Here is a 56,217-nt window from a genome sequence, read left to right as displayed (position 1 = left end):
ATTTCCTTCATGCTTCAGGCCCTGCCGCATCTTTGGCCCGGTGGCGTACTGCACGCCATCCTGCAGACGATCCACGGACCATCCGTCCTCCGGCTCCACTCCCGGCGAACCGGTCCCGCAAGAAAAAACCCGGATGCTTCGCGGTGCTCTTCCGGCTGGCACTGATCATTTTTGCCATGGGCATCTTTCTAAATGTCCTCTCCGGGCTCAAACCAGACGCGCCGGTGGTACCGATTCCGACACCGCCGGTGGTGACCACGGCGCCCGGCCCCTGAGCTCGTTACGGTGAGAACGTCTGGGTGAGAACCTGCGGTTACGGCCAAAGCCAGCGGGAATGGCAGACTGGCAGCCATGACCATCCTCTTGGCCGGGTGCGGCGATCTCGGGACCGAAGCCGGGCTGCGGTTCAACGCGCTGGGCCACCGCGTGGTGGGCTGGCGCCGGTCACCTGCGAAACTGCCGGCAGCCATCGAAGGCGTGGCGGCGGACCTGAGCTCACCTAACCTGCCGCCGGTGCCCGCCGACACCACCGCCGTCGTCATAGCCGTAGCTGCCGATTCGCCGTCGGAGGAGGCCTACCGCTCGGCTTATGTGAACGGCCTGACCCATGTTCTCGATGCGTTGGCGCACGACGGCGTCGTGCCCCAGCGGGTGCTCTTCATCTCTTCCACGGCTGTGTACGGGGATGCAGGGGGCGGTTGGGTGGACGAACACACCCCGCCAGCCCCCGGCGGATTTTCCGGGCGGATCCTGGTGGAGGCCGAACAACTCCTTCAGGCCCGGTTCAGTGGAACGGCCACCACGGCGGCATCCCTGCGGCTGGGCGGCATTTACGGGCCCGGCAGGACCCGACTGATAGACCAGGTACGCGGAGGCAGCGCCATCGTCCCTGAAGACCTCCGGTACACCAACCGCATTCACCGTGACGACGCAGCCGCCGCCATTGTCCATCTGGCCGGCATGCCGTCAACACCGGCTCCGACCTACATTGGCGTGGACAACGACCCCGCCGATTTCGGCACGGTGCTGCGTTTCCTTGCTGCTGAGATGGGCCTCCCCGAGCCCCCAGTGGGGGATGCCGGTCCAGCCCGGGGCGGCAACAAGCGCTGCCGAAACCAGCTTCTGCTCGGCACCGGATTCGAGTTCGCGTTCCCCTCTTTTCGGGAGGGGTACCGGGACATCCTGGCCGGAAACGGAGTACGGCATCCCTAGGAGTCGGTATTCCGGCGTCAGCGTTTAGGCTGGCCGTGTGGACCTCCACTCCCCCGGGGAAGGCATAGATCATGGATTTTCGCCACATCATTGAAACGGTCGGAGAATTTGTGGACTTTGCGGGGGTCGCCGTCATGGTCATCGGCGCCCTCATCTCCATTCCCCTGGCCCTTCGCGGATACCAGCCACGCAAGCCTCCCGCCGGCGCGGAAAAGCTGACCCTCTACCGCTCCTACCGGCAGTTGCTCGGCAGGTCGATACTCCTGGGTCTTGAATTGCTGGTCGCCGCCGACATCATCCGCACCGTGGCCGTCACGCCGACGTTCGAAAGCGTCGGCGTTCTGGCCATCATCGTGCTTATCCGGACGTTCCTCAGCTTTTCCCTCGAGCTTGAAATCACCGGGCGCTGGCCGTGGCAGAAGGAAACTCCCCAGTCCCCGCCTGCCAGGGCGGCAGCCGAGTAAATGGGTTCACGAGCGGTGCCCGAATGTCAGACCCCCTGGCAGACGGCATGTATGAAAGTCATTGGAGATCAGCTCGGCAGGTTTGGCGCCTCAGCCACTTTGCTGGCGCGGGCTCGGAATGCTACCCTGCAATTAGGCTGCACACGTGAAGGCCTTACACGGAGATAAGCGCCCGCAGGCGGCAGCCATCTGGCCCCGTCCGCCTGAACTGCCGGCGCCCGCCTTGTTCGACCAACGCTGGACCGACGCCATCTTCCTGCACTGGCGCATCGCGGAAAGCGTAGCGGCGCGTTTCATGCCGCGCGGAGTGCAGCCGGACGTCTTCGACGGCAGTTCGTGGGTGGGGCTCATCGGTTTCCGCATGAAGAATGCCGGAATTGGGCGCGGCCCAGGTATCCCTTACCTAGGAAGCTTCAATGAGGTCAACGTGCGCCTCTACTCACGCGAACCCGACGCCACCAGGGGCGTGGTCTTCCTAAGCCTAGACGCGGACCGGCTGCCCGTCGTCCTGGCCGCCAGGGCAGCGGAAGTTCCATACGTGTGGTCGCGAATCGACTATTCCCAGCCCAGGCCGGACTCGGCAGAGGATCAAGCCATTGGCTACTCGGTCAGGCGTTTCAGGCGAGGAGCAAGGAGCAGCTTCGCCGTCACACCCCAGTTGGATGTCACCGTCAATGACCCACTATCGGTCTTCCTCACGGCACGGTTTGGAATGCACGGGACACTCAGGGGACGGAGCATCTACATTCCAAACACCCATCAACCGTGGCCGCTGCGGTCCGCCAAGCTCCACCATCTGGAGGATGAACTGGTGGCGTCCGCCGGGATCAGCGCCAGCGGGCCGCCTGAATCGGTGCTGTACTCGCCCGGAGTGCGGACCCAGTTCGGACGGCCAAGACTGGTCAGCAGCCTCGGCCATCCGCTGGTGACTTAGGCGTCCTGCCAGCCACGCCCTTCACTAAACCTAGCCACCAGGGTTCCCACTCCTGCTTGCAGCGAATTGGATGGGTCAAAGTAGAGGGAACCTTCCGATGCGCGGCTGTGCGTGATCAATTGCTCCGCTTCAAGCTTTGCTTCCGGCACCGTGGCGCCGATGATTCCGGTTCGCGCCGGAAGTTCGGGTGTGTGGACGATCTCCGCGTCAGTCTCGGACAGCGGAATGGTGGTGCCGGAGTTGATCTCATCATGGGGAAACTCAAACTCGGCATCGTCGGCCGCAGCGGGAATCGTGTACTCCAGGAAATAAGTCATGAGCCCACCCTTCCAGAAACCCATGAAAGCGGAAAGTTGGCGCGGAAGGCCGGTCGGCGCCACGGGCTGCGAAAAAAACGTATTCCCACGTCAACGGGCCGCTCCTATACTTGCGGGATGATGATGTCGCTCTGGTTTGGCGTCATAGCATCCAGTGCACTGGTCCTGGGTGCCATCATCGGCGTCCGGTTCGAACTTCCCAAGCGCCTTCTGGCCATGCTGCTGGCCTTTGCGGCCGGTTCCCTCATCACAGCCCTGGCTTTTGAACTTTTTGAGGACGCCTACGAACACGGCGGTATCATCCGGGCGGCGGTCGGCCTGATGGCCGGAGCAGTAGTTTTCACCGTACTTAGCGCCTTTTTGGACCGGTGGGCGCAGGCAGGCGAGCAAAAGCAGGCTAAAGCGGCGGATGACTTCCAAGGCAGCGCAAAGCTCGATACCGACGCAGCGGCCAGCGACAAACGCGCCACCACGGCATCCACCCGCGGAGCCGCCGGGCTGGCCTTGCTGGCCGCCGTCACCCTTGACGGCGTGCCTGAAAACCTTGCCCTGGGTATCTCGTTGGGCGAAGGAACAGGAGGTCTGGCACTGCTCGCTGCGATCTTCGTCTCGAACTTCCCGGAAGCCCTGGTGGGCTCGGCTTCGATGCGGAGCCAAGGACGTTCAACTGGCAGCATTGTCGGGCTGTGGCTCGGATGCGCAGCCCTGCTGGTCATCGCCGTCGTCATCGGCGCAGGGCCGCTGTCCGGCACCGATCCGGAAGCCATCTCTGTACCGCTCGCATTCGCAGCCGGTGCCGTCATTGCATCCCTGGCGGACACCCTGATGCCGGAAGCCTATGAGCACGGCGGCCCCGCCGTGGCACTCAGCACCGCGGGAGGATTCGTCCTGGCGTTCGTGCTCTCGCTCACCTGAGCCCTCGCCGGAGACTACTTACCCAAGCCGGCTTTCCGCAGCGCCTCCGCCATGGCCGTGTTCACTGGAGCCGGTTTGGGCCCAGGGCCCCGGTCCGCCGGACGGCCACCCGAATTCCTGCCTCCCGCTCCCTTCGCCTCCTGGCGTCCGGACGGTTCCTGGGTCCTGCCCCGCTCCCGGTCGCCGTTCTGCGCGCGGCCACCAGGCCTGCCTTTGCCGGCACCGGGTCCCGCATTCCCCGGGGAAGGCCGGGCGGAGGACCTGGCGGAGGGCCCCACGGAGGCATCGTCGTCGAGCCGAAGCGTCAGCGAAATCCGCTTCCGGTCCGGGTCCGCCTCCAGCACCTTGACGCGCACCACCTGGCCTGGCTTCACCACTTCCCGGGGATCGGAAATGAACCGGTTAGCCATGGCCGAGACGTGGACCAGGCCATCCTGGTGCACGCCCACGTCCACAAACGCGCCGAAGGCGGCAACGTTGGTCACCGTACCCTCCAGCACCAGCCCGGGTTTAAGGTCCGAGATCTTCTCGATTCCCTCAGAGAAGGTTGCCGCTGCAAAGGCGGGACGGGGGTCCCGGCCCGGTTTGTCGAGTTCCGCCAGGATGTCCGTGACGGTGGGCAGGCCGAACGTCTCGTCCACGAAGTCGCGCGGATCCAAGGAGGAAGCGGGCGCCGAACCGGCAGCAACCAGGATCTTCCGGGCCACGGCGTAGGATTCGGGGTGGACACTCGACGCATCCAATGGCTCAGCTCCCCCGGTAATCCGTAGGAAGCCGGCGCACTGCTCAAAGGCCTTGGCGCCCAGCCGGGGCACCTTTTTCAGGTCCGCCCGCCTGGCAAAGGGGCCATGCTCGTTTCGGTAAGCCACAATGTTTTCACTCAGCAAGGGTCCGACGCCGGCCACCCGGCTGAGCAGCGCGGGCGAGGCAGTGTTCACGTCCACGCCTACCGCGTTCACGCAGTCCTCCACCACAGCGTCCAGGCTGCGGTCCAGTTTGGAGGCCGTGACGTCATGCTGGTATTGGCCCACGCCGATGGACTTCGGATCGATCTTCACCAGCTCGGCGAGCGGGTCCTGCAGCCGCCGGGCAATGGACACTGCTCCGCGCAGGGAAACGTCCATCCCGGGCAGCTCCGCGGCAGCCAGGGCGGAAGCGGAGTACACGGACGCCCCGGCTTCGGAAACGACCAGCTTCTGCGGCTTGCGGTCCACCTCCGGCAGCCGCTTGATCAGCTCAACGGCGAGCTTGTCCGTCTCCCGTGAAGCGGTTCCGTTTCCTATGGCGACGAGTTCGACGGCGTGCTTCCGTGCCAGGCGCTCCAGCGTCGCCAGCGCCTCGTCCCATTTCCGGGCGGGCGCGTGCGGGTAGACAGTATCGGTGGCCACCACCTTGCCGGTGCCGTCCACCACTGCCACTTTCACGCCGGTACGGAGTCCAGGGTCAAGGCCGAGTGTGGCACGGTTTCCGGCCGGGGCGGCGAGCAGCACATCGCGCAGGTTGGCTGCAAAGACGCGGACGGCCTCGTCCTCGGCCGCCGCAAACATCCTGCCGCGCAGGTCGGCGGCCAGCCTGGTCAGCACGCGGGACCGCCAAGCCAGCCGAACCGTCTCCATCAACCATGCATCGGCGGGACGTCCGCGATCGGTGACCCCGAGACACTTGGCCACCGCCGACTCATAGCGTGAACGGGCGGCGGCCAGGGCGGCGTCGTCCGTGGGATCTGCTTCAGCCAGATCGAGCTCGAGGACGCCGTCCTTCTCCCCGCGCAGCAGGGCGAGGACACGGTGGGAAGGCATCCCTGCCGGCGCCTGGGCGAACTCAAAGTAGTCGGCGAACTTCTGCCCTTCGGCTTCCTTCCCCTTCTTCACGCGTGACACCATGCGGCCCTGCGTCCACAGACGCTCGCGCAGGGTTGTTGCCAGATCGGGGTCCTGGGCAGCGCGCTCAACCAGGATGGCCCGCGCGCCCGCGAGCGCCGCGGCGGGATCAGCGATGGCGTGCCCGGAGTTGAGGTACTTCGCGGCTTCACGTTCCGGATGCAGCTCCGGACGCTTGAGCAAGGCATCAGCCAATGATTCAAGCCCGGCTTCACGCGCGATCTGGGCCTTCGTGCGGCGCTTGGACTTGAAGGGCAGGTAGATGTCCTCCAGCCGAGACTTGGTGTCCGCGGCGAGTACAGCCTTTTTCAGCTCGGGAGTCAGCCGGCCCTGCGCCTCGATTGCGTCGAGGACGGCACGACGGCGGTCGGCCAACTCCCGGAGGTAGCGAAGGCGTTCGTCGAGCTCACGGAGTTGCCCATCGTCCAGCGTCCCGGTGGCTTCCTTGCGGTAGCGGGCGATAAAAGGAACGGTGGATCCGCCGTCGAGCAGTTCAACGGCTGCCTTCACCTGCCAGGTCTTGACGTCCAGCTCCGCAGCGATCTGCGTGTAGATGGCATCGTCCGGGTGCACGGAAACGGGTGAAGCGGAAGGGGCGTGCGGCAGTTGGTTCACCAGAACATCTTGCCCTACAGCGTTGCCCGGCTCCACCGTCGGCAAGGGTATTCCGCTCCGGCCGGCAAAGTGCTGTAGTTGAGATGCCGTCACAGGCGCCCAGGGCTCGAGGAAGAGGCAACCATGCAGGAATTGCTTATCGTCTTTCAGGAGGGGTTCGAGGAAGCCAACATCACCGTGACGGTCAACGGCAAGCAGGCCCGGCGGGACGTCGGGGTGTCCACCAATCCGATTCTTGGCATTGCCAACGAAGTATCCGTGGAGCTGCCGGCAAAGGGCGCGCAGGTGGGCGTGGAGGTGACTAACCGTGGCCTGAAGGCAATCACCAAGGTGAGCGGCAAACCAAAGAGCGTGCTGGTATCGATCGTGGACGGCAAGCTGGTGATGACGGAAGGAACCGGGCGCGAGGCGCTGCTTTAGCGGTTTGGCCGGCAGAAAAAGTGGCGCCGCAAGGCCTAGTAAAAGTCAATTCGCTGGAGTAGCATCTGATCACCGCCGGCTTCTCCGAGAACCCGGCGGGCCAATTTCGAGAACGTGAGCTGAAGGTCGTCGGATGGCCTTCGGCACCTGCTGCCGGGACAGCACACCGCGCAGCAAACGACGGCGGCACCCAAGCAGGTGCCGCCGTCGTCGCTTTTATTTGCGCTGCCTTAGTTCTGGTAAGCGGGGTAGTCCGTGTAGCCCGTGGCGCCTTCGGCGTAGAACGTGGACGCGTCCGGCTCGTTCAGGGGAAGGCTTTCCTTCCAGCGCCGGGCGAGGTCCGGGTTGGCGATGGCAGGACGGCCCACTACGACGGCGTCGGCAAGCCCATCGGCCACGAGGTTCACAGCTTCTTCCCGGGTGGTGACCACGCCGAAGCCCGTGTTGACCAGGAAGGTCCCGCCGAAGCGCGCGCGAAGGTCCTGGACCAGATCGCCGGAGGGTTCGTGGTGCAGGATGCTCAGGTACGCCAAGTTGAGCGGGGCGATGCTGTCCACCAGTACTTCGTAGGTGGCGCGGACGTCAGCGGCATCGGTTTCAGCGATGCCCTGGACATTGTGCTCGGGAGAGATGCGGATGCCTACGCGGTTGGCGCCCACTGCTGCCACCACTGCGTTGACCGTCTCGATGACAAACCGGGCGCGGTTCTCCGGGGAGCCGCCGTAGCTGTCGGTGCGGACGTTGGAGTTCGGTGCAAGGAACTCATGCAACAGGTACCCATTGGCCGCATGGAGTTCGACGCCGTCGAAGCCGGCTTCGATCGCGTTCAGCGACGCGTTGACGATCTCCTGCATGACCATGGGCAACTCGTCCGTGGTGAGGGCGTGCGGGACCGGGTAGGGCAGCTTGCCTGACGGAGTACGGACCACGCCGTCGATGGCGACCGCGCTGGGAGCCACCAGTTCAAGGCCGCCGGTGATTTCAGGGTGCGATACCCGGCCGCCGTGCATGATCTGCGCGAACATCCGCCCGCCTTCGGCGTGAACAGCGTCGGTAACCTTCTTCCAGGCGGCCACCTGCTCCGGGGTGACGATGCCGGGCTGGCCGGGGTAGGAGCGGCCGGCAGGGCTGGGGTAGGTTCCTTCGCTGACGATGAGGCCCAGGGATGCGCGCTGGCGGTAATGCTCGACGACGAGGGGTCCCGGGACGCCTTCCTCACCTGCGCGGAGCCTCGTCAAAGGTGCCATCACCAGACGGTTGGGAAGCTCAAGTTCGCCGAGGGTGAGAGGGGAAAACAGCATGCGCGGTTCCTTTCGAAGGCTGATGACGTACTGCCTTGGGCAACCGAACGAGATCGGCAACTATTCCTATTGCGATAGGGATCACAGCCGCTTCAGGGCGGGCGCTGTCGCCGTTGCCCGATCTATCGTGGGGCGCTCGGGCAGCCCTGGCCTTGGGGGTTGGCGTTGCAGTCGTCGGCATAGTTGCGGGTGAGCGATCGCCAGACGCTGATGGTCTGCGGAGCCGCGCTGAACTGTCCCTGCCCGGGGATCGGCAGCGGCGGTCCGGCATTGACCGAGTACGTTCCCTGGAACGTGGTAGTCAGCACCACCTGGTAGTCGCCGGTGGCTCCGTAGGCGTGGCTGGTTCTGGTTTCCTCGCCCCAGCGGTCCTGCGGAAGCGGGCCACCCATGGATGGCTGCGGACCGAAAACCGTGCCGTCGCCATAGTTCCAGGTGTACTGAACGGGTGTGGCGACGATGTGCACCTGTTGGCCGAACATGGTGACGTCGAACTGCTGCTCGCCCGCCTCGGCGTAGAAGTTGGTCTCGGCGCCCCTCAGGGTGTGCGGGCTCGGCTGCGCTACAACCGTTCCGGCATTGACCGGCAAACTTTGGAACTGGCGCTGGATCTCCGCCGCGATTCGGGGCAGCAGGTCCTCAGGCTTGGCATCATAAAGGCAGGTGGGGCCGGAGTGGTGAGCCCAGACAGCACCGGGGACACCCCTAGGGCGCGAGAGCCAGGTAACGGGTATGCCATCTTCACCATCGGGCCCGTCCTTGCACTCGAGCTGCCTGGCGAGACATGGCGTATCGAAGTCTCCCCCGCCCAGGTGGCACTGGAGCTCGTATTTGTACTCGTTTGGGTCGGTGCTGACGGTGCCGGATTTAGCACGAGTAAATCCGCCAGTGTCCGGGTCAGAAACCCAGTTGTCAGCCCCCACCTCAACTCCGGTGTCTACAAAACCCCCACCGATCCGTGGCTTCTGTTTTGATTCATCTTCGGCAACGGCAGTCAAGAGCGAGGTGGTCAGAAGCACCACACAGCAGGCGAAGATTACCAGGACCTTGCCTATGTAACCCATGGCTACCGGATCAACCCTAGGTCGTGGACCACCCATCCTGCATCGGCAAACTGCAGCATCGCGACGCTTCCGGTATTTGTTGCAGCTGTCTTATCTTGATATGGGCTTCCGTCTTGGTTGTGAATTACCAGTTCCTTCTGCAGTACTTGAAGAACCACTTGAGTGGAGCCATCAGTGGAAGAGTTTGCAGTTGCAGCCGGAATCTCTATTTGGCCGCCAGAGATCCACTTGCCTTCAGCCCAAGCAGCTTTGATGTCGCTAACGAGACCTTGGCAAAAAGCGCACTCAGATTTGGAAAGGTTGGATAGTACTGCGGTATCGCCCGTCTCATATGCATGGCCAAGAACTGAGAACCAATACCTTGTAAAGGCTTCTGCCCCCTCCTTCGTCTCCGTCTTTGCCACTTCTGGCAGCACGGGGACCGGGACGTTTTGGGCGGGTCCGGAGGCGTCCGCCGGCTTGTAAACGGCGCTGGGAGTGGGCGTCAATGAAGGACTGCTCGGGGACGGGCTGGGTGATTCAGCAGCCGCCGAGGATGCTGTGCCTGGATTTGCCGGTGCACCGCCTGCACACCCTGCGAGCGTCAGTCCCACAAGAACCAGCAGTGCCACGGCGCGGTAATGCCGGCCAGAAAAACGCGCACGAGAAAAAGTAAAGACCTTGTGCAATGTCATGGGCCGCTATTCCCCCAGTAGTAGTTTCAAGACGGCAAGCTCCGGACAGTGACTTAAGGGTAGCCCACGTCACAATTTGGTGATCAAACTTATCCACAGCCGTCCGCTGCGGCTGTACCCACCGGGGAAACTCCAGGAAAAAGTCATAAGGAAAGCCAGCGCTCCAATTGCGCCGGCTTCCCTTATAACCCGCTCACGCCGATAGGCATGAGTTTCACTTCTGCGGCGGCAGCACCAGCTCCCCCGTCTTATCCGTCGACAAGGCGAGCGACGAGACATACTGCGGGCCGCCGTCGGGCGCGTCCTTTGCCGAACGGAGCATGTCCGGACGCTCGAACTCAATCCCCGTCACATGGCACAGGAGTTTGGCGTCGCTGGGATTCCCGTCGACGTCAAACATTGGAAGGTCGATGCCATCGTCCGTCCGCCGCAGGTAGTACCGGCCCCGGGTCAGCACCGCGAGCAGCGGCGGAAGGACCAACGCCAGGCCCACGGCGAAGATCGGCGAGTACGGCTGGATGGCAGCCCCAAAGGCACCGAAGAAGGCCGCGATGGAAATCCCAGCGGAAGCGAGCATCGAGACAAAGCCCACAGGGTTCACGGCGTAGAGCATGCCGCGGCGGAACTCGGGCACCTTGGGGGAAATCTTGAGCAGGTACTTGTTGATGGCGATGTCGGACGCCACCGTCACCACCCAGGCCATGGCGCAGTTGGCGTAGAAGCCCAGGATGGTGTTGAGGAAGTCGAACATGTTGGCTTCCATCAGGACCAAAGCGATGGCCAGGTTGACCACCACGAACACCATGCGTCCCGGATAGGTCTTGGTGATGCGCGTAAACGAGTTGGTCCACGCGAGCGAGCCGGAGTAGGCGTTGGTGACGTTGATCTTGATCTGTGAAATGACCACCAGCACCACCGCCAGCGTCATGGCCAGCCACGCCGGCATCATCTCGCGGTAGACGCCCAGGAACTGGTGCACCGGCTCGTTAGCAGTGGCAGAAGCCGCGGGATCCAGCGTCGCAATCAGGTAGATGGCAATGAACAGACCCACGATCTGCTTGATCGCACCGAAGATCACCCACCCCGGTCCCGCCAGGATCACGGCCCGCCACCACGCACCCTTGTTGGCCTCGGTTCGCGGCGGCATGAACCGCAGATAGTCGATCTGTTCCGCAATCTGCGCCATCAGGGACAGGCACACGCCGGCAGCGAGCATCACGGACGCAAGGTTGGGCCCGCCGTCGCCCGATTCTCCGGTGTACGCGAAAAAGGTGCTGATGCTCTCGGGGTGCGAAACCAGCAGGTAGCCCACCGGGACCACCATCAGCAGCAGCCACAGCGGTGTGGTCCACACCTGCAGTTTTGCGAGGGTGTTCATCCCGTAGATCACCAGCGGAATGATGATCACGGTGGAGGCGGCGTACCCGAGCCACTGCGGAATCCCCAGGCCGACCTCCAGCCCCTGGGCCATGATGGAGCCCTCCAGGGCGAAGAAGATGAACGTGAACGTCGCAAAGATGACGTTCGTGACCACCGAGCCGTAGTAGCCGAAGCCGGAACCACGGGTGATCAGGTCAAGGTCGATGTTGTACCGGGCCGCGTAGTAGGCCAACGGGAAGCCGGTGGCGAAGATGATGACTGCTGCCACCAGGATGCCGAAGATGGCGTTGACGGTGCCGTAGGAGATGCCGATGTTGGCGCCGATGGAAAAATCCGCCAGGTAGGCGATGCCGCCCAGCGCGCTGGTGGCCACCACGCCGGCGCTCCACTTCCGGTAGGAGCGCGGCGCAAAGCGGAGCGTGTAATCCTCTAGGCTTTCCTTGGTGGCGCTGAGCGCTGCGGCGTTGCCTGCCGCGGTGGTCGCCGGAGTGCTTCCGACGACGGCGGCGCCTGGCGGTGACGCTGGCTCCAGCAGTTGCGTTGTCTCTTTGTCGTTGCTCATAGGATGCGTCGCTTTCGTCTCTCTAAGGGATCTGCTGTGACGCTATCCAGCAAGATCGACGCCTTGATCACGACGATGTTTCGCCCGCGTTAAGCCTTGACTGCACCTATAAACAAATGCGGCATCAGCCCATTGTTGCCCTCCCACAAAAAAGACATTCATCCGCGGAATTACGGTCAAAAGGAAATATCAGACGAGCAAAGGACCGCTATGGCAGGACAGCAGGAGATTCAGCAGTACCCCATCCTTGAGACAGCCCGGCGCCAGGTGCTGGAGCAGGGGGTAGGTCTCTCAGAAGCTGAGCTCGTGGAGGTCCTCCGCCTGCCCGACCACGCCGTTCCTGCCGCATTGGACCTTGCGCACCAGGTCCGCCTTGAGCATTGCGGTGAGGAGGTTGAGGTGGAGGGCATCATCTCCATCAAGACCGGCGGGTGCCCGGAAGATTGCCACTTCTGCAGCCAGTCCGGCCTGTTCGACAGCCCGGTCCGAGGCGTCTGGCTGGACATCCCGGAACTGGTCAAGGCTGCCAGGGAAACGGCAGTCACCGGGGCCACTGAATTCTGCATCGTGGCGGCGGTCCGCGGGCCGGACATCAAGCTCATGAACCAAATCAAGTTCGCCATCGACCGCATTAACGAAGAGGTGGACATCAACATCGCCTGCTCCCTGGGCATGCTCACCCAGCAGCAGGTGGACCAACTGGCCAGCTGGGGAGTTCACCGGTACAACCACAACCTGGAAACGGCCCGCAGCTTCTTCCCGCAGGTGGTCACCACCCATACGTACGAGGAGCGGCTGGAAACGTGCGCCATGGTGAAGGAGGCGGGCATGGAGCTGTGCTGCGGTGCGCTGATGGGCATGGGCGAATCGCTCGAGCAGCGGGCTGAGCTTGCCGCACAGCTCGCTGCCCTGGAACCGCATGAAGTGCCGCTGAACTTCCTCAATCCGAGGCCCGGCACGCCCTTGGAGAACCAGCAGCTGATGGACGGGAAAGACGCCCTGCGGGCTATTGCCGCGTTCCGGCTGGCCATGCCCCGCACGGTGTTGCGGTATGCCGGCGGACGCGAACTTACCCTTGGCGATCTTGGGACCCGCGAGGGACTCCTGGGCGGCATCAATGCCGTCATCGTCGGCAACTACCTCACCACCCTGGGCCGTCCCGCGGCCGCGGACCTCAACCTCCTGGTGGACCTCAAGATGCCCATCAAAGAGCTCCAGAAGACCCTGTGAGCCAGCCCCCAGCGGATGCAACGCCCGCTTCCTACTGCAGCCTCTGCGGCGATCCCCAGGACGGCGAGCCACAGGAAAATGAGCCGCAGCATGGCGACCCGCGCGCAGGCGATCAGCATGCAAGGGACTTGTTGGACGGCGGGAGCGCCCCGCCGTCGACCCTTCAGCAGGCATCCTGCACGTCTGGGACAGACGATGCCCACCGGGCGTGCAGGGCGCGATTGCAGCTGGAACCGCCCCGGTATTGCCGGCAGTGCGGACGCCGTCTCAAGGTTCAGGTGACGCCGCACTCCTGGCGGGCCAGCTGCTCACGTCATGGCGTTGCGACCTCCTGAAGATGCAAGCTTGAGCCATCCACTGGCGGATTTCGGAAGAGGCCTGGTCCGTGGCGCTCCGGGGGACCGCCCGCGTGCTCAGCAACTCGGCGGAGTTGGAGGCAGTGGAGGAGCTGGGGCTCAAGACCTGGGTGCCCACCCTGAAGGACTTCTACGTGGAGACCACTCCGACGTCCCTGAGCGGCCGGCACTTCCAGTTTGCCGAACAGCCGGAACGGGACATCCAGCACCCTCCTAGACTGGAGCCATGGCGGACAAGCTCACTCCGGAGCAGCGCAGCTGGAACATGTCCCGCATCCGGGGCAAGAACACCAAACCCGAGTTGCTGGTGCGGCGGCTGCTCCACGCCAAGGGCTACCGGTACCGCTTGCACGGCAGGTCCGGCGGTACCCGGCTCCCTGGAACTCCGGACCTGGTCTTCGCCGCCCGCCGCAAGGTCATCTTCGTCAACGGCTGCTTCTGGCACTTCCACGACTGCCGTGTTGGCCAGCATGCGCCTCAGGCCAACGCCGACTTTTGGGCGGCTAAACGGACCCGGACCCGCGAACGCGACGCCAGCCAGCGCCGCCTGCTCGAGGACGCCGGCTGGGACGTGCTGACCGTTTGGGAATGTGAGCTCAAGGACCACTCTGCTCTTGAAGATGAGCTGGTGCAGTTCCTGGAGGCCGGCCGCTGCGGCTCGCGGCCCCGCCGTGACGTGCGGTGAAACCCGCAGTCTCATCAAGAAAGCCACAATCTTCCCCGCCGGGTCTCTTTGAGCAAGGGCATCACCCCTAACCTGATGTGAACCCGATGCCCCACATAAAAGTCCCCGTCCAGCAATGGACAGCCAGCGCCGAGAGGACCGAGATTGAGCCCCGCAGAGCATGCCCCCCGGCCCCTGGTTGACCAGTCAGTCCTCAACAGGCTGCGGGAAGAACTGGAGGAGGACGAGGGGTATTGCCGGCTCTTCGTGGGGAACTTCATCGAATATCTGCCGCACCGGATTGGGCGCCTGCGCCTGGCGCTGACCACCGGAGACCTGGAGGGTGCAGTAGACGCTGTCCTGAGCCTGAAAACCTCCAGCCAGATGGTGGGCGCCGAACGCCTGGCCAACCTCGCAATGGACCTGGAGGGCGAGATCCGTTCAGAGTCCGGGCGGGCAAACGTGGCCGTTCTCCTGCCGCAACTTGCTGCCGCGTTCCTCCGGCCGATCAACCAGTGCAGCCGGCAAACCATGCACCGCCTGCAGTCTCAGTGCTCGCCCGGCGCCAAACGGTAGCCCACGCCGCGGACTGTCTGGAGCCAGCGCGGCTTCTGAGGCGAGTCGCCCAGCTTCTTGCGCAGGTTTCCCATGTGCACCTCGACGGACCGTTCGTCGGCCTCGCTGATGTAGCTCCCGACGTCGTAGTCCTCGTCCCTCAGCCGACGCACCAGATCCGATTTGGTCCGGACGGTGCGCCCCGCCTCCAGGAGGGCGTGGAGGAGCTCGAACTCGGTGCGGGTAAGGTTCATTTCCTTGCCGTCAACAACCACGGTCCGGGAGGAGTAGCTCAACTCAAGGCCGTTGTGGCTGAAGTTTCCCCGCTCGGGAGAGCCGGCTCCCTCAGCCTGGGCGTCTGCAGCCGGCGGCGCCTCGCTGGGATCACTGACGGAACGCGGACGGCGCATCATCGCCGCGATCCGGGCCCGGAGTTCCCGGGGCCGGAAGGGTTTGGTGAGGTAGTCGTCCGCCCCCGATTCCAGCCCGATCAGTGTGTCCAGTTCCTCGGTGCGGGCAGTGAGCATCACGATGTAGGCGTCGGAGAATTCGCGGATCTGCCGGGAGACCTCAAAGCCGTCGATGTCCGGCAGGCCAAGGTCCAGGGTGATGACATCAGGGTTGATGTTCTTGGCCGCCAGGACGCCTTCCGCGCCGCTGCTGGCAACGCTGACATCGAAACCGGCCTGGGACAGCACCGTGCGTACCAGTTCCCGGATGTCGTGGTCATCCTCAATGACAAGTCCCACTCGTGCATCACTCATAGCGCCCCTCCAGCAGCCAACGTCAGAAGTATAGCTGGCTGCCGATATCCTGCTGGTATGGCCCGCACACCCTGCTCCCACATGACTCCGCGCCATGACTGACCCCATAGCATGGTCCGCGGGCCGGCTGAGGTTTTTCCGGCGCCCCTTCCACGAGTACACGCTGACGCAACGCGTGGCGCTGAGCCAGATGCCGCTGTTCGTGACCACACTCCTGACGGCCTTCCTCGTCTGGGCGTTTTTCCGCGAAACCATGGACAACCCGCTGTTCGTCACCTTCCTCGTCTCACAGCTCGCCCTGATGGCCCTCTGCTACCTGGTGCCGTGGGAGAAGCTGCCGTATACGAGCTTCCTGGTGATCCCGCTGCTGGACTTCGTCTCGATTGCCCTCGGCAGGGAAGGCGGGCAGGACAGCCTGACGGGTATCAGCCTGCTGGCCGTGTTCCCGGTGATCTGGTTTTGCGCTTCCGGCTATTACCCGCGGATAGCACTCTGGCTGTCTTTCCTGGCACCGCTTGCCATCATCTGGGTCCCGCTGCTGGTCAAGGGCGATGTGACCGGGCAGGACCTTGCGCGGTCCCTGCTCCTGCCGGTCATGATGCTCGGCATCGGGGTTTCCGTCAGCGTCCTGACCCTGAGCATGACAAAACAGCAGCGCGAGCTCGAAGAAAAAGACGCCCAGCTGCAGGCCAATCTTCGGACGAGCCAGCGCCAGGAGGCGCTGCTGAACACGGTTCTCGATACCGTCCACCTCGGCGTCCTTGCCGTTGACGCCGACGGCCATGACGTCCTCATGAACAGGAAGCAGCGGATCAACCACGAGCTGGCGCGGCCCAATGACATCGCGGATCCGAACGAATCCCAGCTGCTGGTGTTCGGCCCGGACCGTAAGACGCTGGTTCCGGTTGAAGAACGTCCCGTCCGCCGTGCCGTACTGGGGGAAACTTTCACTGACGATCTGGTGTGGCTGGGCTCGGGAAGCGAGCAGCGGGCGTTCGTGACCACGGCACGGGCCATGAAGGACGACGACGGGGCGTTTGCGGGTTCGGTGATCGCCTTCAGCGACGTGACGGAGCTGGTCAATGCCCTAGCGGCCAAGGACGAATTCGTCTCCAGTGTGTCGCACGAATTCCGGACACCGCTGACCTCCATCCTGGGCTACGTGGAAATCCTGCTCGCGGATGAGCCGGAGGAGTCGGACCGGGCAATGCTGGAGATCATCCGCCGCAACTCGGAGCGCCTCCTGACACTGGTCTCGGATCTGCTCTCCAGCCGGAACGGCCAGCTGATCGTGACGCCCGAAGCAGTGGACGTGGCAGAGCTTGTCCGTTCCAGCGTTTCGTCGGCCGTACCCCGGGCAGCAGCGTCGGGGGTCGATCTGGAGGCCGAGACGCCGGAGCGCCTTGAGGCTCATGTGGACGGAGCCCGCATTTCCCAGGTCCTGGACAACCTCGTCTCCAACGCCATCAAGTACTCGCCCGGAGGCGGGAGGGTCATGGTCTCGTTGGAACAGGACGACGGCCACATCGAATGCCGCGTGGCCGACACCGGCATGGGGATGAGCCCCGAAGACTCCTCCGAGGTCTTCGCCAAGTTCTTCCGCTCCAGCAGCGTCCGGCGGACCGCCATTCCCGGCGTGGGGCTGGGCCTGCCGATCAGCAAGGCCATCATTGAAGCCCACGGCGGGACGATAGCGGTGGACAGCCGCCTGGGCGAAGGAACCACCTTCACGTTCCGCGTGCCGGTCTAGTCCCCACCCCCCTGGCGGCGTGGGTCCAGCTAACCGGCGGAATGCTGCCGGATGAGCTCGCCCCAGGACTGCCGGGCCAGTTCACGGATTGTGTCCAGGATTTCCGCCGGCGGCCGGGACAGGTCCAGGGGAAACTCCACAACATCGATATCCGTGTTAAGGATGCGGCGGAGTTTCATCTCGCCGGACCCCGCGTAGACCAGCCAGGCGGTGGGCACAGCCAGCGCGGTGCAGTGGGCCAGCATTTGGTAATGGTCCGCCGTCAGGGACGCGCCTTGGTCGGTAGCGGCCTTGTATTTTGCGTTGTACACCACCACTGGACGCCCGCCCAGCAGGTGCACAGCATCCGGGCGGACCGAGAGCCGGTCGGCTTCATGGACGGCCTCGCTGAGGAGTGCGCCGTACCGCAGCCTCAGCTCTCCCGGATAAGCTGCCATCGCCTCCCGCAGGGCGGCACCCACAAAGTCTTCGAAGACCTGTGCCATGTCCACCACGAAGGAGGCGGTCTGCTGCGGGCCCTTTCCGGCCTCAGCCGAGGCGTTGCGCAGGATCAGCTCCGCCAGGCGCAGCACGGCGTGGTAGCGGATGTTCATCCGGGTGGCCGTCCACCGCGGCAGGGGAGCTCCGGCTGGAAGGCGCGTAACGCCGTCGAGCTTTCCCTTAAGTTGGCGCAGCCGGCTCAGCACCTCCGGGCGCACCCGCGGCACCTGCCCCATCCGCTCCAGCGCAGCCCGCAGGATCCGGTTTTCGGCGATGTCCTCTGTGAACTCGTCGTAGGAAACCTCCAGCGGCACCAGCATGCCGGGGCGGCGGGAAATCTGGTCCGAGATCCTGATCCGCCCCTTGACCGTCCGGAGCGACTCATCCACGGTGAGGTAGCCCTGCAAGACGCCGCGGCCCAGGGCCCGTTCAGCCAGCTGCGCCAGCGATTCCGCCAGCGCGCTCCACAGCTCCCTGTCCTCCACTGCGCTGACGGTATCGGGGCGGAACCCCTGCTCCCCCGTGTAGCTGAGCAGGAACAGCATCCGGCTGAGCCCCAGCCGGTCCTTGGGTCGGACGTCAAGCTGCACTGTGGCAGTGCGCACCGAACCCACCTTGCCCAAAGGCTCGATGCGGTACAGTCCCATGCCCATCGGCGACGCTTTGGCCAGACCGCTGGAATTAAGGAAGGAGGCGCTGGCCGGGTCGAGCCGCTCCACGATCCCCCGGGACAGCTCGTCCAGCACCAGGTGCCGGACAGGGGCTCCGTGGTCAGCGGCCTGCAAGGCGTCCCAGCAGCTGGTCCAGCCCGAAGCGCTCCTCCAGCTGGGCGCGGGTGAGCTGGCCGTGGTAGTGCTCCTCCAGCAGCGGCATCAGCTCGTACTTCCAGATGCGGCGCAGCCCGGCCGGGGTCTGGGCTGCCGGCTTCATGAAGTAGGACGGGCCGATCATCAGGTCGCGGTCCCATTCGTCGATGGCACTGTTCAGCGCGTCCAGCAGCAATGCGGGGGTGGCGTCCAGCTGGCGGGCCTGCAGGAACCGCAGCAGCGAGCCCTTCACCGGTTCGGTCTGCGGGTGCAGTTCGATGAAGGAGAACCGGCGCCGGATGGCGGCGTCCATCATGGCGATGGAGCGGTCAGCCGTGTTCATGGTGCCAATGATGTAGAGGTTGTCCGGCAGCGTGAACGGCTCGTTGGGGCTGTACTGCAGGTAAATGCGGTCATCCCGGTATTCCAGCAGGAAGTACAGCTCGCCGAACACCTTGGCCAGGTTGGCGCGGTTCATCTCGTCGATGATGAGGAAGTACGGCTTCTTCTCGTTGCCCGGCTTGGCGGCTTCCTCCGCGAGCCGCCGCAGAGGCCCGGCCACCAGCTTGAAGGACACCTGTCCGTCATCCGTCTTGTCAGGCCGGTAGCCCTCGAAGAAATCCTCGTATGCGTAGGACGGGTGGAACTGCACCAGCTTGACGCGCTCGTCGGTGGTGTCATCCGCGAGTTCCGCGGCGAGGTGCTTGGCCAGGTAGGTCTTGCCGGTGCCGGGCGGGCCGTAGAGGACCAACTGCCGGTTTTCCTCCAGCAGGCCTGCGATCTCCTGGAGCGGCTCCAGCTCCATGTGCAGCGAGTCGGCAAATTCGCGGGTCAGGGGGCGGAAACCTTCCTGGACGGGAGGTACGACGGCGGCCGCTTCAGCGTCGCCGTCGGGCTCGGTTTCCGCCTCGGGAGGAAGCAGTGCCTGCAGTGCCTGCAGCACGCGGGTCACGTCCACCACGATGCCGGCGGTGGCAAGCTGCCGCTGGACATGCCTGGGCAGGCTGGCGGTGCCGTGTCCCTCGTCGAACCAGCGCACCTTGCGGCGCAGCCTCCGGTTGTCATCGTTGTAATCCGGTTCGCCCAGCACCCCGCCCAGGCGGACTGTCCCGGCGTGCTGGTACAGCACCAGGTCGCCGGGCTTCATGACAGTGAGGAACGCAAAGACCGCCGTTTTGGTGTCCTCACGCTCCACGTACCCGAGATGCTTGTAGTCCTCGTCCACCGCGTGCTGCACCAGGCCGGCCGTCACGCCCGGGTCCAGCAGGCGGAGATGTTCGACGTCGAGCGTCACCTTCTCCTCGGCCTGCCAGGCGGTCAACAGTTCCGTGTTGTCGCCATGGGTCCGCAGCAGCCAGGCCCGGTGCCCCGGGTCGCCCACCTTCCGCCATTGGCTGACGAGCTGCCGCGCGTACCAGTCGATGCGCTGGCCCGCCTGCTCATCCAGGTGCAGGCGGATGCGGTGGATGTCCGCGGTGATGTCCTCTTCGCTGTCCCCCTTGGCACCGCCCACCAGGGAAGCGAAGGCATCCCTGATTTCCTGCCGTTCCACATCGGCCACCACTGGCTCGAAGTAGCTGGGCCAGGCAAGGAACTCGATGCTGCGGCGGATGGCGGGCTGGTCGGCGGGGGTGGCGGCCGCCAGCCGGTGGAATTTCAGCGGGTCCTGCAGTGCTGCTGAAATGACTGTGGGAGGATGCTGGTCCACGTGCTGAACGAACCGGCACAGCCATTTCAGGTGGTCCCAGATGGTCCAGTTGAACTCCGCCGTCCGGTCGCGTATGACGCCGTGGTCCGTCATGCCCTGATACAGCTCCTCGGGCAGCTCAAGCGGAGGCTCAAGCCAGGAAGCAGCCTCTGCAACACGGGCACGCTTGACCTTCAGTGACTTCACCTCATGGGCAAGGGGCAGGGATTGCAGGAAGAGCAGCTCCACCGCCAGCAGCTTCGCCTCCCGGGAGGCGTCCTCGAGGTTGTGGCGAAGGTTGGTCATCATGGGCGCCTTGGGGTCCGGCGTCCCCCGTTCCAGCCTTTCCAGGAGCTCGGCCGCAGCCTCGGACGTCCAGGTCAGGGTCCTGCCGTCCAGGGCGGAGGGCCTGCCCAACAGCCCTGGTCCCAGCACAAACCACGCTGCATCTTCGATCTCCCGTGAGATGCCGAGGGCGCGGGTCATGGCAGCAGTGGAGGCGGGGGTCATGGACTCAAATTTACAGGGTCAAGCTGGGCGGCCGCTCCAAGCGTCCCTGCTGCACTGTGCCCGGAGCCCGCCCCCGGCTGCCTCCCGGGGTGGCGCTACGGCGCTCCCGTCCCGCGCTTGCGGCCAAAGATGAAGTACCCCATCGGACCGATGAAGTTGATGAAGGATGCGGCGCGCCAGGCGGCCTTGGGCCCGTTGATGAGGGAGGCCGGCCGCTTGGAAATGTCCCGCTGTGCTGCCACCAGCAGCGACACCTGGGCAATGCCCACCAGGATGGTGCCGGCCTTGGACGACGGCGACATCTCCTTCCAGGTCTTCTTCTTCCTCGCGACGCGGGTCCTGTTCTTGGCCATCCGGGTTTCCCTTCGTAGTGGTGGTGGCTCCAGTCCAGTATGTGCAGTCTGTCCTGTACAGGGGCTTAGTGCCTATAGGGGGCCAGCCGGTCCTTTTGGACGGGCGTGAGCCGCTGGACTCTGCCGGTGGCTTCGTCCACGAACGCCAGGTGGCTGCTGGCCTTCACGCAGTCCTCCCGGGTAACCGGGTCCTGGATCAGGTAGTGAATATCGAAGCTGGCCCCCTTGACCGCACCGATCCACACCTGCACCACGGCGGGCACGTTGCGGTATTCAAGGGTCCTGACGTAGCGGATCTTGTGGTCCACCACCAGGGCCATGATGCCATCGGGGACATCATTGAACAGGGAAACCTGCGGTTCGACGCCGGGCAGTCCCGCACCCCGGGGCGGTCCGAAGGCGGCGATCCTGGCTTCCTCCAGCATCCTGACGATCTGCACGTTGTTGATGTGGCCATAGGCGTCCATGTCACCCCAGCGCATGGGCACTGGAACCTCGATCCGCTGGCCATCGTGCACGCTCAGCTGTGCACCGCCGTCGGGTTTTGCGACAGTCGCTGGCACCGGAGGGCCACGAGGCTGCCTTCCACGTTTCTTCCGCTTTTCATGATCCACATGCTACCGGCGTCACTTTTGGGCAAGCGCCCGGTCCGGCGTCATGCTTTCCTGGTCCGGTGCCTGCTCAGGCCGGATGTCCACCGTGCGCCGCAGCGGCTTCTCCTTGATGAAAAGCACGGAGACCAGCGCCACCACTGCCACCACCGCGGAGATCAGGAAGACCTCGGCCGTAGCGTCGCCGTAGGCTGCCCGCATGATCTCACGCACCGGCTCCGGCATGCGGGCAAGGTCCATGCTGGAGCCCGCCGATCCGCCCTGCACCGGAATGCCGGCCGCCGACAGCCCCTGGGTGGCCAGTGCACTCACCCGGTTGGCAAGGATGGCACCCAGCACGGAGACCCCGATGGCACCGCCCACCGACCGGAAGAAGGCCACGGACGCGCTGGCAGTTCCGATATCCGCGGCGCGGACGGTGTTCTGCACTGCCAGGACCAGGTTCTGCATCAGCATGCCCAAACCAAGGCCCAGGACTGCGGTGAAGACACCTGCGTGCCACAGTTCGGTGGTGTGGTCCATCGTGCCGGCAAGTCCCAGTCCGCTAATCAGCAGGATGGACCCGGCAATCAGGTAGCCCTTCCACTTGCCGGTGCGGGTGATCAGGAGCCCGGAGGCCACGGACCCGGCCAGGTTGCCGGCGATCATGGGGAGGGTGAGGAGCCCGGCTTCCGTAGGGGTGGCCCCGCGGGCCACCTGGAAGTACTGCCCGAGGAAGGTGGAAGAACCGAACATCGCGACCCCGACGGCCACGGAGGCGAGAATGGCCAGCGCGGTGGTGCGTTCGGAGATGATCTTCAGCGGGATGATGGGCTGCTCAACCTTGGACTCCACCAGCACCAGCAGCGCCAGCAGGAGGACACCGCCGCCCACCATCAGGGCGGACTGCCAGGAGACCCAGTCGTAGTAGGCCGGGTTGCCGGCGAAGGAGACCCAGATGAGGAGCAGGCTCACGCCGGAGGTCAGCAGGATGGAGCCGAGCCAGTCGATCCTGGCCGGCCGCCGGACGTGGCTGATTTTGAGGGTGACCTGCAGCAGGATCAGGGCGACGACGGCGAGCGGCACGCAGACGAAGAACGTCCAGCGCCAGCCGAACGGGCTGTCCACGATGAATCCGCCCAGCAGCGGCCCGCCCGCGGTGCCCACTGCCATGACGGCACCCATGTAACCGGAGTATTTGCCGCGGTTGCGCGGCGAGATCATGGTGCCGATGATGGCCTGCGCCAGTGCTGTGAGGCCGCCCATTGCCACGCCTTGGATAACGCGGGCCACCAACAGCAGCGCGATGCTTTCGGCAAGCCCGGCCATGACGGACCCGGCAACGAAGATGACAATGCTGAGCTGGACCAGGACCTTCTTGTTGAAGAGGTCGGCGAGCTTGCCCCAGATGGGGGTGGTGGCGGCGTTGGCCAGCAGCGCGGCGGTGATCACCCAGGCGAAGTCCGTTTGCGTTCCGTGGAGATCGGCCATGATGGTGGGCAGTGCGTTGGCCACGATGGTGCTGCTGAGGATGGCCGTGAAGAAGGCTGCCAGCAGCCCGGTGAGGGCTTCCATGATCTGGCGGTGGGACATCTCAGGGGCCGCGTCCGGGGCGGCTGCGGCGGCGGTTTGGCTAGCCATGTTTCTGCTCCTTGAGCGCTGTTGTCGGGGTGCCGGCCGCCGTTGCCCGGACTGATTTCTTCAGTGATTCAGTGAGTTTGTACAACGTCCGCGCGGTGTTGCCGGCGTCCTCTTCGCTCCAGTCGCACAGGTAGTCCTGCAGGGCAGCTGCACGCTGCTCCTCGATCTGCCGGAGCTCCTCCACGCCGGAAGGGGTGAGGCCTACCGGCTGGGCCCGGCCGTCGTCGGGATCCTTCCGGCGGACCACGAAGCCCTGCTCCTGCAGGCCCGCGAGGTGGCGGCTGAGAACCGGGGCACTAACCCCCAGCCGCTCGGCAAGCCTGGTGGCGCGGGACTCCCCCTCCCCTACGAACCGCAGCACGCCCTGCAGGGCAACACCCGTTTCGTGGCCCCGCACACTGGCTGTAGCTACGCACCGCACGGCGCGCTGGAGGTCGAAGATCTGGTGGACGAGATCGGCTGCCGTATCCGGCGCTACCGCCATGGTGTCCAACTCCTCACTTGTTTGCCTTAAGCAACTATACCTCCAATTGGTTGCTTGTGGAAACTATCTGCTGGACCCGGGGCGCTGCCTGCTTGCACACGCGAAAAAACCCGGCCCCTTTTGGGAGCCGGGTTTTCGTGGCCGCTGTTGTTAGTGGTCCAGGTGGGTGGGCGCGAACATCTTGAGGAGGGTTTCCACCACGACGACGTTGGGCCCGTCCGCGGCGAAGCCTGCCTTAAGCGCGTCCCCTACATCCCCGGGCGCGACGCGGGCGGCGGGCACGCCAAAAGCTTCTGCGAGTTTGACGAAGTCAGGCCGGGCGAGCTCCGTGGCGGTCGCCTTGCCGAAGGCTCCCACCATGTATTCGCGCAGGATGCCGTAACCGCCGTCGTCCACGATCAGCCAAGTGACCGGGACGTTGTGCTGTTTCGCGGTGGCGAGTTCGCAGATGGAGTACATGGAAGAGCCGTCACCCGAAACCGCGAGCACGCGGCCCGGCTTGCCGAGCGTCTGCAGTCCCACCGCCGCTCCGATCGCGGCCGGGAAGCCATAGCCAAGACCGCCGGCGCCCTGTGCGGAGTGGAACTGGCCCTCGCGGGCGTCCCAGCAGGACCAGGCCCAGTAGGCGGCGATGGTCATGTCCCAGAACGTCTGCATGTCCGCCGGGACTGCTTCGCGGATATCGGCCATGAACCTCAGTTCCTTGCCCAAATCCTGCGATTCCAGGCGGGCGCGGACCCTCGCCAGGGACTCCTTCACCAGATCTTCCGGTGACTGCCCGTGCCAGCTTCGTTCCGCCATTTTCTCTGGCACAAGGGCTTCGTCCAGCGCAGCCAGTGCTTGGCCGGCATCCGCGCGGATGCCAAGGCCCGGCCGGTTGGACTCCAGGACCCGGGGCTCGGCGTCGATCTGGATGATCCTGCCGCGGGGTTCGAAGGTGAAGTAGTTGGAGGTGACCTCGCCGAGTGACGAGCCGATGACCAGCAGGACATCCGCGTCCTCCAGCAGGTCGGTCATGTAGCGGTCCTCAATCCAGGCCTGCAGCGACAGCTCGTGGTTCCAGGGGAAAGCACCGTTGCCACCCGGAGTACAGATCACCGGGGCACGAAGCTTCTCCGCGATGGACAGCAGCGGCTTCTCGGCCCGGCCACGGCGGGTTCCCCCACCGGCAATGATCGCCGGACGCTCCGCCGCCTCCAGCCACTTCACCGCTTCGCGGACCAGCTCCACGCGGGGAGGGTTGTCCGCAGCCTCGGCCAACGCGTCTTCAACGGGCGGCACCATGATGGGATCCAGCAGCACATTCTGCGGAATTTCGATCCACACCGGCCCCTGCGGCGAGGAGATCGCCTCCGTCCACGCATCCTGGATGGCCGAGGGAATCCCCGAGGCGTGCTGGATGAGCCGCTGGCTCTTGGTGACGTTCGCGGCCGAGGCCTTCTGGTCGTCGAGCTGGTGCAGCATGCCCTTGCGCCGTGCCCCCAGGCCCTCGAGCGGGATCTGGCTGGCCACCACCATCATGGGCACACCCGTGGCATAGGCTTCCTGCAACCCGGCCAGCGACGTCAGCGCACCGGGGCCGGTGGAGAGGAAGAGAACTCCGACTTCTCCGGTGGCCCGGGCGTATCCGTCCGCCGCGAAGGCCGAGTTATTCTCCACCCGGGAGGAAACAAACTGCAGGTTGCCGCGGCCCATCGCGTCGAAGAGCCCCAGCGCGTGTTGCCCGGGGATACCGAAGACAGTCTTGGCGCCCAGCGCTTCCAGGGTTTCGACGACGAGGTCCCCGCCGTTGCGCACACCCGTACCTTCGCCGTTTACTCCGGCAGCGGTACCCGCTTCGAAATCACCCATCTTTCCTACTCCTTGCCGGCGGCGAATCCCGCCGGCTGGCGGACCTTCTGGCCAAGGGCTTGGGCAGCGTAGCCGTTCGCTGCCCCGAACCGGTCGCCGGCCATGGCATTGTCCGCCATGAGGGTGACCAGCTCGTAGGCGACATGGCTGGCGGCGACGCCGGTGATTTCCGCGTGGTCGTAGGCCGGTGCCACTTCCACGATGTCGGCGCCGACGAGGTTCATGCCCCGGAAGCCCCGGATGATTTCCAGCAGCTCACGGCTGGTGATGCCGCCGGCTTCAGGAGTGCCGGTGCCGGGCGCGTGGGCCGGGTCAAGGACGTCAATGTCCACCGAAATGTAGAGTGGGCGGTTGCCGATGCGGTCCCGGACCTTTGCCACGGTCTCCAGGACGCCCTGGTAGTAGACGTCTGCGGAGGTGACGATTCCGAACCCAAAGCGCTGGTCGTCGTCGAGATCCTTCTTGCCGTACAGCGGTCCCCGCGTACCGATATGGCTTATGGCCTCCGTGTCCAGGATGCCCTCCTCCACGGCGCGGCGGAACGGCGTGCCGTGGGTATACTCTGCGCCGAAGTAGGTATCCCAGGTGTCGAGGTGGGCGTCGAAGTGCAGCATGGCGATCGGCTCTCCCGCTCGTTCGGCGGCGGCGCGGAGCAGCGGAAGGGCGATGGTGTGGTCACCGCCAAGGGTCACAAGCTTGCTGCCGTTGTGGGTCAGGTCCAGGGCGTTCTGCTGAACAGTTTCAATGGCCTCGTTGATGTTGAAGGGGTTGACCGCCATGTCGCCGGCGTCCGCCACCTGGACGTTTTCAAAGGGGCTGAGGTCCCACGCCGGGTTGTAGGGCCGCAGCAGGCGGCTGGCCTCGCGCACATGGTTCGCCCCGAACCGGGCACCGGGCCGGTAGGAGACACCGGAGTCGAAGGGGACCCCCACCACGGTGATATCAGCCTTGGCGACCTGGTCCAGCCGCGGCAGGCGGGCGTACGTGGCAGCACCGGCATAGCGGGGAATGCGGGATGAATCGATGGGGCCAAGGTTGCCGTTGGCTTCGATGCGCAGCTCTTCCAAGGGAGGCCTCTCCTTCAAGGAGTTGTGGGACTTCATGTGACTGCCATCATACACCCCGGTTTTCCTATGTGCATCGTTTGTTTACTCTCACCGGTTCATTTGGCCCACTGGCCACCGCGGCTATCAGGCTGTACGGCGTGCCCCTTGAACTCCTGAAAGACGAGCTTCGGGTTACCCACCGGGCAGAACGGCACGCCCGGCCAGCCAAACGACTTAGCCCCCACAACCCTGCCACCCCAACAACGCGGCCAGCCACAGAACTTGGCCACCGATAGAACGGGCCAACCGGGCAGGCAGGGCTCAGCGGCTGGCGGCCGGGACCAGGACCCAGAGCACCTCGACCGGCTTGTCCGTGGGATTGATCCAGGTGTGCGGCTCGCGGCCGGGAAAGGTAACGGTATCTCCAGTGCTGAGGTCGTATTCCTCGTTCGTGAGGATCAGCCGGATATCGCCCTTGACTACGTGGAGGACGTCAACATCGCAGTCCACTGCATACAACTCGGACTCGCCGCGGCCGTGCGGTTCGATCATCGCCTGGATGATCTGGATGCGCCGTTCGGAGCGGGCAGTCAGCAGACGCTCCACGATCCCTTGGCCGCCCAATGAGATCCGGGGACCCTCGTTGCGCTTGGTCAGGTGTGTTTCAGGGGCGGCGAAGAGGTCGCCAATGGAGATGGACAGGACTTGGCACAGCGTCACCAGGGATGCGACAGAGGGCGACGTCAGGTCGCGTTCAACCCGGCTAAGGAACCCTTTGGTCAGTCCCGTGGCATCAGCAACCTGCTCGATGGTGAGCCGCTGGGACTGCCGGGCTGCCCGGATCCTCGAACCGATGGCTACCGGAACGTTGCTGGGCTCAACTGGCAGTGCCTTCATCTACGAACCTTTCATGTGCCGGCCGCCCGGCCCCGCTCTGGAGCAATACTAGTGGCCAGCCCCTTCTGTGACGCTTCCCGTCACCGGATGTAGAGCCTCGCTGCCCTTATGCTCCAAGGAGCCCAACAGAGACGTAAGCGCCCATCAACATCGCCATCGTGGTGGTGTATCTGCTCGCAATGCTGGCCTTTGGCTGGTGGGCAAGTCCCGCACCAGGAACAACAGCGACTTCCTGGTGACGGCCGCCGGCTGGGCCCGTTCCTCTACACCGGTACCGTGGCCGCCGTCGCCCTGGGCGGTGCCTCCACCGTTGGCGGCGTGGGCCTTGGCTACAAGTTCGGCATATCCGGCAGGTGGCTGGTGGTTGCCATAGGCTCCGGTGTCCTGCTCCTGAGCCTGCTCTTCGCCGGGACCATTCAAAAGCTGAAGATCTACACGGTCTCGCAGATGCTCACCCTGCGCTACGGCAGCAGGGCCACTGAAGCTTCAGGCATTGTGATGCTCGCCTACACGCTGATGCTGTGCGCCACCTCCACCGGCGCCTACGCAACAATCTTCGTGGTCCTCTTTGACTGGGACCGGGCCATCGCCATCGCCGTGGGCGGTGCCATTGTGCTGGTCTACTCCACTGTGGGCGGCATGTGGTCCATCACCCTGGCGGACCAGGTGCAGTTCATCATCAAGACAGTGGGCATCTTCTTCCTGATACTCCCCTTCACGCTCAACGCAGCCGGCGGCATGGAGGGCATCCGCAGCCGCGTGGACGAAAGCTTCTTCCAGATCGACGGGATCGGCGTCCAGGCGATCATCACCTACTTCGTGGTCTACACCCTTGGCCTGCTGATAGGCCAAGGACATCTGGCAGCGCGTCTTCCACGCCAGGGCGGTGCCACTGCCGGCATCTACTGCATCCTCTATGGCGTTGCCGGCGCCCTTACTGTGGCCTGCTGGCCTCCGCCGCGGTGTACATCGCGGTTTCCCTGCTGACCAAGCCCACGGACCCGCAGGTGATGAGCAACTGGCAGCGCCGGGTGGCCGGGCAGGATGTTGAAAACTCCCGGGAACAGATTCCCGCCGCGTAACGGCACGTTCCGGGGGAAGCACGACGGCGGCACCTGGCCTTCGCTATTTAGCAAAGGCCAGGGCCGCCGTCGTCAGTCCTACTCGGTGTCGCGAACTTCGTCCGGGTCCTCCAGCGGGACTGGACGGTCCTCGGCATCGATCACGACGGGAGGCGCCTGCACCACAGGCTCCTCCTCGTCCAGGAATTCGTCCTCCGTATCCCAGTCGTCCTCAACTGCCGGTGCATCTTCGGCGTAATCGTAGGCGGGGTCCGCCTCTACTGACTCCAAATGCGGCATGTCCGGGTGCTGTCCGGTGGTGCTCATGTTTGAACCTCCGTTTGTTCGCCTGACGTGCTCTTTCAGCGAGGGCGCTGGCCGCGCCACACCTTCATCACAGCACCGGCCGGCAGGCGGGTCAATAGCGGCGGAGCCAGGTGCAGCAGGCAGGCAGCGGGCACGGAATTAAGGCGGACCGAAAAGCAGGGGGCAGGCCCACCAGCCAAAAAACCGCGGATTTCCGCAGTAAGCTGGCACTGCAATGGGGCCGAACCATGCCCCATCCAGCCCAGGAGTGTCCGTGTCGCAACACGCCGAATCCAGCCAGCACACAGAGCCCAGCCCGCACACAGAGCGCAGCCAGCAGGCCCGGCCCAAGAAGCAGCAAACCCAGCCAGCGCCGTCGGACATCAAGCGCTGGCGGCAGTACCTGGCTGACGAACGCGCCGAAGCTGCCGTCTACCGGGACCTGGCCCAGAACCGCCAGGGCGAAGAACGTGACATCCTCCTGGCCTTGGCCGAAGCGGAGGGCCGCCACGAAGCGCACTGGCTGGCACTGCTCGGGGACCGGGCGGGCAAGCCCCGACCGGCGTCGATCCGCAGCCGGCTGCTGGGGTTCCTGGCCCGGCACTTCGGATCGGTGTTCGTCCTTGCCCTGGCCCAGCGTGCCGAGGGCCGCTCCCCCTATGCCAAGGACCCGAACGCCACGGATGCGATGGCAGCCGACGAGCAGATTCACGAGGAAGTGGTCCGGGGCCTGGCAACCCGGGGACGCAACCGCCTGGCCGGCACCTTCCGGGCCGCCGTTTTCGGTGCCAACGACGGGCTGGTCAGCAACCTGTCCCTGGTCATGGGCATGGCGGCCTCCGGCGTGGCAAGCAGCGTGGTGCTGCTCAGCGGAATAGCCGGGCTCCTGGCCGGCGCTATATCCATGGGGGCGGGCGAGTTCATCTCCGTGCGCTCCCAGCGTGAACTTCTCGCCGCCACGCGCCCCACGCAGGTCACCCTGCTGGCGGCCCCCAAGCTTGACCTCGAGCACAATGAGCTGCTGCTGGTGTATCTGGCCCGTGGCATGACCCAGGAAGCGGCCGAGCACCGGGTGGCCGAACGCATGGGCCTGCTCCCCTGCGACTGCGATCCCAGCCTTTCCCTGCAGCCGGAACTGCCCGACGTCGAGAACCAGCATGAAGCAGTGGGCACCGCCTGGGGCGCCGCCCTGTCCAGCTTCTGCTTCTTCGCCTCCGGCGCCGTCGTTCCCATCCTGCCGTTCGTATTCGGCCTGACCGGCGTGGCCGCCCTGGTGGTGGCAGGCGTCCTGGTGGGCATTGCCCTGCTGATCACCGGCGCCACCGTGGGCCTGCTGTCCGGCACCTCCCCCCTGACGCGCGGCCTTCGGCAGCTGGCTATCGGGTTGGGCGCCGCCGCTGTCACGTACCTGCTGGGGCTTGTCTTCGGCACCGTGGTCCATTAGCAGCGGGCAGACAGTGGGGGTTTGATAGTGGACGGCCGGCCGCCGCGCCACGCGGGAAGAAAGGTCCGCCGTGGCGCATGGGAGATGGTGCGGCTCCTGCTGATCGCCGCCATGACTGCGGCGGCAGCCTTCGGAGCAGCGGTGGCACTGGACGATCCCCGCTTTAAAGACCTGCTGGATATCCGCATCGGCCCTGGGAAGGGCCAGTCGGCCGGGCAGCAGGACCGGGACCCAGGGAGGGAAGCCGGTCAGGCGCCGCCGTCGGAGGCCCGGACGGAAACCCCGCCTCCCGGTTTTGAAGAAGCAGAGGCTCCGTTGACTGCCGCCGTGCCGCCGGCCATGGGCAGCGACTCGTACCGGTTCCTTGCCGTCAACGCTGACGGCAAACCCGTGGGTTATTCCCCGTGCCGTCCACTGCACTACGTGGTCAATGACCGCTTGGCGCCAGCCGGAGCGCAGCAGCTGGTCACCGAAGCCATCTCCACCATTTCGGCGGCCACCGGGATCCAGTTCGTGCACGACGGGGCGACCGATGAGCAGCCCTCCCCGCAGCGGCCTCCGTACCAGCCGGACGCCTACGGCGAGCGCTGGGCCCCACTGCTCATCGCCTGGACAACCCCTGAGACGGCACCGCAGCTGAAAGGCAAAGTCATCGGCACCGGCGGCAGTACCCATTTCAGTTACGACGGCGGTCCCAAAACCTTTGTGACCGGCGGGCTGGACCTGGATGCGCCGCAGATTGCGGATGAGCTCCTGAACCCGGACGGACACCTCTACGCCAGGGCCGTGATTCTGCACGAACTCAGCCACGTGATGGGCCTGGACCACGTGGACGATCCGGCGCAGCTGATGTACCCGGAGATCGGCACGCCGGAAGGGCTGTCCCCCGGGGATCTCAACGGCCTGTACGAGCTGGGCAAGGCCCCGTGCCGGAAGGACCTGTAAGCAGGCGCGGGACCTATGAGTGCCCCGCACGGCTCTGCGCTTAGCCGGCCTGCACTAGCCGGCCAGCGGCTGGCCCCGGAGCACTTCCACCGCCTCCTGCACGGTATCCACCAGGAAGATCCGGTCCTCCATGGGCCGGCCCGCCGCCAGGCTCCGCAGCATGGGCCACGCGGGGTACTGCTGTTCCCAGTGGCGCCTGCCCACCAGCACCATGGGTGTGATCTTTTCCCGCGCCCCGTAGTAGTTCTCGCAGGCATCCTGGAAAATCTCCTGCACGGTGCCGGCGGCTCCCGGCAGGAAGACAATGCCTCCCGTGCACAGTTCGAGCAGGATGGCTTCACGGACGGCGTTGGCGAAGTACTTGGCGATGTGCGTGGCAAAGTAGTTCGGCGGCTCGTGGCCGTAGAACCAGGTGGGGATCCCGAGGGAGGGAATCCCGTCCGGAAAACGTTCGACGACGGCGGCGGCCGCGCGCGCCCACGCAGACACCGAGGGACGGAAGCCGGGGACGGAGGCGAGCATGCCCAGCGCGGTTTGCAGGTCGCCGTCGGCCGCCCCGCTGAGGTACGCGCCCAGGTTCGCTGCTTCCATGGCCCCGGGTCCCCCGCCGGTCGCAACGGCATGCCCGTCGCGGGCGAGAAGCCTGCCCAGCAGTGCCGCCTCTGCATACTCAGGCGTGCCGCGCTGCGCCGCGTGCCCGCCCATCACTCCGACCATGGGCCGGCCCTGCCACCGCCCTGTCCGGATCGCCTCCTCTAAGGCGTCGCCGATGGCATGGTCGTGCAGGGCGGACGCCAGGGTTGCGTCCAGCCGGTGGCGTTGGCCGGGCTGGATGCTCCACTCGTAGATCCGTGCATCCGGGAGGTCCTCGTATGGAGAGCCGGCCAGTCCGGCGTAGAGCTCCTGCGGGGCATAGAGGGTGGAGCGGTAGGGGTTGAACGGGACGGATTCCAGCCGCGGGAAGATCAGCGCTCCCCTTCGGCGGAGCAGGTCTTCCACCCCCTCGTCGAAGGTGCAGCCCAGGAAGACTGCACCTTCGACGTGCATTCCTTCCAGCGCGGCGGTCCTCCCCCGCAGGTCCAGGGACTGGGCGTGCCAGCCATGCATATCCGCTGCACCGGCACCCACCAGCCGGTCAAAGCTTTCCAGGTCCTCCACTTCCAGGTTGTGGGGGCTGGGACCCAGGTTTCCGGAGAGGTTCATGGCTGATTCGCATCCCTGCGCCGGTTGGTCATGCACCCAGCGTAGGCCACCCGCCGTCTTGCATCCCCTGCAGCAGGCCCGTTTATCGGGTCACCGGGAAGGACAGGTTTGTCAGGCAGGGACCCGGACGGGCTCGCCGTGGCGGAAGTGTGCTTCAACATCCTCGAGCGACTGTCCCTTGGTTTCCGGGACAAACCGGCTCACAGACATCAGTGACGCGAGGTTCACCAGGACGAACAGGCCGAAGGTTACGGTGGAGCCGAGCGCCTCGACGACGATCGGGAACAGGATCGAGATGGCGGCATTGACCGTCCACAGCGCGAAGACAGCGATTCCCATCGCGAAGCCCCGGATGGCCAGCGGGAACATCTCGGAGAGGAGCAGCCACACGCAGGTGCCGATGAAGCACTGGACGAAGGCAACGAAGAGCATCATGGCGGCGAGGATGATGTAGCCGGGAATGCCTTGACCGGTTCGGCGCTCCTGCTACGATCGAAGGCAGAGTATGTCCTATCAAGAGAACATACGAAGGCAAAGTGGCCGGTGCCGTACGGAGCCTGCTGCAGCTGCATCAAGGAACAGGAACGAACGTGGCGAACAACCTCGGTCTCAGCATTGACCGCTCCTCACCGGTGCCCCTCTATCACCAGGTGGTGCAGGGTATTGAAGCTGCAATCTACAGCGGGGTACTCGAGCCGGGCAGCCGCCTGGATAATGAAATCGACCTCGCCGCCCAACTGAACCTGTCCCGCCCCACAATGCGCAAGGCCATGGATGAGCTGGTCAGGTCCGGACTGCTCGTCCGAAAGCGCGGTGTTGGAACCCAGGTGGTCTCTAGCCAGGTGCGCCGTCCGCTGGAGCTCTCCAGCCTCTATGACGACCTCACCAACAACGGCAAGAAGCCCACCACCGAAGTCCTGAGCTTCTCGCACGTGGAGGCGGACGACGCCACCCTGGCCACCCTCCAGCTGCCCGCCGGCTCCAAGGTCTACCACTTCACCCGCCTCCGTAAGGTCGGAGGCAAGCCGCTGGCCCTGATGGAGAACTGGGTCCGGGATGACATCGCCGAGATGGACGAGGCAATGCTGTCGGCCGAAGGACTCTATGCCATCCTTCGCCGCGGCGGCGTAAACTTCCGCCTGGCCACCCAGCGGATCGGGGCCATGACCGCCAATGACTACCAGGCCAGCATGCTGGACACACCCGTTGGCTCGGCCCTGGTCACCATGGAACGTACGGCCGTGGACGATACCGGCCGCCGCGTGGAAACGGGCCACCACGTGTACCGCGCCGATTCCTACAGCTTTGAAATGACTCTCGTACAGCGCTAATTCAAGGAGCCAACTCCATGACCAACTGGGTCTATCCCCTTGGCACCGCATCCGACGGCAAGTGGGATGTTTCGATCGGAACGTCCGATTCCTCCCTCACAGTCGACGGGTGGACACACACCGGACTGAAGGTTGCCACCCTGGCCGCAGGGTCCGACGTCGTCCTTCCCGCCGCGGACGAGGAACGCATCGTGGTGCCGCTCAACGGATCCTTCACCGTCAGCGTGGACGGCACGGAATACCAGCTTGCGGGACGGGCCTCTGTCTTCAGCGGCCCCACGGACGTCCTGTACTCCGGCACCCGACGGGCGGTTACCATCAGCTCTGCCGACGGCGGCCGGGTGGCAGTTGCCACGGCGCCCGCCAGCGCCTCGTACCCCACCCGGCTGGTTCCCGCCGCCGAGACCCCGGTGGAGCTGCGCGGGGCCGGCAACTGCTCACGGCAGGTCCACAACTTCGGCACGCCAGCTGCCCTGGAGGCAGACCGGTTCATCGTGTGCGAGGTCCTGACCCCCGCCGGCAACTGGTCCTCCTATCCTCCCCATAAGCACGACGAGGAGAAGGACGGCGAGACGCACCTCGAGGAGATCTACTACTTCGAGACACAGGTGGCCGCAGGTTCAGCAGCCCCCGCAGATGCCGATGCGATCGGCTACCAGCGGGTGTACGCCTCGGACGAGCGCCCCATCGACGTGTCGGCCGAGGTACGCACCGGCGACGTCGTGCTGGTGCCTTACGGCTGGCACGGCCCCGCCATGGCAGCACCGGGCTATGACCTGTACTACCTGAACGTCATGGCAGGCCCCGGTCCCGTGCGCCAGTGGCTGATCAGCGACGACCCGCACCACGGCTGGGTCCGGCAGACCTGGGACAGCCAAGACATCGACCCGCGGCTGCCGTTCGGGGCTTAGGCGGCGTCGCCGGGGGCCTCGCCGGCAGCGGCAACCAGGTGATGGTCGCCGTCGGCTCCGCTGATCCCGGAACAGAGCTGGAGGCGATCCGCTCGTTCGCCGACGTGCGGGTGGACGGGATCCTCCTTGCCGGCTACATCGGCTCACCGGAGGAGCTGGAGGCGGCACTGCGGGGGACACCCGCCGTCGTCATCACCCGGGAGATGGAGGTCGACGGCGTCGATTCCGTCCTGACGGATGACTTTTGGTTCCGGAGCGCTCGCGGTGGAGCACCTGCACGGACTGGGGCACAGGCACATTGCCCATGTGGACATCTCCGACTGGCTGCCATACACCGCCCGCCGGGAAGGCTGGCGGCGCAGGTCATGCTGGAGCGCCTGGCTGGAGGCTCAGGACCGGCCGTAACCCGCAAGCTCGAACCCGCCCTGATGGTCCGGCGCTCCTCCAAGCAGGCGCGGGACTCCGTGGTTCCACTGCAGATCGGTGAGCTGTAACTTCCGTGCCGCTCAGGGCACCTGGCTGGTGACCGCTCCTGCCACCCGGACCGAAAGGCCGCTAACCAAGGACTCCTGGGCGGCGTCGGCCACCCGCGACGCGGCCACCGCGTCCTCGGGCGTGCAGGGGTTGTCCCGCTGGCCCAGGACAAGCTCAACGAAGGCGGCCATTTCGGAACGGTAGGCCTGGTCGAAACGCTCGGCAAAAGTCCTGTGCGGCTCACCCGAAGGGAAAACGACGCCGGGTTCGGCCGATGCCATGGCAGTTTTGTCATCCAGGCCCACCATCAGCGACCGGCTGGATCCCTGAATTTCCAGTCGCACATCGTGACCGGCCCCGTTGTAACGTGACGCCGACACTGTTCCTACCGTGCCGTCGTCGAAAGTCACCAGCGCCAGTGCGGTATCAACGTCCCCCACTTCGCCGATCGCCGGATCGCCGTTGTTCGAGCCCTTGGCGTAGACCTCTACGATGTCGCGCCCCGTCAGCCAGCGCAGGATATCGAAGTCGTGGACCGAGCAGTCGCGGAAAAGCCCGCCTGAAGTTGCCAGGAACTCCACCGGCGGCGGAGTCATGTCGCAGGTGACCGCGCGAAGCGAGTGGATCCAGCCCAGCTCGCCGGCCTGGTACGCCCGCCTGGCCTCCAGGTAGCCGGCATCAAAACGGCGCTGGTGGCCAATCTGGACCACTCCGTTCCTGTCCCGGACGTAGTCAAGCACCGGGAGGGCGTCCGCAACGTTCATGGCGACGGGCTTTTCACAGAACACCGGGAGGTCGGCGTCCACCCCGGCGCGGATCAGCTCCGGATGGGTGGCGGTGCCGGTGGCTATGACCAGTCCGTCCACGCCCGAGGCGAGCAGTGCGTCAACGGAGCTAAGGTACTCAGCGCCCAGGCCCGCGGCCACGTTCCGGGCGTGCTCTTCCGCCACGTCCGTGAGGCTGAGCTTCACGTTGATTCCCTTCGGATTCAGCGCTCCGTTGAGGGCGGTGATGTTATTGGCATGCATGACGCCGATCCGGCCTACGCCCACCAAACCAAGCACTACATTTTTCATCGTTTGTCCTCTGCATAGACGGAAAAGACGGTCCGGAAGGCCTCAAGGGCAGCCATGTCGTCGCCGCTGGCGTAGGCCTCCATGCCCACGGTTCCCTCATAGCCGGCCTCTGTCAGGGCCCGGGCGACAGCGGTGTAGTTGATTTCGCCGGTACCCGGCTCGCAACGGCCGGGAACGTCAGCCACCTGCACCTCGCCAATATAGGGAAGCGCGCTGCGCACCAGTTCAATCAGGTTCCCCTCCCCCAACTGCGCGTGGTAGAGATCCAGCATCAGTTTGGCGTTCGGGTGCCCCGCGGCCTCCACGAGTGCCAGCGTGTCCTTGGCGCGTGCCAGCGGGATACCTGGGTGGTCAACGATTGTGTTCAGGTTCTCCAGGCAAAATGTCACGCCGTGCCTTTCGCCCAGGCTGCCCAACCTCTCAAGGGTGCGGGCACCGGTAGCCCACATCCGGCCGGTGGACCGGAAGACGGGGCGGGCTGCGCGGCCAGCCACCAGTTCCGCCGGATGGACCACCATGCGGCTCACGCCGAGTTCGACCGCGGTGGGGATCAGCGCTTCAGCTGTCCGCACCACATCGTGCGCAGTGTCCGGATCCACCAGGCTGCCGGACGTGTATCCCGTCATGGAGGAGAAGACGGCTCCAGTCGCCTTCAGCGCCTGGAGGTCCTTGTCCCGGGAATCCCACAGTTCCACGTCGAATCCCGACTGGTGGATCCGCCGCACCCGTTCCACGAAAGGAAGATCCCTGAAGACCATTTCGGCGCAGACCGCCAGGCGCATCAAAGGGCCGCCCTCTCAGTGACGGCGACTGGGGCGCCTCGTTTGACCGACTCGATGCACGCAAGGGCCATTGCCAGGGCGCGGCGGGCGTCGGCGGCGCCGGGCGTGAGGGTGACATCCGATGGCGAGGGCCCGCCGTCGCGCTTTGCCCGCACCGCCGCAGCGAAGTCGACGAGTTCGTCCGTGTACGCCTGGCGGAACAGCTCCACGTTGAGCCGTGGCGTGTCCGCCGAAAGTCCTTCTGAGGTATAGCGCCGGGCCGTTGTCTCGGTGGCCCGTCCGGCCTGGACCATGCCTTTTGAACCGAAGACTTCGCCACGGACGTCGTATCCGTACAGCGCGCTGAAGTTGGCTTCGGCCACAGCAATGGCGCCGTTGCTGTATCGGATGGTCACCACGGCCGTGTCCAGGAAACCCTGTTCGCGCAGGGACGGTTCCACGAGCGCGTCGGCTACTGCGTAAACCTCCACAGGTTCGGCCCCCTCATTGAACCAGTTGAGGGTGTCGAAGTCATGGATGAGGGTTTCCAGGAAGATGGTCCATGCCGGGATCCTGGCGGCGTTGGGGATGCTTCCGGTCCCTGGATCGCGGGTCAGCGAGCGCAGGAGTTGCGGGGTTCCGGCCGCTCCTGCGGCCAGGTCTTTCTTCGCTGCCTGGAAGTCATTGGCGTACCGGCGGTTGAAGCCGATCTGGAACAGGACGCCGGTCTGGTCCACGGCGGCCAACGCGGCGTCGAGGTCGGCCAGGGACTGGCCGGCCGGTTTCTCGCAGAAGACGTGTTTCCCGGCGGCGGCGGCCTGGGCAACCAGGGTGGAGTGGAAACGTGCCGGGCTGGCGATGATCACGGCGTCAATCTCCGGATCGGCAAAGATGTCGTCGGCACTGGCCGTCACCTTGGAAGTACCCAATTCCAGGGCAAGATTCTGCGCGGATTCGATGTTGGGGTCCGCGATGGCGGCCAGGTCAGCTCCGGGGACACGGCGGGCAATGCTCTCGGCATGGAATGCACCCATCCAGCCGGAGCCGATGAGTCCGATCCGTACCGGTACCGGCGCTGCCGTGGGGTGCTGGGAGATGTAAGCCAATGGCTCGTCCTTTCGATGATGGGTACAGGGGTGGATCAGGTGGGGCTGTTGCCTTCACCCTGAAATTCAATTCCGAGCTGCCAGCGGAGGGCATCGGCGGCCTCCATTGTGCGGATGGAAGCGTCAAGGGTCCTCTCGGGGACCTCGGACAGGCCGTGCGTGACGGAGCGGGCGACGGCGGCCGCTTCATAATGCAGGCCCTCGAAGTGTGCTCCCGCCGGTTCGTCATGGCGCAGCCGTGATCCGTCCGGAAACCGCAGCTCAAATCCGCCGGGCATGTTGAATGGGCCGTCCAGGGCCAGCGTGGCTTCGGAGCCAACGATCGTTGCCGCCGCGGGGGTGAAGTTGTGCAGGTGTGTGTTCATGACGGCGTGGCTTCCGCCGGCGAATTCCATGACGGCGGAAAGCTGTGCGTTGACTCCGGATTCGTGCCACTGGCCAAGGGCGCGTACCTGTTGTGGAGCACCCAGGACTTCGGTGATCAAAGCCAGTGGGTAGGTTCCGAGGTCCAGCAGCGGCCCGCCCGCCAGGGCAGGATCAAAGATGCGGTGGCTGCGCTGGAAGTGTTCCCCGTATTCCGCCAGGACCGTTGTCACTGTCCCGAGTGTTCCCGCCTCGAGTATCTGGCGGACGATGTCAAACTTAGGCAGGAAGAAACTCCACATCGCCTCGGCGGCGAAAACACCGGCGGCCTTTGCCCGCGCGGCGATGTCCCGCGCCTGTACTGCGTCCAGGCCAATCGGTTTTTCCACCAGGACATGTTTGCCTGCTTCGATGGCGAGCAAGGCCGCGGAGTGATGGAAGTTGTGGGGCGTGGAAACGTAGACGATGTCAACATCAGGAGCCGCCGCCAGTTCTTCATAACTTCCGTACGCTGCAGGCACCCCAAAACTCTCGGCGAAAGCCTTCGACCTCGCCAATGAGCGGGAGCCGACGGCGGCAATCACCTGGCGCGAATGCGCCTGCACAGACTCGGTGAAGCGTTCAGCGATCCAGCCCGGACCCATAATGCCCCAGCGCAGTGCGGGCGCGTCCAGTGAGTCCGGCACGCGGGCGGCCGGCAGGGGTGCAGGGGGCATCAGTAGATCACCTTCGTGTAGGCGCCGTCGCTGTGCAAGGATCGGATCATTGCCTGGGCCACCTGCGATGCCCGAAGTCCGTCCTCCCCCGTGGCAAGCGGGGAGGTTTCGCCGTGTTCGAGCGCGGAAATCCACGCCTGCAGCTGGAGCCGGTAGGCATCGGCGAAGCGAGGACGCCAGTCGGCAGGAATCCCGGAGCGCCGCTGGCCTTCCTCCCGGACCGCCAAAACCGCCGGTTCCGACAGGGCCGTGCAGCCCCGCTCCGACACAACCTCACAAGCGGTGGTGTAGCCGTAGCGCGCATTGAGGAACAGCTCAAGGGTTGCCAGGGTGCCGTCCGCCAGGCGGAACAGCATGAACGCCGGGTCCTGGAGGCCCCCCTGCGCGTGCCGTGAACTCCGGCCCGCCTGCCACGAGACTTCCGTAATGGGAGACTGCAGCAGCCAGGGGACGATGTCCAGTTCGTGAATGGCGGAATTGGTAATAGCGGATTCGGCCGTGGTTCCTGGGCCGGCCGAGGCGTTGCGGCTGGTGCAGTGGACCATCAGCGGCTCACCCTGGACCCGGTCCTGCACCGACTGGCGCAAAGACACGTAACCGGGGTCGAAGCGCCGCATGAACCCCATGGACAGCAGCCGGGTACCTGTTGCAGCAATAATGTCGGCCTCTGCCTCCACCACTTCCAGGCTTTCCAGGAGCGAGGGCGCGAGTGGTTTCTCGCAGAGGACTGGTGTCATCGCTTCGAAGCACTCGAGCACCAGCCCGGGGTGCGTCGAGTCATGTGAGGCAACCACTACTGCGTCAACGTCGCTGGCATTGATCAGCTCGGATGGATCGGTGGTGATACGCGCCGATGGTGGCGCTGCAGCGGCCGCGCGGCCGGCGTCGAGATCGGCAACGAAGGTGACTTCCGCGCCGCTGATGGTGGTGGAGAGGTTCCTGATGTGGTCTGCGCCCATGACGCCGGCGCCGATGACGCCAACCCGGATCGGCATACTGTTTCCCGTCTGATGGAGTTCTTTTCGCCGGGACGGCGGCCGGGGTCCGCAGGAACTGCTTCGGACCCCGGCAGCAGCCGGTAGCGGATGGTGGGGTATGACATGCCCCGATAGCGCAGCGTCAGCGCGCGTCGCCGACGTCAGCCACCTCGGCCTGTACTGCCTTGACGATGTCACCGTGGCCGCCCAGCTGTTCCAGCTCATGGGCCAGTTCGGCGAGTTCGGCGCCGCCGGCCATTTGGGACGTCAGTTCGTCAAGCGTGATGTCCTTCTTGTCGTAGTAGCCGATCGACCTGCCGCGCTTCAGCAGCAGGAAACGGTCACCGACGGGGAAAGCATGGTGCGGGTTGTGGGTAATGAAGATGACGCCAAGTCCGCGGTCACGGGCCTGCAGGATGTAGCGGAGCACCACTCCGGACTGCTTGACGCCAAGGGCTGCAGTAGGTTCGTCAAGGATCAGGACCTTCGCGCCGAAGTAGACTGCGCGGGCGATTGCAACACACTGCCGCTCACCGCCGGAGAGCTGGCCGATGGGCTGCTCCACGTCGCGCAGGTCGATGCCCATGTCAGCGAGCTCTTTTTTGGTGATGTCCTTCATCTGCTGGACGTCCAGCTTCTTGAACGGCCCGACGCCGGTGGTCAGCTCCGAGCCCAGGAAGAAGTTGCGCCAGATGGGCATCAGCGGCACCACGGCCAGGTCCTGGTACACGGTGGCGATGCCGACGTCAAGGGCATCCCTGGGAGAGCCGAACTTGCGCTCCTCCCCCATAACTTTCAGGACACCCTCGTCATGCTGGTGCAGCCCGGCAATGATCTTGATCAGGGTTGACTTGCCGGCGCCGTTGTCACCGAGGACGCAGGTAACGCGGCCGTTGTCCACGGCCATCGTGACATCGGTAAGGGCGACGATGCTTCCGTAGTGCTTGCCCACGCTCTCCAGGGAAAGCAGGTGCACGGGGGTGTGGGTCAGCGGGTCCTTCTCATCCTTGAGGAGCTGCTGCTGGTCGATCTGCCTGGTATTCATGGTTATCAGCCCTTACTCGCGTCTGCGCGGCGCTTGACGTACAGGTTCACGATGGTGGCCAGGAGCAGCATCAGGCCCAGGAAGAACTTGAACCAGTCAGGGTTCCACTGGGCGTAGACGATGCCCTTGTTGGCCATGCCGAAAATGAAGGCACCGATAGCCCCGCCGACCGCCGAGCCGTAGCCGCCGGTAAGCAGGCAGCCGCCGATGACCGCAGCGATGATGTAGAGGAATTCGTTGCCCACGCCCTCACCGGACTGCACGGCGTCGAAAGCGAACAGGTTGTGCATGCCCAGGACCCAGGCGCAGAAACCGACGGCCATGAAGAGGCCGATCTTGGTGGCTTTGACAGGAACGCCCACAGCGCGTGCAGCGTTCGCGTCACCGCCGACGGCGAAGATCCAGTTGCCCACCTTGGTGCGCAGCAGTACCCAGGACGCCACGGCGACCAGCGCGATCCAGATGAAGACCGTGTTGTTGACGTCCACGCCGGCGATGTTGACCGAGGAGGCAAAGATGGCGCGGGCGGCCTGGTAACCATCCATGCTGGAGATCGATGGGGAGGATACGCCACCGCCGATCATGCGGGTCAGGCCGAGGTTTAGGCCAGTCAGCATCAGGAATGTTGCGAGGGTGACGATAAAGCTCGGCAGCTTGGTCTTCATCAGGATCCAGCCGTTGATGAAGCCGATGCCCAGGGACACGACGAGGGCCAGGACCACGCCGACCCAGACGTTCATGCTGAAGTACCAGCTGAACATCGAGGCCGTCAGGGCGGAGCTGATCACGGCGACACCGGTGGAAAGGTCGAACTCTCCGCCGATCATCAGCAGCGACACTCCAACGGCCATGATGCCGATGGTGGAGCTGCCGTAGAGCACTGTGGCGAAGGCGTTCGGCTGGATGAATGTCTGCGAAACGGAGGCGAAGAAGACGAAGAGGACGATTGCGCCGACGAGGGCGCCCACTTCGGGACGTGCCAGGAGTTTCTGGAAGGGGTTGCGCTTGGTGACGCGTTCGTCGCGCAGCGCCGGGGGCTTGGTGACACTTTGGGTGATGGTCATGATGATTCTCCTACCTAGGACCGGATCCGCGGCCTGCGGCCGCGGACCGGTTGGAGGGGTGTCCTAGCGGACACCCTCCTTAGCAAACTCGAGGACGGCGGGAGCAGTTGCCTGATCGACAATTGAGGGGCCGGTCAGCACAGGCTGCCCGCCGCCGATAGTGAAGCCGCCGCGCTTGGCCTGCCACAGAGAATCAATTGCGCCATAGCCCTGCAGCCATGGCTGCTGGTCGACGGTGAAAATGACATCCCCGTCAGCGATCTTCTGGGCGAGCTCAGGGTTCATGTCGAAGGAGGCCACCTTGGCCTTGCTGCCGGCGCCGTTCACGGCCTTCAGGATGGTCAACGTATAGGGCGCACCCAAGCCAATGATGGCATCGGCATCAGCAGTAGCCTGGAGTTTTGCGGTAACCGTAGAGGAGACCTGGGCCATGTCGGTACCGGGAACGTACAGAATCTCCGTTGCGGCCACCTTTTCCTTAACCCCAGCGCAGCGGGCTTCCAGACCCACGTGCCCCTGCTCCTGGATAACACAGATGGGGCGCTTGAGGCCCAGTTCACTGAGCTTCATTCCGACGGCCGCGCCGGCGAGCTTTTCATTGGACCCGAAGTGGGTGAAAGCGCCCAACTGGGCAGAAACCGTTTCGCCGGCATTGAGGCTGACCACGGGAATTCCGGCGTCTTTAGCCTTCTTCAGGGAGTCCTTCAACGCATCCGGCTTGGCCAATGTCACGGCAATGCCATCTACCTCCTGGTCAATCGCCTGCTGGATCAGCTGTGCCTGGCGTCCGCCTTCGGGGTCGGAAGTGTAGAGCAGTTCGACATTGTCCTTCGCGGCGGCCTCCTCGGCCCCCTTGCGGACGATGTCCCAGAACGTGTCTCCCGGAGCGGCGTGGGTGATCAGGGCGATTTTCATGCGCTCGGTGGTGGCAACCTGGCCTCCGCCGGCTGCATTATTGTCTTCGGTTGAACGGCCGCCTTCACTTGAGCAGGCGCTGAGCGCCACCATTGGGACGACCGCGGCGAGGATAGCGGCCTTCCGCCAGGAAAACTTCTTCACGATAAATCTCCTTCGATTTCTCGGGCCGAACAGCACGCTTCCTTACGCCCGTTCACCAGCCTTTATACAAAATCATCGTGACCGGACTCACAAAAGTCAACACTTTGTCCTGTCATCAGCATGTTCTGACGTGGGAAAGCCTGTTTTGTGTCGAGCTCGTGCCGGTTCCGGGCCGCCGCCTGGCCTCCCCCAGAAGGACTACCGGCGCACAAAAATGCCCCGCCGGGAACAGTCTCGACGGGGCATCAGGGTTGATTGCGGGGCAGCTAGGCGCGCTGGCTCACGTGAACCTCGTGCTTCCCGGGTGTGATGTTCTTGAAGTAGTGCTCCAGGTCCTCAAGGCTCTTGTCCTTGGTTTCCGGGACGTACTTGGCTGCGAAGGCTATGGCACCAACACCCAGCACGGCGAACACGAAGAACGTGTTGGAAAGCCCGATCGCAGCCAGGAGCTGGGGGAAGCCGAAGCCCACCAGGAAATTCACAATCCAAAGCACGAAGGCAGACGCGCCCATGCCCAGGCCGCGGATCTTCAGCGGAAAGATCTCTGACAGCATCAGCCACGTCACGGGTGAGATAGCGCCCTGCTGGAACGCCAGGAACGTTACTGTGAGCGAGAGGATCACGAAACCGCGGACAGAGCCTTCCGGCAGAATCAGCGAGAAGAGCCCGATCAGGAGGAGTGCCGTCGTCGTCCCCACCTGTCCGGTGATCAGCATCCGCCGGCGTCCCACCTTGCCGAGGAGCCAAATTCCCACGAATGTGGCCAGCACCGAGATCACGCCATTCGCGATGTTCGCCGTCAGTGCCGCCTCCCGGCCGAATCCGGACTCCGCCAGGATCTGGGTGCCGTAATACATGATCGAGTTCACGCCGGTGATCTGCTGGATCACCGCAAGGCCGAGGCCCACAAAGAAGATCCGGCGGAGCCATGGAATCCCCAGGTCCTTCCAGGAACCCATTTTGGACTTATAGTCCTCGACGGCCATGGCCTTGACCTCTTCGAACTCCGTGCGTGCATCGGCCTGAGAACGGATGCGCTGGAGCACGCTGAGGGTTTCGCCGAAGCTGCCCATGGAGGCGAGCCAGCGCGGGCTTTCGGGCATGAAGTTCATCCCGATCCACAGCGCGATGGCGGGAAGGGTGGCGATAACCAGCATCCACCGCCAGATGCCGCCGGACTCACCGAAGGTGTTGCCGAGGTAGGCGTTGAAGATGAACGCCAGCAACTGGCCCGTGACGATCATCAGCTCGTTCTGCGTGACGATCCGTCCGCGCCGCGCGCTTGGCGACACTTCCGCCAGGTACACGGGCACCGTGACCGAGGCGCCGCCGACGGCGAGCCCCAGCACGAACCTGGCGGCGATCATGACTTCTGTGCTGGGTGCAAAGGTGCAGGCGAGCGTGCCCAGAAGGAAGACCACGGCAAGGACCATGATCATTCTGCGCCGGCCGTTGCGGTCCGCAAGCCGTCCGCCAAAGAGGGCACCGAAGGCCGCACCGAACAGCAGGGAGGACGTCACCAGGCCTTCCGTCAGCGGGGTGAGGCCCAGATCCTCCTGCATGTACGGCAGCGCACCGTTGATCACGCCCGTGTCGTAACCGAAGAGCAGGCCGCCGAACGTGGAGATGATCGTGACGGTCCGCAGGGCCCTTTTGTGGTTCCCGGGCACCTGGGCGGTACCGGAGGCGGTGCCGGACGGGACAGGGGAACTCATGCGCTGACCTTTTGGACGTACTGTTTCATGGTCTCCAGCTGGTACCGGGAGACGTCCTGGGCCTTTTCGTCCTCGGCGAAGACACTGGACACCATGACACTGTTGTCCCGGTCCAGGAAGCCGATTTCCTTCAGGCCGCCGAAGAACTCGTCCCAGTTGACGTCGCCGTCGCCGATCTTCAGGTGCTGGTGGACGCGGACAGGATTGCCCGGCGGGTTGGTGATGTACCGCAGGCCGTGCGAGGCGTGGTGGTTCATGGTGTCGGCCACGTGGACCAGGCGCAGCTTGTCCCCCGCGGCGCGCATGATGTCCAGGGGCGAGTCCTTCATGTGGAAGCTGTGCGAGGCCACGTAAACCATGCCCACATTCCTGGAGTTCAGGCCACGGATCACGCGGATGGCGGCGAGGCCCTCCTCCACGAAGTCGTCCGGGTGCGGGTCGATCAGCAGGTCGATGCCCTCCCGCTCAATAATGGGCAGCAGTTCCTCCATGGAGCGGTAGAACGCCCGCTCGGATTCCTCGGCCTTTTCCGGCCGTCCGCTGAATTCGGTGTTCATCGTGCTGACGCCCAGGTCCACGGTGATCTGGATGGCCCGCTTCCAGTAGCGGACGGCAGCTTCGCGCGCGTCTTCGTCCGGCTCGGACCAGCGGAGTACGGGCAGGACAGAGGCAATCTCAATCCCTGCGTCCTTGCAGGCCTTGCTGAGCTGGCCCACCAGTTCGTCGTCGGCCTTCGGGTGGTTGTAGAACGGGATGAAGTCCGCGTGCGGCGTCATTTGCATGTACTTGTAGCCGAGGTCCGCTACCACCTTGGGAAACTCCAGCAGGCTGTGGGAGTGGTGGAAAGGTGTGGGGTCAAGTGCGATTTTCAAGTTAAACACTCCGTTGTGGATCAGTCAGGGGCAGACATGGGAAAGGGGACGAATGGCCCTCCGTCCCCTTTCACCTGTCCTACTTGTAAAGGTCTGGCTTGGGCGCCAGATTCACGGCCACCTTTTCACCGTTCTTCTGTGCTTCCACGCCGGCTTCACAGCAGGCTGCCGTAGCGTAGCCGTCCCAGGCGGTAGGGCCGCCGATTTCACCCTTGAGGGCGGCGTCCACCCATGACTGGATTTCGACGTCGTAGGCCGCGCCGAAGCGCTCCTCGAAGCCGGGGGTCACGTTGCCGCCCCAGTGGCCGGCGCTGCGGGTGTAGGGTCCCTTGTCGCCGCCGATGCTGACAATGCCCTCTTCGAAGGAGGCCTGCGTGGCCACTTCGTAGCCGAATTTAGCGTTCACGAAGATTTCGACGTCGGCCAGGACGCCGGACTCGGTTTCCAGCAGGACGTGCTGCGGGTCATGCTGGCCGGCCGGGGCGTTCCTGGTGGCCTTCCCCAGACGGACCTGAATGCTGGTAATTTCCTCACCGGTGAAATACCGGATGGCGTCAAACTCGTGCACCACGGAGTCGTTGATGAGCATCTCGTTGGTGAAGCCCTCCGGGGTGCTGGGGTTGCGGTGCTGGTGGTGCAGCATCAGCAGCTCGCCCAGTTCACCGTTCCTGATGATCCCGCCCAGCGCGGCGTACTCGGCATCGAAGCGGCGCATGAAGCCCACCTGGATGCGCTTGTGTCCCAGTTCCACCTCTGCCTGGACAACTTTCCAGGCGGACTGGGCGTCTGGCGTCAGGGGCTTTTCACAGAGGATGGGGATGTCCTTGGCGAGGGCCTTGAACAGGATGTCCTCATGCAGGAAGCCGGGGGTGGCGATCAGCACCGCGTTGACGTCGCCGTTGTTGAGGGCCTCCTCGGCATCGGCGAGCGCCACGGCGCCCGGGATGCCTTTGATGGCGGCCTGCGCGCGGGCCAGGTCAACGTCCACGACGGCGGCCACTTCGGCTCCGTGGATGCGCTTGTTGAGGCGCTGGATGTGGTCGGCTCCCATGCGCCCGGCGCCGATGACGGCTACGCGGAGTGTTTCAGTCATTGTTCTGTCCTTTGGTGTCTGTGGTGGGTGAGGTCAGCTGACGACGGTGTGCGAGCCGCAGGACAGCAGGTAGTTGCGGGTCCGCTTGGCGATGGGCATGGGCACGTCGAACGCTACGGGGTACATGTCCTGCTCCACGATGCCGAAGATGGGCCGGTTCAGGCCCTCCACGGCTTCGATGACCGCGCGGAGGTCAGGCAGGCCGTTCGGCGGCTCGGTCATGACGCCGGCCAGGTTGGCGGCGGCCCAGGTCATGTTTTCCTCGTTCACCTTCTTGAGGATCTCCGGGTTGATCTGCTTCAGGTGCAGGTAGCCGATCCGGTCCGGGTAGTTCTTGATCAGCTCCAGGCTGGATGCCCCGCAGTATTCGGCGTGGCCGGTGTCCAGGCAGAGGTTGAGGTACTGGGGATCAGTTGCGCCGAGGAGGCTTTCGATGTCCTCCTGCGCACCCACGTGGGAGTCCGCGTGCGAGTGGAAGTGCTGCTTCAGGCCAAAGTCCTCCAGCAGGGTCTTGCCCAGCCGGTTGTGGCCGGCGAACAGGTCGTCCCAGGCCTTCCCGCTCAATGTTCCGCTTTCGACTGCCTCGCCGGTGACGTCGTCACGCCACATTGCCGGAATGACAACGATGTGCTCCCCGCCCATGGCCGCAGTGAGTTCAGCCACCTTGCGGGCCGGTTCCCACGCGGTTTCCCACTGGTCCAGGCCACGGTGGAAAGCGGTGAAGACGGTGCCGGCGGAGATTTTGAGGTCGCGCTGCTTGAGCTCCTCGGCCAGGCGGGCGGGGTCCGTGGGCAGGTAGCCGTACGGGCCCAGTTCAATCCACTTGTAGCCGGACTCGGCCACTTCGTCGAGGAAGCGTTCCCACGGGGTCTGCTTGGGGTCGTCTGCGAACCAGACACCCCAGGAGTCCGGCGCCGTGCCGATGATCAGTTTGTTCTCAGTCATGACAGCGTTGTCTTTCTTCCAGTACTAGTTGGAGGGGAAGTTGTAGGAGGCGCCGGAGGCGTGGTGGGTTTCGGGCCAGCGGGAGGTGATGACTTTGCCGCGGGTGTAAAAGGAGACGCCTTCGGGGCCGTAGATGTGCTTGTCGCCGAAAAGGGATGCCTTCCAGCCGCCGAAGGAGTGGTAGGCCACCGGCACCGGCAGCGGCACGTTGATGCCGATCATCCCTACGGTCACGGAGCGCTGGAACTTCCGCGCCGCAGCGCCGGAGGAGGTGAAGATGGCGGTGCCGTTGCCGTAGGGGTTGGCGTTGATGAGCTTGATGCCGTCTTCCAGGGTGTCGACGCGGACCACCACGAGGACGGGGCCGAAGATCTCCTCCTGGTAGGCGGACATCTCAGTCTTGACGTGGTCGATGACGGTGGGTCCCACCCAGAAGCCGTCTTCGTGGCCGGGGACCACGAAGTCGCGGCCGTCCACCACCATCGCAGCGCCCGCGGCTTCGGCTTCGGTGACGATCCTGACGATCCGTTCCTTGGAGGCAGGGGTGATGACCGGGCCCATTTCCGCGTCCGGGGCGGTGCCGTTGTTGACCTTCACGGCCAGGGCGCGCTCTTCAACCTTCTTGACGATCAGGTCGGCAGCATCCCCGACGGCGACGGCGACGGAAATGGCCATGCAGCGTTCACCGGCGGAACCGAACGCTGCGGCGGCAAGGTGGTCGGCGGCGTTGTCCAGGTCGGCGTCGGGCATGACGATGGCGTGGTTCTTCGCCCCGCCAAGGGCCTGGACGCGCTTGCCGTGCTTGGTGGCGGTTTCGTGGACGTACTGGGCGATCGGGGTGGAGCCGACGAAGGAGATGCCGTCCACGTCCGGGTGGGTCAGCAGTCCGTCCACGGTTTCCTTGTCGCCGTGCAGAACCTGGAACACGCCGTCGGGCAGGCCGGCCTGCTTCCACAGCTTGGCCAGCAGCAGGGAGGCGGAAGGGTCGCGCTCGGAGGGCTTGAGGATGAAGGCGTTGCCGGTGGCGATCGCCATGGGTGCCATCCACAGCGGGACCATGACCGGGAAGTTGAACGGCGTGATGCCGGCGACCACGCCGAGTGGTTCACGGAAGTTGAACACGTCGATGCCGGTTGAGACCTGGTCCGAGTAGTCGCCCTTGAGCAGGGTGGGGATCCCGCACGCGTATTCGATGACTTCCAGGCCGCGGCCGATCTCGCCCTTTGCGTCGGAGAGGACCTTGCCGTGCTCGGCCGTTACCAGCTGGGCCAGCTCCTCCACGTGGGAGGCGACGAGCTCGCGGAACTTGAACAGCACCGCGGTGCGCTTGGCCAGCGAGATGTCGCCCCAGGTGTCGGCGGCCCTGCGGGCGGCGGCAACAGCGGTCTCTAGGTCGGCACGGTTGGCCAGGCGCAGTTCTGCGGTGACCTTGCCGGTGGCCGGGTTGTACACGGACGTGGTGCGGTCACCAACGCCTGCGGTCTCAGCGCCGTTGATGAAGTGGTTGATGACGGTGGCCTCAGTGGTGGTGGCAGTCATGGGGGACTCTTCCTTGAGTGGTGGAAAGGGGGTTTTAGCCGAGCAGTTTGCGCTGGCGTGACTTGTGCTCGGTGTAGTTCTGGTACGCCTGCCGGGTGGATTCCAGTTCGGAGACCTGGGAGACGGGCACGTCCCACCAGGATTCCGAGGACGGTGCGTCCAGGAGCGGGTCGGATTCGACGTGGATCAGGATAGGCCCGGAGCCTTCGGGGGCTGCCTTGGCGTCGCGGATGGCCTGTTCGAGTTCGGCGATGACCTTCTCCCCCGGTTCGATCCGGATGACCTTCACGCCCAGGGACTCGGCGTTCAGGGCCAGGTCCACCGGCAGGGTCTCGCCCTCATCGAAGCTGTGCTGTTCCTCGTTCAGTGCCCGGTACTGGGTGCCGAACCGCTGCGAGCCGAGCATTTCGGAGAGGGATCCGATGGAGGCGTAGCCGTGGTTCTGGATGAGCACCACGATCAGCTTGATGCGTTCGGCGACCGCGGTAACCAGTTCAGTGTGCATCATCAGGTAGGAGCCGTCCCCAACCATCACGACGACGTCCCGCACGTCCGCGCGTCCCGTGCCTGCCGCCGTCGTGCTTGCTGCGGCTTCGGCCAGGGCGGCGCGCTTGACGCCGAGCCCACCGGGGATTTCATACCCCATGCAGGAGTAGGCGTACTCCACGTGGTAGCCAAACGGATCCCGGACGCGCCACATCTTGTGCAGGTCGCCGGGCAGCGAACCTGCCGCGCAGATCACCACGTCGCGGGCGTCCATGGCACGGGAGGTGGCCCCGATAATCTCGTTCTGCGCCGGCAGCGGGGTGTGGCGGGTGTCGAACGCCTCGTCCACTGTGGCGTTCCAGCGCTTCTTCTCCGCGGCTACCTTCTGCTCAAGGTCGGCGCCGACGCGGTAGCCGCCCAGGACGGCGTTCAGCTTGACCAGTGTCTTGCGGGCGTCGGCGACGATCGGCAGCGTGGTGCCGTGCTTGTACGCGTCGATGGGTGCGACGTTGATGTTGACGAACTTCACGTCCGGGTTCTGGAAGGCGGTGCGGGACGCGGTGGTGAAGTCCTCGTAGCGGGTGCCGATGCCGATGATCAGGTCCGCTTCGGCAGCGATGGCGTTGGCCGCCGTCGTGCCGGTGGAGCCGATGGCACCCAAAGAATGCTGGTGGTCCCAGGGCAGGACGCCGACGCCGGCCTGGGTGTAGCCCACAGGGATGCCGGTCAGCTCAACGAACTTTGCCAGTTCGTCGTTCGCGTAGGCGTAGAGGACACCGCCGCCGGCAATAATCAGCGGCCGCCTGGCACTCCGAATGGCCTCTGCGGCACGGGCGATGTCGTCGTCGTCCGCGTCGGGGCGGCGGATCCGCCACTCGCGCTCGGCCAGGAACTCCTCGGGCACGTCGAAGGCCTCGGCCTGGACGTCCTGCGGCAGCGAAATGGTCACCGCGCCGGTCTCTGCCGGGTCCGTCAGGACCCGGAGGCCGTGGTGGAACGCGGAGAACAGCTGCTCGGGCCGGGACACCCGGTCGAAGAATTTGGACAGCGGCCGGAACGCGTCATTGACGGTGATGTCGTACGCGTAGGGCTGCTCCAGCTGCTGCAGCACCGGGTCTGCGGCGCGGGTGGCGAACGTGTCGGAGGGCAGCAGCAGCACAGGGAGCCGGTTGGTGGTGGCCAAAGCCGCACCCGTCAGCAGGTTGGAGGACCCTGGACCGATCGAGGTGCTGACCGCGAACGTCTGGCGGCGGCGCGTGTGCCGTGCGTACCCCACGGCCTGGTGTACCTGGGCCTGCTCGTTCCGGCCCTGGTAGTACGGCATGATGGCCGGATCCAGCTGCTGGTACTGCTTCAGCGCCTGGCCCACACCGGCCACGTTGCCGTGCCCGAAGATACCGAACGTGCCCGGAATGAGCCGTTCACGGTATTCGACGCCGTTAATGGAGTCCACGGTGTACTGCTTGGAAAGGTATTCGACGACGGCCTGGGCCACCGTCATGCGGCGGGTTCCCTGTACTGATGCCATGGGTGTTACTCCGATACTTCTGCGGTGTGGTTCAGCAACGAGGCTGCTGTGGCGACGGCGCCGGCGACGTTCCCGTCAGCCGGGTAGAGAAGGGTGCGGCCCACAGTGAGTCCCTGCACGCCGGGCAATGCCAGGGCGGCCTGCCAGCTGGCAAAGACCTCGTCCTGGGTTCCTTCCGGGTCGCCGCCCAACAGGACGGTGGGCATGGTGGTGGCAGCCATGACGCGTTCCATCTCCGCAACCACCGGCAGCTTCATCCAGGTGTAGGCGCTCGTGGAACCCAGGCCCTCGGCAATGGCGATCGACTTGATCACCGCGTTAGTGGACAGGTCGTTTCGGACCCTGCCGTTTTCGCGGACCGACAGGAACGGCTCCACCATGGCGATCAGCTTCCGCTCGGCGAGCGAATCGATTGCCTTGGCCGTCGCCTCAAGGGTGACCACCGTGTCCGGGTCACCCAGGCAGATGCGGGTCAGCATCTTGCCGCCGTCTGCGCCCAGGGCTTCCAGCGCGGCTGCAGTGTGGCCGGTGAAGCGGTCATCGATCTCGTTGACCAGGCCGGACAGCCCGCCGCGGTTCATCGAGCCGAACACCAGTTTGCCGTCCAGAGCGCCCAGCAGGAGCAGGTCGTCCATGATGTCCGGGGAGGCCAGGATGCCGTCTACAGCAGGATTGGCCAGTGCGATCTGCAGCCGGTCCAGCAGCTGCCGGCGGTCAGCCATGGCCACCGGATCATTTCCGACGGCGAGGGCGCCGCGGGCCGGGTGGTCAGCCGCGACAATGAAGTTCTGCCGGCCGGCCTTGACCCCCGCGTGGCGGCGACGGGCCTTGGCGGCGCGTGCCACAGCTTCCGGGTCTTCCAGCCGGACGGTGCTGAGGTGCTCATAACGGCGGGGATCGTCATCAACGGCGTGGTTCGAAGCGATGGGGGTGAGTGTCACAGTGCTGCTCCTTCGGTGGCAAGCTGCGGGGCGGAGGCAGTCGCTGAGCCGGGGGCAGTGCCCGGAACATTGCGGCCGCGTTCGGCCAACAGCGAGGTGACCTCGTCCGGCGTCGGCATGGCATCCGCGCAGGACAGGCGGGAGGCGACAATGGCGCCTGCGGCATTCGCGTAATCGAGGACCTGGGCAAGCGGCCACCCGGACAGCAGCCCGTGGCAGAAGGCCCCGCCGAAGGAATCTCCGGCGCCCAGGCCATTGACTGTCTCAACGGGGACCGGGGCGGAAACCACGCGCTCCATGCGCGTCTTGGCCATGACGCCCTCCGGGCCAAGCTTGACGACGGCGATCTCCACGCCTGCGGCCAGCAGCCTGTCCGCCTGCTCGTCAGGGGTTCCCTCCCCGACCGCCACGGCGCACTCCTTGTCATTGCCGATGGCGACCGTGACATGTGGCAGGACCTTGGCGACCTCGGCCCGCACCTCTTCCTCCGAGGCCCAGAACATGGGCCGGTAGTCGAGGTCAAGGATGGTGAACTGGCCCTCGGCCAGGCCGGTGCGGGGACGGGCCCCGTGGGCCTTGATGTGCGCCTCGCGGCTCGGCTCCTGGCACAGGCCCGTCACTGTGGACCAGAAAATCCGGGCCTCACGGATGGCGTCAAGGGCAAGCTCTTCAGCCCTGATCTGCAGGTCCGGAGCAGTAGGAAAACGCCCATAGAAGTAAAGCGGGAACTCGTCCGTCGCCGGCTTGATCGCGCAGAACGTGACCGCCGTCTGCAGTCCCGGCACCGGGGTGACGAACGAATCGTCCACGCCGAACTTTTCCAGTTCGCGGTGCAGGTAAGTGCCGAAGGGGTCATCCCCGGTGCGGGTGATCACACCGGTGCGGCGGCCATGCCGGGCAGCCGCCACAGCCACATTGGACGGTGATCCGCCCAGGTACTTGCCAAAGGACGTAACATCCTCCAGGCCAACCCCGATGTCGTTCGGGTAGATATCAACGCTGATGCGCCCGATCGTAAGAAGCTCGTGGGTCACGGTAATCGTGGACCTTTCTGATGTGGAACTCAAAACCTTTGCGGCAACAGTTCCGGACTGGCAGGCCGTGGCGGGGGCCACACGCACTACTTTGCCCGAAATTCAATGTCCTGTCAAAGGTTTGTACTGACATGCTTACAACGCAACTTTTACTTCCAGTCCGCCCCCAACAGCGGGCCGGCTGCTACTTTTTGGGAACCGCCAGCTCGCCCGTGACGTACTGGGCGCGGCCATAGCCGAATGACCAGTCGCCGGCGGTGTTTTCCACGTAACCGATGAAGACGTCCTCGCCGGCCACGCCCACCTCGGAAAGCTTTTCAGCCACCGCGGAAAACAGGCGCTGCTTGGCTTCCTGGGACCGCCCGCCCTGCGTGAAGATTTGAATCATCACCACCCCGCCGGTCCGCTCAAAACCCAGTCCTGCATCCTGGGCGAAAATTTGCCCCTCCGGGTGTTCGGTAAGGATGTGGAAGTAGTCGCGCTCCGGGATGCCGTATTCGGCGAGGATCGCGTCATGGATCCCCCGACTCAGCTGCTGAAGCTCCTGGGCGCTTCGTCCTTTATTGATGTCGATGCGTACAAGTGGCACGGTTCTCCTTTGAAAGTTTGTACTGACATACTAACAAAGCCCTTTTTGAGAAAACAAGAGTCGAAGGCTTGAAAAGGGCCACCGCCGGGCTTACCTTTAAACAACCGAAAGGTTGATAAAAGAAAAGGTTGACCAAGAAGGTACAGGTAATGGGCTCTGAAAGTGCGGCACTGGACTCGGCTTTCATGGCCTTGGCCGATCCCGTGCGGCGGAGCATTATTGCCCGGCTCAGCCGGGGCCCGGCCACTGTGAACGAATTGGCAGAACCGTTCGAGATCTCCAAGCAGGCGGTCTCCAAGCACATCCAGGTACTCGAGCAGGCACAGCTGGTGACCCGAACCAGGGATGCCCAGCGCAGGCCCGTGCACCTGAACCCGGCGCGGCTGGAGGCACTGACCGCCTGGATCGACCAGTACAGGTTGGTCCGTGAAGGACAGTTCCGCAGCCTCGACGCCGTACTCAGATCAAACGCTGCGGACAGCAGCGACTAATGTCCAAGGAGTCATCATGAACAATTCCCTGAAACTCAGCGTTCCTGCGGGCGTCCCCTTCATCGATTACGAACGTGAGTTCGATTTCCCGGTGGCGGATGTGTTCCGCGCGCACAAAGAACCGGACCTTCTTGTCCAGTGGCTGGGCCCGAGGGGCTACAAGATGAATGTTGACCACTACGATTTCCGGACCGGGGGAAGCTACAGCTACCTCCATACCGGCCCGGAAGGGGTTCCCTACGAGTTCAGGGGCATCTTCCACACCGTCCGCGAGAACGAGTTCGCCATCCAGACGTTCGAGTTCGGCGGCTACCCGGACATCGTCAGCCTGGAGTTCATGTCGTTTGAAGACCTGGGCAACGGGCGTACCAGGCTTCGCGGCCACTCCGTCTACCCCAGCATAGAGGCCCGTGACGGGATGGCGCAGTCCGGGATGGAGGGCGGCCTAAGCGAAGGCTACGAGCGGCTCGAGGAATTGCTGGCTGGAGCGCCGGTGTGACGCAGGCCGAGGGCTTCATCCAGCACGCGGCCGAGGTTCGGCGCATCGTGCGCAAAGCGGCCCAGAAAAAGTCCGTCCGAAGCCGTTAGTTGCGGCAGCAGTCCAGGACCTGCACTGCCGCCGTAGATGACCGGACAGAACGGCTGCAGCGCGGAGCGGATGAGCGTGAGGACACTATTCACGTGCTGCGGGGCGGCCGGCTGGTCCGCCCCGATCGCCCAGACCGGTTCGTAGGCCAGGACCATCCTGCGAAGCAGGGCCGGGTCGCTGCCGGTGGCAGCGCGGACCTGCCCCAGGCAGAAGTCTGCCGCAGCACCGGCGTCGAGCATCTCCGGCTCACCGACGCAGAGCAGCGGAGTCAGGGAATGGTCGACGACGGCACGCACCTTGCGCGCAACGACGGAGTCGTCCTCGCCAAAGAACCTTCGCCGTTCGGCATGGCCGATCTCCACCAGCGAGACGCCGAGTTCAGCCAGCATGCCGGGACTGACCTCCCCCGTCAGGGGTCCGTCCCCCCATGCGCAGTTCTGTGCTCCCAGGAGCACGGGTGAGCCGGCCAGGATCCGTGCGGCAGGTTCCAGGACCGGGAAGGAGGGGATGACGAAGACCCGGACCGGGGAACCGTTGCCCAGTCCTGGCCTCGCGTCCACCAGTGAGCGCACCTCCGACAGCCAGCGCAGGCTTGCCTGGTAACCCAGATACATCTTGGTGCTGACACCGACGTAGGTGGTGCCGCTGCTGCCGGAGGTACTCATCGGTTTCCTTGGGTGGGTTGTTGCGGCGGTGGCTGCGTTGATAGGCCTTGCCCTAGGTCAGGGGTGCCGGTCCCAGTTCCTCGATGAGCTTTTGCATGGCGACGTACGCCTTGTTCCGGTAGGCCACCAGGGCTGCGGTCCTTTCGGCCGGGACGTCGAGGAAGCCGGACCCGGTCTTGGTACCCAACTGCCCGGCGTCGACCTTCTCCTGGAGGATCCGCGGGGTGGCGAACCGCTCCGGGAAGCCGGTCTGCAGTGACTTGTAGCAGAAGGCGTACACGTCCAGTCCGGCCATGTCCGCAATGGCGAACGGTCCGAAGAACGGCAGCCGGAAGCCGAAGGTGGTGCGCACCAGGGTGTCCACGTCCTCGGCGGTGGCGATGCCTTCCTCCACCACCTGGGCGGCCTCGTGGAAGAGTGCGTACTGGAGCCGGTTCAGCACGAAGCCGGTGACATCCTTGACGGTGGCCGTCTCTTTGCCCGTCT

At 64.8% G+C, this 56,217-nt stretch carries 55 protein-coding genes and 2 pseudogenes (2 of these 57 running past the window's edge); 19 read left to right on the top strand and 38 right to left on the bottom strand.

The features are described 5' to 3' along the window. The 4 genes from FDW81_RS12065 to FDW81_RS12050 all read left to right on the top strand — a co-directional run. Positions 1-275, top strand: partial view of a nuclease-related domain-containing protein gene (locus FDW81_RS12065; RefSeq protein ID WP_138134424.1) — the 3' portion only. 625 nt of this gene lie to the left of the window's left edge; 275 of the gene's 900 nt are visible here — the last part of the coding sequence; its start codon lies beyond the left edge, outside the window; it ends in the stop codon at positions 273-275. Between the two features lie 76 nt (positions 276-351). Then, positions 352-1,212, top strand: coding sequence for an SDR family oxidoreductase (locus FDW81_RS12060; RefSeq protein WP_138134423.1), 861 nt, complete (start codon positions 352-354; stop codon positions 1,210-1,212). Between the two features lie 71 nt (positions 1,213-1,283). After that, complete coding sequence (locus tag FDW81_RS12055) at positions 1,284-1,676, top strand: DUF1622 domain-containing protein (protein ID WP_138134422.1); 393 nt, start codon at positions 1,284-1,286, stop codon at positions 1,674-1,676. Positions 1,677-1,821: 145 nt separating this feature from the next. After that, positions 1,822-2,610: a YqjF family protein gene (locus FDW81_RS12050; RefSeq protein ID WP_240720231.1), complete on the top strand. Its 789-nt coding sequence runs from the start codon at positions 1,822-1,824 to the stop codon at positions 2,608-2,610. On the opposite strand, the gene FDW81_RS12045 is transcribed toward FDW81_RS12050, so the two are convergent. Beyond that, positions 2,607-2,927, bottom strand: coding sequence for a hypothetical protein (locus FDW81_RS12045; protein ID WP_138134421.1), 321 nt, complete (start codon positions 2,925-2,927; stop codon positions 2,607-2,609). The two genes, FDW81_RS12050 and FDW81_RS12045, sit on opposite strands and share 4 nt — an antisense overlap. A 117-nt stretch (positions 2,928-3,044) precedes the next feature. Between FDW81_RS12045 and FDW81_RS12040 the strand changes: the two genes are divergently transcribed. Beyond that, positions 3,045-3,842: a ZIP family metal transporter gene (locus tag FDW81_RS12040; RefSeq protein WP_138134420.1), complete on the top strand. Its 798-nt coding sequence runs from the start codon at positions 3,045-3,047 to the stop codon at positions 3,840-3,842. 14 nt (positions 3,843-3,856) lie between these two features. Here the strand turns inward: FDW81_RS12040 and FDW81_RS12035 are convergent, their stop codons facing one another. Next, positions 3,857-6,337, bottom strand: a complete 2,481-nt coding sequence (locus FDW81_RS12035; protein ID WP_138134419.1) for a Tex family protein — start codon at positions 6,335-6,337, stop codon at positions 3,857-3,859. Between the two features lie 123 nt (positions 6,338-6,460). On the opposite strand from FDW81_RS12035, the gene FDW81_RS12030 reads away from it, so the two are divergent. After that, complete coding sequence (locus FDW81_RS12030) at positions 6,461-6,757, top strand: hypothetical protein (RefSeq protein WP_138134418.1); 297 nt, start codon at positions 6,461-6,463, stop codon at positions 6,755-6,757. 230 nt (positions 6,758-6,987) lie between these two features. Here FDW81_RS12030 and FDW81_RS12025 read toward each other — a convergent pair whose 3' ends face one another. The 4 genes from FDW81_RS12025 to FDW81_RS12010 form a co-directional block, all read right to left on the bottom strand. Continuing rightward, positions 6,988-8,058 (bottom strand): alkene reductase, encoded by a 1,071-nt coding sequence (locus FDW81_RS12025; protein WP_138134417.1) that lies wholly within the window; start codon positions 8,056-8,058, stop codon positions 6,988-6,990. A 122-nt stretch (positions 8,059-8,180) separates the two neighbouring features. After that, complete coding sequence (locus FDW81_RS12020) at positions 8,181-9,122, bottom strand: PKD domain-containing protein (RefSeq protein ID WP_240720229.1); 942 nt, start codon at positions 9,120-9,122, stop codon at positions 8,181-8,183. A 2-nt stretch (positions 9,123-9,124) separates the two neighbouring features. Further along, a complete protein-coding gene (locus tag FDW81_RS12015; RefSeq protein WP_138134416.1) occupies positions 9,125-9,796 on the bottom strand; it encodes a DUF6318 family protein in 672 nt (223 codons plus the stop codon). A 214-nt stretch (positions 9,797-10,010) separates the two neighbouring features. After that, positions 10,011-11,738, bottom strand: a complete 1,728-nt coding sequence (locus FDW81_RS12010) for a cytosine permease (protein ID WP_138134415.1) — start codon at positions 11,736-11,738, stop codon at positions 10,011-10,013. Positions 11,739-11,948: 210 nt separating this feature from the next. Here FDW81_RS12010 and bioB point away from each other — a divergent pair, with 210 nt between their 5' ends. From bioB to FDW81_RS11985, 4 genes and pseudogenes are all read left to right on the top strand, one after another. Continuing rightward, positions 11,949-12,968 carry a biotin synthase BioB gene (bioB, locus tag FDW81_RS12005; RefSeq protein ID WP_138134414.1) on the top strand — a complete coding sequence of 340 codons (1,020 nt, stop codon included), beginning with the start codon at positions 11,949-11,951 and terminating at the stop codon, positions 12,966-12,968. A 364-nt stretch (positions 12,969-13,332) separates the two neighbouring features. Next, positions 13,333-13,527 (top strand): annotated as a pseudogene (locus FDW81_RS18480) (pyridoxamine 5'-phosphate oxidase family protein); the annotation flags it as partial. 23 nt (positions 13,528-13,550) lie between these two features. Further along, positions 13,551-14,009: a very short patch repair endonuclease gene (locus FDW81_RS11990; protein WP_138134413.1), complete on the top strand. Its 459-nt coding sequence runs from the start codon at positions 13,551-13,553 to the stop codon at positions 14,007-14,009. A 144-nt stretch (positions 14,010-14,153) separates the two neighbouring features. Beyond that, positions 14,154-14,564: an Hpt domain-containing protein gene (locus FDW81_RS11985; protein ID WP_138134412.1), complete on the top strand. Its 411-nt coding sequence runs from the start codon at positions 14,154-14,156 to the stop codon at positions 14,562-14,564. Here FDW81_RS11985 and FDW81_RS11980 read toward each other — a convergent pair. Beyond that, on the bottom strand, positions 14,537-15,307 hold the full coding sequence (locus tag FDW81_RS11980) for a response regulator transcription factor (protein ID WP_171027195.1): 771 nt from the start codon (positions 15,305-15,307) through the stop codon (positions 14,537-14,539). The two genes, FDW81_RS11985 and FDW81_RS11980, sit on opposite strands and share 28 nt — an antisense overlap. 94 nt (positions 15,308-15,401) lie before the next feature. Here FDW81_RS11980 and FDW81_RS11975 point away from each other — a divergent pair, with 94 nt between their 5' ends. After that, positions 15,402-17,057 carry a cell wall metabolism sensor histidine kinase WalK gene (locus FDW81_RS11975; protein WP_138134411.1) on the top strand — a complete coding sequence of 552 codons (1,656 nt, stop codon included), beginning with the start codon at positions 15,402-15,404 and terminating at the stop codon, positions 17,055-17,057. Between the two features lie 29 nt (positions 17,058-17,086). Here FDW81_RS11975 and FDW81_RS11970 read toward each other — a convergent pair whose 3' ends face one another. From FDW81_RS11970 to FDW81_RS11930, 9 genes are all read right to left on the bottom strand, one after another. Continuing rightward, on the bottom strand, positions 17,087-18,322 hold the full coding sequence (locus FDW81_RS11970) for an McrC family protein (RefSeq protein WP_171027194.1): 1,236 nt from the start codon (positions 18,320-18,322) through the stop codon (positions 17,087-17,089). Further along, on the bottom strand, positions 18,309-20,540 hold the full coding sequence (locus tag FDW81_RS11965) for an McrB family protein (protein WP_138134410.1): 2,232 nt from the start codon (positions 20,538-20,540) through the stop codon (positions 18,309-18,311). The genes FDW81_RS11970 and FDW81_RS11965 overlap by 14 nt, the downstream gene beginning before the upstream one ends. Before the next feature lie 95 nt (positions 20,541-20,635). After that, positions 20,636-20,893: a PLDc N-terminal domain-containing protein gene (locus FDW81_RS11960; protein ID WP_138134409.1), complete on the bottom strand. Its 258-nt coding sequence runs from the start codon at positions 20,891-20,893 to the stop codon at positions 20,636-20,638. Between the two features lie 65 nt (positions 20,894-20,958). Further along, positions 20,959-21,375 (bottom strand): thioesterase family protein, encoded by a 417-nt coding sequence (locus FDW81_RS11955; protein ID WP_138134457.1) that lies wholly within the window; start codon positions 21,373-21,375, stop codon positions 20,959-20,961. Between the two features lie 144 nt (positions 21,376-21,519). Then, positions 21,520-23,124: an MFS transporter gene (locus FDW81_RS11950; protein WP_138134408.1), complete on the bottom strand. Its 1,605-nt coding sequence runs from the start codon at positions 23,122-23,124 to the stop codon at positions 21,520-21,522. Continuing rightward, positions 23,117-23,608 carry a MarR family winged helix-turn-helix transcriptional regulator gene (locus FDW81_RS11945; protein WP_138134407.1) on the bottom strand — a complete coding sequence of 164 codons (492 nt, stop codon included), beginning with the start codon at positions 23,606-23,608 and terminating at the stop codon, positions 23,117-23,119. The genes FDW81_RS11950 and FDW81_RS11945 overlap by 8 nt, the downstream gene beginning before the upstream one ends. Positions 23,609-23,758: 150 nt before the next feature. Continuing rightward, the gene (locus tag FDW81_RS11940) at positions 23,759-25,459 is read right to left on the bottom strand and encodes a thiamine pyrophosphate-binding protein (RefSeq protein WP_138134406.1); all 1,701 of its coding nucleotides are present in this window, start codon (positions 25,457-25,459) and stop codon (positions 23,759-23,761) included. 5 nt (positions 25,460-25,464) lie between these two features. Continuing rightward, positions 25,465-26,526 carry an agmatinase gene (speB, locus tag FDW81_RS11935; RefSeq protein ID WP_138134405.1) on the bottom strand — a complete coding sequence of 354 codons (1,062 nt, stop codon included), beginning with the start codon at positions 26,524-26,526 and terminating at the stop codon, positions 25,465-25,467. Positions 26,527-26,826: 300 nt separating this feature from the next. Then, the gene (locus tag FDW81_RS11930; RefSeq protein ID WP_138134404.1) at positions 26,827-27,402 is read right to left on the bottom strand and encodes a cupin domain-containing protein; all 576 of its coding nucleotides are present in this window, start codon (positions 27,400-27,402) and stop codon (positions 26,827-26,829) included. Positions 27,403-27,581: 179 nt separating this feature from the next. On the opposite strand from FDW81_RS11930, the pseudogene FDW81_RS11925 reads away from it, so the two are divergent. Continuing rightward, a pseudogene (locus tag FDW81_RS11925) lies at positions 27,582-28,338 on the top strand (sodium:solute symporter); the annotation flags it as partial. A gap of 224 nt (positions 28,339-28,562) precedes the next feature. Here the strand turns inward: FDW81_RS11925 and FDW81_RS11920 are convergent. Continuing rightward, entirely contained in the window at positions 28,563-28,790 is a 228-nt protein-coding gene (locus FDW81_RS11920) for a hypothetical protein (RefSeq protein WP_138134403.1), read from the bottom strand. Positions 28,791-29,043: 253 nt separating this feature from the next. Between FDW81_RS11920 and FDW81_RS11915 the strand changes: the two genes are divergently transcribed. Continuing rightward, entirely contained in the window at positions 29,044-30,213 is a 1,170-nt protein-coding gene (locus FDW81_RS11915) for a VIT1/CCC1 transporter family protein (protein ID WP_138134402.1), read from the top strand. An 84-nt stretch (positions 30,214-30,297) separates the two neighbouring features. Continuing rightward, on the top strand, positions 30,298-31,158 hold the full coding sequence (locus FDW81_RS11910; RefSeq protein ID WP_138134401.1) for a matrixin family metalloprotease: 861 nt from the start codon (positions 30,298-30,300) through the stop codon (positions 31,156-31,158). 54 nt (positions 31,159-31,212) lie between these two features. Here FDW81_RS11910 and FDW81_RS11905 read toward each other — a convergent pair whose 3' ends face one another. Together FDW81_RS11905 and FDW81_RS11900 are read right to left on the bottom strand one after the other, a co-directional pair. Next, positions 31,213-32,361: an LOG family protein gene (locus FDW81_RS11905; protein WP_138134400.1), complete on the bottom strand. Its 1,149-nt coding sequence runs from the start codon at positions 32,359-32,361 to the stop codon at positions 31,213-31,215. A gap of 111 nt (positions 32,362-32,472) precedes the next feature. Further along, on the bottom strand, positions 32,473-32,808 hold the full coding sequence (locus FDW81_RS11900) for an MFS transporter (protein WP_255467111.1): 336 nt from the start codon (positions 32,806-32,808) through the stop codon (positions 32,473-32,475). Positions 32,809-32,951: 143 nt separating this feature from the next. On the opposite strand from FDW81_RS11900, the gene FDW81_RS11895 reads away from it, so the two are divergent. The 3 genes from FDW81_RS11895 to FDW81_RS11885 are packed head-to-tail and all read left to right on the top strand — an operon-like array spanning position 32,952 to position 35,097. Continuing rightward, positions 32,952-33,692, top strand: a complete 741-nt coding sequence (locus FDW81_RS11895) for a GntR family transcriptional regulator (RefSeq protein ID WP_138134399.1) — start codon at positions 32,952-32,954, stop codon at positions 33,690-33,692. A 17-nt stretch (positions 33,693-33,709) separates the two neighbouring features. Continuing rightward, complete coding sequence (gene iolB / locus FDW81_RS11890; RefSeq protein WP_138134398.1) at positions 33,710-34,603, top strand: 5-deoxy-glucuronate isomerase; 894 nt, start codon at positions 33,710-33,712, stop codon at positions 34,601-34,603. A 38-nt stretch (positions 34,604-34,641) separates the two neighbouring features. Beyond that, on the top strand, positions 34,642-35,097 hold the full coding sequence (locus tag FDW81_RS11885; RefSeq protein WP_138134397.1) for a hypothetical protein: 456 nt from the start codon (positions 34,642-34,644) through the stop codon (positions 35,095-35,097). Positions 35,098-35,109: 12 nt separating this feature from the next. Here the strand turns inward: FDW81_RS11885 and FDW81_RS11880 are convergent, their stop codons facing one another. From FDW81_RS11880 to FDW81_RS11800, 17 genes are all read right to left on the bottom strand, one after another. Further along, positions 35,110-36,153, bottom strand: a complete 1,044-nt coding sequence (locus FDW81_RS11880; protein WP_138134396.1) for a Gfo/Idh/MocA family oxidoreductase — start codon at positions 36,151-36,153, stop codon at positions 35,110-35,112. Continuing rightward, positions 36,150-36,935: a TIM barrel protein gene (locus FDW81_RS11875; protein ID WP_138134395.1), complete on the bottom strand. Its 786-nt coding sequence runs from the start codon at positions 36,933-36,935 to the stop codon at positions 36,150-36,152. Before FDW81_RS11875 ends, FDW81_RS11880 begins: the two co-directional genes overlap by 4 nt. Continuing rightward, entirely contained in the window at positions 36,935-38,020 is a 1,086-nt protein-coding gene (locus FDW81_RS11870) for a Gfo/Idh/MocA family oxidoreductase (protein WP_138134394.1), read from the bottom strand. Before FDW81_RS11870 ends, FDW81_RS11875 begins: the two co-directional genes overlap by 1 nt. Positions 38,021-38,055: 35 nt before the next feature. Beyond that, entirely contained in the window at positions 38,056-39,099 is a 1,044-nt protein-coding gene (locus FDW81_RS11865; protein ID WP_240720225.1) for a Gfo/Idh/MocA family protein, read from the bottom strand. Next, a complete protein-coding gene (locus tag FDW81_RS11860) occupies positions 39,099-40,094 on the bottom strand; it encodes a Gfo/Idh/MocA family protein (protein WP_138134393.1) in 996 nt (331 codons plus the stop codon). The genes FDW81_RS11865 and FDW81_RS11860 overlap by 1 nt, the downstream gene beginning before the upstream one ends. A 124-nt stretch (positions 40,095-40,218) precedes the next feature. Then, positions 40,219-41,121 (bottom strand): ATP-binding cassette domain-containing protein, encoded by a 903-nt coding sequence (locus tag FDW81_RS11855; RefSeq protein WP_138134392.1) that lies wholly within the window; start codon positions 41,119-41,121, stop codon positions 40,219-40,221. Positions 41,122-41,126: 5 nt separating this feature from the next. Next, positions 41,127-42,185 (bottom strand): ABC transporter permease, encoded by a 1,059-nt coding sequence (locus tag FDW81_RS11850; protein WP_138134391.1) that lies wholly within the window; start codon positions 42,183-42,185, stop codon positions 41,127-41,129. Positions 42,186-42,248: 63 nt separating this feature from the next. Continuing rightward, positions 42,249-43,244, bottom strand: a complete 996-nt coding sequence (locus FDW81_RS11845) for a substrate-binding domain-containing protein (protein ID WP_138134390.1) — start codon at positions 43,242-43,244, stop codon at positions 42,249-42,251. Between the two features lie 266 nt (positions 43,245-43,510). Further along, positions 43,511-44,959, bottom strand: coding sequence for a sugar porter family MFS transporter (locus tag FDW81_RS11840; RefSeq protein ID WP_138134389.1), 1,449 nt, complete (start codon positions 44,957-44,959; stop codon positions 43,511-43,513). After that, positions 44,956-45,831: a sugar phosphate isomerase/epimerase family protein gene (locus FDW81_RS11835; protein WP_138134388.1), complete on the bottom strand. Its 876-nt coding sequence runs from the start codon at positions 45,829-45,831 to the stop codon at positions 44,956-44,958. Before FDW81_RS11835 ends, FDW81_RS11840 begins: the two co-directional genes overlap by 4 nt. 79 nt (positions 45,832-45,910) lie before the next feature. Further along, positions 45,911-46,924 (bottom strand): Gfo/Idh/MocA family protein, encoded by a 1,014-nt coding sequence (locus FDW81_RS11830; RefSeq protein WP_138134387.1) that lies wholly within the window; start codon positions 46,922-46,924, stop codon positions 45,911-45,913. Positions 46,925-46,957: 33 nt separating this feature from the next. Beyond that, positions 46,958-47,869, bottom strand: a complete 912-nt coding sequence (locus FDW81_RS11825) for a sugar phosphate isomerase/epimerase (protein WP_138134386.1) — start codon at positions 47,867-47,869, stop codon at positions 46,958-46,960. Between the two features lie 24 nt (positions 47,870-47,893). Then, positions 47,894-49,408 (bottom strand): CoA-acylating methylmalonate-semialdehyde dehydrogenase, encoded by a 1,515-nt coding sequence (locus FDW81_RS11820; RefSeq protein ID WP_138134385.1) that lies wholly within the window; start codon positions 49,406-49,408, stop codon positions 47,894-47,896. 34 nt (positions 49,409-49,442) lie between these two features. Next, a complete protein-coding gene (gene iolD, locus FDW81_RS11815) occupies positions 49,443-51,395 on the bottom strand; it encodes a 3D-(3,5/4)-trihydroxycyclohexane-1,2-dione acylhydrolase (decyclizing) (RefSeq protein ID WP_138134455.1) in 1,953 nt (650 codons plus the stop codon). A 32-nt stretch (positions 51,396-51,427) separates the two neighbouring features. Beyond that, entirely contained in the window at positions 51,428-52,363 is a 936-nt protein-coding gene (locus tag FDW81_RS11810; protein WP_138134384.1) for a deoxyribose-phosphate aldolase, read from the bottom strand. Next, positions 52,360-53,397 (bottom strand): 5-dehydro-2-deoxygluconokinase, encoded by a 1,038-nt coding sequence (gene iolC / locus FDW81_RS11805; RefSeq protein ID WP_138134383.1) that lies wholly within the window; start codon positions 53,395-53,397, stop codon positions 52,360-52,362. Before iolC ends, FDW81_RS11810 begins: the two co-directional genes overlap by 4 nt. 184 nt (positions 53,398-53,581) lie before the next feature. Further along, positions 53,582-53,986, bottom strand: a complete 405-nt coding sequence (locus tag FDW81_RS11800) for a tautomerase family protein (RefSeq protein WP_138134382.1) — start codon at positions 53,984-53,986, stop codon at positions 53,582-53,584. Positions 53,987-54,135: 149 nt separating this feature from the next. Between FDW81_RS11800 and FDW81_RS11795 the strand changes: the two genes are divergently transcribed. Together FDW81_RS11795 and FDW81_RS11790 are read left to right on the top strand one after the other, a co-directional pair. Beyond that, the gene (locus tag FDW81_RS11795; protein ID WP_138134381.1) at positions 54,136-54,477 is read left to right on the top strand and encodes a helix-turn-helix transcriptional regulator; all 342 of its coding nucleotides are present in this window, start codon (positions 54,136-54,138) and stop codon (positions 54,475-54,477) included. Positions 54,478-54,493: 16 nt separating this feature from the next. Beyond that, complete coding sequence (locus FDW81_RS11790; RefSeq protein ID WP_138134380.1) at positions 54,494-54,976, top strand: SRPBCC family protein; 483 nt, start codon at positions 54,494-54,496, stop codon at positions 54,974-54,976. Here the strand turns inward: FDW81_RS11790 and FDW81_RS11785 are convergent. Continuing rightward, positions 54,934-55,731, bottom strand: coding sequence for a triose-phosphate isomerase family protein (locus FDW81_RS11785; protein ID WP_138134379.1), 798 nt, complete (start codon positions 55,729-55,731; stop codon positions 54,934-54,936). The two genes, FDW81_RS11790 and FDW81_RS11785, sit on opposite strands and share 43 nt — an antisense overlap. Before the next feature lie 52 nt (positions 55,732-55,783). Next, positions 55,784-56,217: the 3' portion of a 3-hydroxyacyl-CoA dehydrogenase family protein gene (locus tag FDW81_RS11780; RefSeq protein WP_138134378.1), read on the bottom strand. Its footprint extends 520 nt past the window's final position; 434 of the gene's 954 nt are visible here — the last part of the coding sequence; its start codon lies off the right edge, out of view; its stop codon occupies positions 55,784-55,786.

Source organism: Pseudarthrobacter sp. NamB4 (assembly GCF_005796185.1).
In the GTDB taxonomy this organism is placed as follows: domain Bacteria; phylum Actinomycetota; class Actinomycetes; order Actinomycetales; family Micrococcaceae; genus Arthrobacter.
This window is presented reverse-complemented; position numbering and strand designations above follow the sequence as displayed.

Excerpts from the sequence above, each read along its gene's own strand:
- FDW81_RS12060 (WP_138134423.1), top strand. The coding sequence starts at position 352 with ATGACCATCCTCTTGGCCGGGTGCGGCGATCTCGGGACCGAAGCCGGG.
- FDW81_RS12055 (WP_138134422.1), top strand. The coding sequence starts at position 1,284 with ATGGATTTTCGCCACATCATTGAAACGGTCGGAGAATTTGTGGACTTT.
- FDW81_RS12045 (WP_138134421.1), bottom strand. The coding sequence starts at position 2,927 with ATGACTTATTTCCTGGAGTACACGATTCCCGCTGCGGCCGACGATGCC.
- FDW81_RS12040 (WP_138134420.1), top strand. The coding sequence starts at position 3,045 with ATGATGATGTCGCTCTGGTTTGGCGTCATAGCATCCAGTGCACTGGTC.
- FDW81_RS12030 (WP_138134418.1), top strand. The coding sequence starts at position 6,461 with ATGCAGGAATTGCTTATCGTCTTTCAGGAGGGGTTCGAGGAAGCCAAC.
- FDW81_RS12025 (WP_138134417.1), bottom strand. The coding sequence starts at position 8,058 with ATGCTGTTTTCCCCTCTCACCCTCGGCGAACTTGAGCTTCCCAACCGT.
- FDW81_RS12020 (WP_240720229.1), bottom strand. The coding sequence starts at position 9,122 with ATGGGTTACATAGGCAAGGTCCTGGTAATCTTCGCCTGCTGTGTGGTG.
- FDW81_RS12015 (WP_138134416.1), bottom strand. The coding sequence starts at position 9,796 with ATGACATTGCACAAGGTCTTTACTTTTTCTCGTGCGCGTTTTTCTGGC.
- FDW81_RS12010 (WP_138134415.1), bottom strand. The coding sequence starts at position 11,738 with ATGAGCAACGACAAAGAGACAACGCAACTGCTGGAGCCAGCGTCACCG.
- bioB (WP_138134414.1), top strand. The coding sequence starts at position 11,949 with ATGGCAGGACAGCAGGAGATTCAGCAGTACCCCATCCTTGAGACAGCC.
- FDW81_RS11990 (WP_138134413.1), top strand. The coding sequence starts at position 13,551 with ATGGCGGACAAGCTCACTCCGGAGCAGCGCAGCTGGAACATGTCCCGC.
- FDW81_RS11980 (WP_171027195.1), bottom strand. The coding sequence starts at position 15,307 with ATGAGTGATGCACGAGTGGGACTTGTCATTGAGGATGACCACGACATC.
- FDW81_RS11975 (WP_138134411.1), top strand. The coding sequence starts at position 15,402 with ATGACTGACCCCATAGCATGGTCCGCGGGCCGGCTGAGGTTTTTCCGG.
- FDW81_RS11965 (WP_138134410.1), bottom strand. The coding sequence starts at position 20,540 with ATGACCCCCGCCTCCACTGCTGCCATGACCCGCGCCCTCGGCATCTCA.
- FDW81_RS11960 (WP_138134409.1), bottom strand. The coding sequence starts at position 20,893 with ATGGCCAAGAACAGGACCCGCGTCGCGAGGAAGAAGAAGACCTGGAAG.
- FDW81_RS11955 (WP_138134457.1), bottom strand. The coding sequence starts at position 21,375 with ATGCGCTGGGGTGACATGGACGCCTATGGCCACATCAACAACGTGCAG.
- FDW81_RS11950 (WP_138134408.1), bottom strand. The coding sequence starts at position 23,124 with ATGGCTAGCCAAACCGCCGCCGCAGCCGCCCCGGACGCGGCCCCTGAG.
- FDW81_RS11945 (WP_138134407.1), bottom strand. The coding sequence starts at position 23,608 with ATGGCGGTAGCGCCGGATACGGCAGCCGATCTCGTCCACCAGATCTTC.
- FDW81_RS11940 (WP_138134406.1), bottom strand. The coding sequence starts at position 25,459 with ATGGGTGATTTCGAAGCGGGTACCGCTGCCGGAGTAAACGGCGAAGGT.
- FDW81_RS11930 (WP_138134404.1), bottom strand. The coding sequence starts at position 27,402 with ATGAAGGCACTGCCAGTTGAGCCCAGCAACGTTCCGGTAGCCATCGGT.
- FDW81_RS11920 (WP_138134403.1), bottom strand. The coding sequence starts at position 28,790 with ATGAGCACCACCGGACAGCACCCGGACATGCCGCATTTGGAGTCAGTA.
- FDW81_RS11910 (WP_138134401.1), top strand. The coding sequence starts at position 30,298 with ATGGTGCGGCTCCTGCTGATCGCCGCCATGACTGCGGCGGCAGCCTTC.
- FDW81_RS11905 (WP_138134400.1), bottom strand. The coding sequence starts at position 32,361 with ATGAACCTCTCCGGAAACCTGGGTCCCAGCCCCCACAACCTGGAAGTG.
- iolB (WP_138134398.1), top strand. The coding sequence starts at position 33,710 with ATGACCAACTGGGTCTATCCCCTTGGCACCGCATCCGACGGCAAGTGG.
- FDW81_RS11880 (WP_138134396.1), bottom strand. The coding sequence starts at position 36,153 with ATGAAAAATGTAGTGCTTGGTTTGGTGGGCGTAGGCCGGATCGGCGTC.
- FDW81_RS11875 (WP_138134395.1), bottom strand. The coding sequence starts at position 36,935 with ATGCGCCTGGCGGTCTGCGCCGAAATGGTCTTCAGGGATCTTCCTTTC.
- FDW81_RS11865 (WP_240720225.1), bottom strand. The coding sequence starts at position 39,099 with ATGCCCCCTGCACCCCTGCCGGCCGCCCGCGTGCCGGACTCACTGGAC.
- FDW81_RS11860 (WP_138134393.1), bottom strand. The coding sequence starts at position 40,094 with ATGCCGATCCGGGTTGGCGTCATCGGCGCCGGCGTCATGGGCGCAGAC.
- FDW81_RS11855 (WP_138134392.1), bottom strand. The coding sequence starts at position 41,121 with ATGAATACCAGGCAGATCGACCAGCAGCAGCTCCTCAAGGATGAGAAG.
- FDW81_RS11850 (WP_138134391.1), bottom strand. The coding sequence starts at position 42,185 with ATGACCATCACCCAAAGTGTCACCAAGCCCCCGGCGCTGCGCGACGAA.
- FDW81_RS11840 (WP_138134389.1), bottom strand. The coding sequence starts at position 44,959 with ATGAGTTCCCCTGTCCCGTCCGGCACCGCCTCCGGTACCGCCCAGGTG.
- FDW81_RS11830 (WP_138134387.1), bottom strand. The coding sequence starts at position 46,924 with ATGACTGAAACACTCCGCGTAGCCGTCATCGGCGCCGGGCGCATGGGA.
- FDW81_RS11825 (WP_138134386.1), bottom strand. The coding sequence starts at position 47,869 with ATGACTGAGAACAAACTGATCATCGGCACGGCGCCGGACTCCTGGGGT.
- FDW81_RS11820 (WP_138134385.1), bottom strand. The coding sequence starts at position 49,408 with ATGACTGCCACCACCACTGAGGCCACCGTCATCAACCACTTCATCAAC.
- iolD (WP_138134455.1), bottom strand. The coding sequence starts at position 51,395 with ATGACGGTGGCCCAGGCCGTCGTCGAATACCTTTCCAAGCAGTACACC.
- FDW81_RS11795 (WP_138134381.1), top strand. The coding sequence starts at position 54,136 with ATGGGCTCTGAAAGTGCGGCACTGGACTCGGCTTTCATGGCCTTGGCC.
- FDW81_RS11790 (WP_138134380.1), top strand. The coding sequence starts at position 54,494 with ATGAACAATTCCCTGAAACTCAGCGTTCCTGCGGGCGTCCCCTTCATC.
- FDW81_RS11785 (WP_138134379.1), bottom strand. The coding sequence starts at position 55,731 with ATGAGTACCTCCGGCAGCAGCGGCACCACCTACGTCGGTGTCAGCACC.